Here is a 57,671-nt window from a genome sequence, read left to right as displayed (position 1 = left end):
TTAAATGTTGGATTGGAGAAACTGTAAGAATACCTAATAAATAGTTTTTTTGAAAAACTACATACAAATATTATTTAAAAGCATTACTGTAATTTGTTTTACAGTAATGCTTTTTTCATGCTCTAATTCTACAGAAGAAGTTCGTAATTTTTTAGAAGAAAAAAACTTGCCAATTGGTAAGGCAAAAGATGCTTTTCATGTTTACAAAGACTCTGGTAGAATAACATCTAAATTAATAACGCCTTTATTGTTAGATTTTAGCAATCGTCAAAATCATCCTTATAATGAGTTTCCTAAAGGAATAAAAATTATTAACTTTGAAAACAAAGGAAAAGATTCTGTTACAATTATAGGTGATTATGCATTATCTTACGCTAAAACAGAAGTTTCGGAAATTAAAGGAAATGTTGTTGTGTTAAATCATACAGAACAATCTAGATTAGAAACAGAACAATTATTTTGGGATCAGAAAACAGGCTACTTTGTTTCAGAAAAACCTTTTACAATGTTTAAAGAAAAAGATACCATTACTGGTGTTGGTTTCGAGTGTAAAGAAGATTTAAGCAAATATATAGCCAAAACAACTATCGGTAAAATCGATACTAAAGAAGAATAATATATTATGAATAAGCTTTGGAAATTTTTTCAGTACGGATATTTAATGGTTGCATTTATTTGCTTAGTAGAAGGTATTGTAAGATGGAACTCTGAAAGAAGTAGATCTTATTTGTTTTTAGGTTTTGCATTAATGATTACCTTAGTATTCTTTTTTAAGAGACATTTTAGAAAAAAAGTGCAAAAACGAAACAATCAAAATAAATAGTTTTAGATTTCTTAATGGAAGTAGAACTCATCATTATATTATTGTCAATTATACTTTCCGCATTTTTTTCGGGAATGGAAATTGCATTCGTTTCTGCAAATAAACTTCACATAGAATTAGAGAAAAAAAGAGAAGGCTTTATTCCTCAAATTCTAAACAAAATCACTCAAAAATCTTCTAAATTTATTACCACAATGTTGGTTGGTAATAATATATCCTTAGTAATTTATAGTTACTATATGGGTAGGTTTTTAGTAAGAATTCTGCCGCTAGATGGCTATAATGATTTTTCTATTTTACTTATTCAAACCATAATTTCTACAATTATTATTTTAATAACTGCAGAGTTTCTACCTAAAGCAATCTTTAGAATTTATGCAAATGAGGTTCTTAAAATATTTGCTTTACCTGCCTATTTTTTCTATGTGTTGTTTCATTTCTTCTCTGAGTTTATAACCTTAATTTCAGATTTTTTTCTGAAAGTATTTTTTAAAACAGATGCAGATGAACAGCAAGTTGAATTTAGTAAAGAAGAATTAGGAAATTATATTACAGAACAACTAGAAACTGGTACGGACGAAGAAATAGACTCTGAAATTCAAATTTTTCAAAACGCTTTAGAGTTTCACAATGTAAAGGCAAGAGAAGTTATGGTTCCTAGAACCGAGATTATTGCTGTAGAAATTCACGAAAAAGTATCAGTATTAAAAAAGATTTTTATCGAGACCGGTTTGTCTAAAGTGCTGGTTTATAAAACATCTATGGATGATGTGATTGGTTATGTAAATGCTTTTGAATTATTTAAAAAACCAAGAACTATAAAATCTATTTTACTACCTGTAGAAATTGTACCAGAATCTATGATGATTAATGATATTTTAAATATCTTAATGAAAAAGAGAAAAAGTATAGCAGTAGTTGTAGATGAATACGGTGGTACTTCAGGAATGATTACTGTAGAAGATATCGTCGAAGAATTGTTTGGCGAAATTGAAGATGAACACGATTCTCAAGTGTTTCTAGAAGAAAAAATAAACGATTCAACATTTAATTTTTCTGCAAGATTAGAAGTAGATTATTTAAATGAAGAATACGATTTAAGCATTCCGAAGTCTGAAGCGTACGAAACGCTAGGTGGTTTTATTATCGAACATACAGAAAGTATACCAGAAGAGAATGAAGTAGTTGATATAGAAGGTTTCGAAATAAGAATTTTAAATATAAGTGGCGCAAAAATAGACGACGTTTGCTTAAAAATTATCGATACAGAAGATTAGTTATTACTACTTACCGCATTACTTGCTATTTACTATTTATTTAGTTTAAAATGGGTTGCAATATTAAAACCCAAATCGTATATTCGCCCACTGAAAATAAATAAAAACGTATGGCAATTTTATCAAAAATTAGAGAACGCTCAATGTTCTTGATTATCATAATTGGTTTAGCACTTTTTGCTTTTGTATTAGATCCTTCTACTTTAGGAGATTTTTTTAATTCAAGTAAAGTAAATGAAGTAGGAGAAGTGAACGGAGAAGCTATTTCTACACAAGAATTTGCAAAAGAATTAGAGCAATACAAACAACAAACAGGTGGTAGAGTTTCTGAAATGCAAGCTGCAAAAAATGTTTGGGATAACATTGTAAGAAAAAAAATATATAAAAATCAGTTAGACGAAGCTGGTATTACTGTTGGAGAGCAAGATGTTTGGAACGAAGTAATCAATTCTCCGTCAGTTCAAAATAATCCGCAGTTTTTAAACGAGGCTGGTTTATTTGATGAAGGAAAGTTTAAAACATTCTTAGCAGATACAAAAGCAAACAACGAGCAAATGTGGGCAGCTTGGTCTGGTTATATGAACCAAGTTAAAAATAATGCAGAAACAAATACTTATAATAAGTTAGTTACTGCTGGTTTAGGTGCTTCGTTAAAAGAAGGTGAAACAGAATATTTAATCGAAAATACAAAGTTAAGTGGTAAGTTTGTGTACATACCTTACAGCAGTATTTCTGATAGTTTGGTTAAAATTAAAAAATCTGAAATTGCTTCTTATATTAAAGATAATGAAAGTCAGTTTAAGGTAGAAGCAGCTAGAGATCTTTCTTATGTAAAGTTCAATATTCTTGCTACACCAGAAGATGAAGCTGTAATTAAGCAGAATGTTGCAAGCTTAATTGAAGATTCTTTAGATAGAAACAACGATAAAAGATTAGGTTTAAAAAATGCTACTGAATACAAAGAGTTTTTTGAAGAAAATAATTCTGATATTAATTTAGACTTAGGTTATAAATTCAATGCGTCAGTTAATCAAACAGTAGCCAAAGATATTTTTGCAGGTAAAGAAGGTGATGTTTTTGGCCCTTATAAAGATCAAGGATATTTCAAAATATCTAAAATTACAGAAGTTACTAAAATGCCAGATTCTGTAAAAGCTAGTCATATTTTAATACCTTTTGTTGGTTCTCAAGCAGCGCCACAAGATGTTACAAGAACTAAAGAAGAAGCGAAAAAACTTGCAGATAGTTTATTAACTGCTGTTAAAAGAAGAAAAAGTAAGTTTGCAGATTTAGCAAAAGAATTTTCTTCGGATAAAGTTTCTGGAGAAAAAGGCGGAGACTTAGATTGGTTTAATTACAATAGAATGACACCAGCTTTTAGAGATTTTAGTTTTACAAACAAAAAAGGATCTTTAGGTGTAGTAGAAACTCCTTTCGGTTACCATGTTGTTAGTGTAGATGATACAAAAAATAACCAAACAGTTTTAAAATTAGCAACATATGGTAAACAAATAGTGCCATCAGAAGCTACAGAAAATGCTGTTTTTCAAGAAGCAGAACAGTTTGCTTTAGCAATTTCTAAGACAGATGATTATGCTACTTTAGCTAAAGATAAAAATTATAGCTTAAGATCTGCAGTAGGTTTACAAGTGTTAGATGAAAATGTTCCTGGTTTAGGAAACCAAAGACAAATTGTTTCTTGGGCATTTAGCGGAGATTCTGAAGTTGGTAGCTTTAAGCGTTTTGACTTAGAAGGTAGTTATGTAGTTGCAGTAGTAACAGCAGAAACAGAAAAAGGTTTAATGCCAGTTGAAAAAGCAATAAACAGAGTAAGACCAATTTTAACTAATAAAAAGAAAGCGGCTTTAATTTCAGAAAAATTAAACGGAAGTTCTTTAGGCGAAATTGCAAAAGCAAATAATACAACGGTAAGAACAGCTACAAATGTAGATCTTAAAAACTCTTCACTTTCTGGTGTAGGAGTAGAGCCTAAGGTAGTTGGTGCAATGTATGGTGCTAAAGAAAACCAATTATACAAAGGTATAGAAGGTAATAGAGGTGTATTTTCTTTTGAATTAAATAAAAGAGAATTACCAACGGCTTTACCAAATTATGAAGCTAATAGAAAAAAGATTGCTGAATCTAGAAAGAGATTAACTTTTAAGATTTACGAAGCAATTAAAAAAGCTAGCGATATAGAAGATAATAGAGCTAACATGTATGTTTCTAATTAAGAGAAAGTATACTTAGATAATATTAAAAACCGTTCAATTAGCTTTGAACGGTTTTTTTATGCTGACTAAATAATAATTTTAAGTACAAAAAAACACCCTTCTAAAAGTTAAGAAGGGTGTTTTAATTTATTTATAAGTTTTAATTCTTATCCGTTCATAGATATTAAGAATTCTTCATTATTTTTAGAGAACTTAATTCTGTCATTTATAAATTCCATTGCTTCAATAGGATTCATGTCTGCTAAGTATTTTCTTAACACCCACATTCTTTGAACAGTTTGCGCATCTAATAATAAATCGTCTCTTCTTGTAGAAGATTTAATTAAGTCGATTGCAGGATAAATTCTTCTATTAGAAATATTTCTATCTAATTGAAGTTCCATGTTACCAGTTCCTTTAAACTCTTCGAAGATTACTTCATCCATTTTAGAACCTGTTTCTGTAAGAGCAGTAGCGATAATAGTTAAAGAACCACCATTTTCTATGTTTCTAGCAGCACCAAAGAATCTTTTTGGCTTGTGTAATGCATTTGCATCAATACCACCAGAAAGTATTTTTCCAGAGGCAGGAGCAACCGTATTGTAAGCTCTAGCTAAACGAGTAATAGAATCTAAAAGAATTACAACATCGTGTCCACATTCTACCAATCGTTTAGCTTTTTCTAAAACAATATTGGCAACTTTAACGTGTTTGTCTGCTGGTTCATCAAATGTAGAAGCAACAACTTCACCACGAACATTACGTTTCATGTCTGTAACTTCTTCCGGACGCTCATCAATCAGTAAAACAATTTGATATACTTCTGGATGATTAGCTGCAATTGCATTGGCAACATCCTTTAAAAGCATCGTTTTACCTGTTTTAGGTTGTGCTACAATCATACCACGTTGTCCTTTTCCTATCGGAGAAAATAAATCGATAATTCTTGTAGATAAAGAGCTTCCTTTTTCTGCTAAATTGAATTTTTCTTGAGGAAATAAAGGCGTTAAATGTTCAAAAGAAACACGGTCTCTAACAATATTCGGATTTAATCCATTTATTTTAGAAACTCTAATTAAAGGAAAATATTTTTCACCCTCTTTTGGTGGTCTAACATTTCCTCTTACTGTGTCACCAGTTTTTAAACCAAATAATTTAATTTGAGATTGAGAAACATAAATATCATCAGGAGACGATAAATAATTATAGTCAGAAGATCTTAAGAAACCATAACCATCAGGCATCATTTCTAACACTCCTTCACTTTCTATTATTCCGTCGAATTCAAAATCAGGATCTCTATATCTATTGTTCGACTTATTACCGTTATTTCTATTAGAGTTTTTATCTCTATTGTTATTTTTTTGCTTATTGTTTGGTTGATTGTTGTTTCTATTATGCTGCGGTTTATTTGGTTGATTCACAGTTTTGGTTTCTGTTTTATCTTCCTTTTTGCTTACAACATTTTTCTTAGGAGCAACATTTTCTTTAGCAGTATCTTCTACCTTAACTTCCTTTTTAGCTACTGGCTTTTTCTGAGGTCTAGGATTTGGTTTAGCTCTTTCTTTTGTTACTGATTCCGTATTTTTTTCTTCCGTTTTAGCCGTGCTTTCTTCGGTATTAACTTTTTCAGAAGCAACAGCTTTTTTAGTTACACGTTTTCTTTTAGGTTTTTCTGTTTTTTCTACATTTTCCTTTTTAGGTGAAACGGCAGCTTTTGCTTTAGAAGGATTGGCTGCTTGTGTATCTAAAATTTGATAAACTAGGTCTAATTTTTTTAACTGACTAGTTTTTGTTAAACCAATAGATTTGGCAACATTTTGTAATTCAGCAAGAGTTTTTGCTTTTAGTTCTGAGATTTCGAACATTCTAAAATTGTTAAGTTAAATTTTTTTGGATCTTAAATTTGTATTGTAAGATGTGTGTTTTTTTTTTGAATGGAGCTAAAAGTATAGTTCTACTTTTTAGCCTTGTTGTGCGGTTACTATGTAACAAATATATGCTTTTTTTTTTAGTTTTAGGTTTTCTTTATTAAAAAAGAATGTATACTTTTGTTGCAATAGAAATAACAAATGATACAAAGAATACAAAGTGTATATTTATTTTTAGCTTCAATAATTTCTGGAGTATTAATTTTTGTTTTTAATTTGTGGAAATCTATAAAAAAAGATATCTTCGCTATGGATTTATTAAATAGTGAATCTTTTCTTTTAAAGGTTATCCCTGTTTTATTTCTAGTATCGGCTATATTGTCTTTTGTAGCTATTTTTATATTTAAAAATAGAAAATTACAATTTGTAATTGGCCGTGTAACAATTTTGATAAACCTTATTTTATTAGGATTATTGATTTATGTATCTCTAATTTTACCTGGAGAAGCCTCTGTTTCTGAGAAAGGTATTGGGATGTTTATACCAGTTTTAGCTATTTTGCTTGTTGTTTTGGCAAATAAAGCTATAAAGAAGGATGAAGATCTTGTAAAATCTGTAGATAGATTGCGATAAAACTAACATCTTAGTATATTTAGTGCGAAAAAAAACCGAGATTTATTCTCGGTTTTTTTATGACCTAAATTAAAATACGTTTTTTTAAATAAATCATTCATTTTTTTAATTTTAAAAAGTTAACTTTCTAACCAGTTTTATAGTTTTTTAAACATCTCTTTTGTAGTTGTTTAACTTGTGTGAATCCCTGAATTCAGGGACATGCATCCCTGAATTCAGGGATAGTTAAAATTCACTGTTTTCAGGGATTGTCTACTAACTATTTCTAATTTAAATTTGTAGCATAAATAATGAAAGATAAAATATACGTTCACGTAGCAGATGATCATAAGATTTTAATAGAAGGAATCATCGCTGTAATAAATACAGATAAAGATATCGAAATTCGAGATTATTCTTTAACTGGTCAAGAAGTAATAGATTGGTTTAGTAAAAAAGAGAATAATGCCGATGTTTTAATATTAGATATTACGATGCCTGTTTTAGATGGTTTTGATGTTTTAAAATATTTTAAAGAAAACAAATTAGACCAAAAGGTAATTGTACTTTCTAGTTACGATGATGTTAAAATTGTACAAGAAGTATTAAATCTAGGCGCAAGAGGTTATATCTCTAAAAATAATGCAGGAGAGCATATTGTAAAAGCAATTAAAGCAGTAGCAAATGACGAGCAATATTTTAGTAATGATATACAAGAAGAGCTTTTGAAGTCTTTTTCTGGTCAAAAAACTAGAAAAGGAGATATGCCAGAAGACTTTTTATTTGAGTCATTAACAGAAAGAGAAATAAGTGTGTTAAAATTAGTTACAAAAGAACTAAGTACTAGTGAAATTGCAGATAAAATGCATATAAGTCATCACACAGTAGAGTCATATAGAAAAAAATTATTAAAAAAATTAAATGTCAAAAATTCAGTAGGATTAGCAATGTATGCAGTTAAATATAAGTTAGTATAGCCTATAACTTTATTAAGTTTAAAACCGCCCCTAAAACTTAAACTTAACTTGCATTCCCCCAAAAACATAAGCACTAATTTATTTGTGTACATTGTTGTCCTTAAAATATTAACTTTCCCCAAATTTCCCAACTTAACTTAAAAAAACCTCTAGAATTCCATTATTATGAAAATTACAAAATTAGCATCATTAGTTGTTGTAGCAGTATTAACATTATCAGCATGTTCTTCGAACGAGAGCATTTTACCTGTAGAAGAAAGTGAAAATGCACTTAAATCTTATAAGATAAAAAGAGACGCTACTGGTGCTTATTCTATTGATTTAGATGTTGATGAAAATGTAAAAACACAAGCATTTAAAAACGAAGAAACAAATGAAAATGAATTTCATTTTTATGAATCTGACAACCATACAAGTAAAAAGCAATCTAAAGAATTATTAATAGACGATCGAGAATTAAGTATTGGTTTTGTAGATACTAGATCTAATAAAACGTCTAATATTAGTATTATTGATGATAATATTGAAATGGCTAAAAAAAATCTAGATGATACATTTTTGTCAGAATATAGCATTACAAGTAATGAAGACGGAACTTATGATTTAGATTTTACGGTAAAAAATCAAACTACTGTAGATTTTGTATACAATCAAGAGGCAAATATCTATGAAATTCACTTAGAAAAAGGTAAGTCTTCTGAAACAACTTTTTCTAGAAATTTCACTAAATTAGAGGGGGAAGTTTTAAGGATTGATTTTGTAAATCATTATATTAATATCCTACAATCGAAGAGTTTACTGGCGTCAATGCAAACATTAAAAATACCAAGAGTAATTGTAAATATGTAATATATTTATATGAATATTAAATTCTTAAATTTATTTTTAGGTTTATTTCTTTTAATTGAGGTAAATACTTTTGCTACAAAAAGAGAAACAGTTAATACAGCTGTTTCTTTTTCTGTAATAAAAAGTGATTCAATACTTCAAAATAAGTTTAAAAAGTTTAAAAAAATTAAATCTGATGAAAATTTTGTAGAGATTATTAAACAAGGCTATGATATTATAGACCTTTCAAAAGGTAATGATATAAATGTATATATAGAGGTTAATGCAATAATGGCAGAGGCCTTTGCAAAATCCAGAAAATATGATAAGGCAATTTCTTTTTATAAAAATGTCCTTAAAACTTTACAGAATTCTTCTTTAATAGATTCTAAAAAAGATATTATTTCTAGTAATGAATTGATGCGCAGCAAAGTTAACCTTCAATTAGGTAGTGTTTATCAGAATATTAGCTTGGAAAAAGGAAATGAAAGGTTTGTGGATAGTGCTAAATATTATTATGATATTTTGATTAATGAATTTCCATTAAATAATGAAGGTATAAAAAAGTTTAAGGCTAGAGCTTATAGTAATTTGTCAGGAATTTATAGTAGTAATTCTGAATTTAAGTTAGCAGAAGGTTTTGCTCTAAAAGCAATACAAATACATCGTTTACAAAATGATAAAATGTCCGAAGCAGCAGCCTTAAGTAATTTAGCGAATATATTTATCTATAAAGAAGAATATGCTAAGGCTAAAGAAAATTATAAAAAAGCCTTGGACTTAATTGAAAATGAAAATACAAACTTAGCCACTCAATTTAAAGAGGCAATGTATGAAAACATAGCTTATTCTATGTTTAAATTAAAAGATTATAAAGCATATGAGTTTCAATTAATTTCTTATGAGATAAAGGATAGTTTACGCTATAAAGAATATGAAGGTATGATAGATGAGTTAGCCTATAAATATGATTATAGTAAAGGGAAGGAGTTAGGAAGAAAAGAAGAAGAAAACAAAAGGTTAAAAGATCAAAGAACATTTTGGCTTTTTGGAATCGGTAGTTTTATTGTAATGATTTCTTTAGTGTATTTTTTAAATCTCTATAAACTAAAGCAGAAAAACTTAAGGCTTAAATTATCTCAAACGCAGTTAATCCAGAATCAAAATATAGAAAAATTAAAATCTGAATCTCAAGCAAGAATATTAAACGCAACCATAGATGGTAAAGAAACAGAACGTAAAGAAATAGCAGAAACATTACATGATAGTGTAAGTGCTTTACTTTCATCTGCTAACTTGCATTTAATGGCGACAAAACCATTGTTTAAAGGAGATATTCCCTTAGAAATAGACAAAACACAAAATATTATTGCAGAAGCTTCTCAAAAAATTAGAGATTTATCGCATACTTTGGTTTCATCGGTTTTATTAAAATTTGGATTAAACTTTGCTATTAAAGATATCGCTACAAAATACTCTAATTCTGTTTTGCAAATTGATACAGATATTTCGGGTTTACGAAGATATCATCAAGATTTTGAAATTAAAATTTATAATATTATTCAAGAATTTGTAAATAATATTTTAAAGCATAGTAAAGCGAGTTATACTTTGATTACCCTTTACGAGAAAGACAAAAATCTATGTTTTCAAATTACAGACGATGGAGTTGGCTTCGATAAAAATAAGGTAATAAATAAAGATGGTTTAGGTTTAAATCAAATAGAAGCTAGAATTCGAATGATGAACGGAAAATTTTTAATCGAATCTACAATAGGAGAAGGAACTACAATTTCTGTTGAATTACCGGTTATAGATAAAAGTTAAATTATCCTCTAGAACCTAATTCTATTATTTCTAGGTTTTTAATTTCTCCACTATCTAGGCTAAATCTTAGCATTGTTCTAATTTTATGAAAACCATGTTTGCCAGCAGCACCAGGATTTAAATGAAGCAAATTTAATTTTTTATCAAACTGTACTTTTAAAATATGAGAATGTCCAGAAATAAAAATTTTTGGAGGATTTAATTGAATTTCGTCTTTTATTCTTTTGTAATATTTATTAGGATAACCACCAATATGTGTCATCCAAACTGTTACATTTTCTAATTCAAATTTATTATCTAAAGGAAATTCTGCTCTTGCATCTTTATCATCAATATTGCCATAAACAGCCCTTAAAGGTTTTAGTTTTTTTATAGTATCGGTCACATTTAAGTCGCCAATATCACCAACATGCCAAACTTCATCTACCTGTTTTACAAACTTTAAAATTTGAGCATCTATAAAGCTATGTGTATCCGATAAAAGTAGAATTTTCTTCATATAAATTAGTAAGAAAAGTTTAACTTCTCTTCGGTCATCAAAAATACTAATAACAAAATAAATTCCGTAATTTTACAGTCTACAAAAAACTATTTTCTTGAGATATTTTATAGAACTTGCTTACAACGGAAAGAATTATCATGGTTGGCAAATACAGCCAGATGTTGTGTCTGTACAAGAAAAAATAAATCATGCCATTAGCACTGTTTTACAATTGCAAATAGAAGTTGTAGGTGCAGGAAGAACAGATACTGGCGTACATGCTTCACAAATGTTTGCACATTTCGATTTAGAAAAAGAAATCAAAGGCGATATTGTACATAAATTGAATTCTATTTTACCAAACGATATTACAATTTATCGTGTGTTTTTAGTAGAAGATGAGCATCATGCAAGATTTAATGCAGAAAGTAGAAGTTACGAGTATAAAATTTGGTTGGGTAGAAATCCTTTTTTATTAGATTTTTCGTGGCAAATACATTCGCAACAGTTAAATGTTTCTAAAATGAATAAGGCCGCGAGTTTGTTATTAGAATATGAAGATTTTCAGACTTTTTCTAAGGTAAAAACAGATGTGTATACTTTTAATTGTAATGTTACAGAAGCCGTTTGGAAACAAGAAGGGGATTTATTAGTGTTTCATATTTCTGCCAATAGGTTTCTTAGAAATATGGTTAGAGCAATAGTTGGTACATTAGTAGATGTAGGTTTAGGAAAAATTACTGTAGATAATTTTAGAGAAATTATAGAGAGTAAAAATAGAGGAAACGCAGGGTTATCTGTGCCTGCAAAAGGGTTATTTTTAACTAAAATAAAATATTAAATTTTGGCAAATAAAACAGGAAATGCTTTTGATATGGATATCTTTTTAAGGCTAATGAGCTTTGCAAAAAGATACAAACGTAATTTTATTATAGCGTCTACCTCTACAATTCTTTTAGCAGGTGTTGCCTTACTAACACCTATTATTTTAAAGAAAACTGTAGATGTTTATATTACAAATAAAGATACCGAAGGTTTAATAAACAGTATTTTATTAATGTTGGGTGTTTTAATGATAGAAGTTGTTTTACGATTTACGTTTATCTATTACGCAAATTGGGTTGGCCAGCATATAATTAGAGATATTCGAGCAAAGATTTTTAGACATATTTTACAATTTAGAATGTCTTATTTTGATAAGAATTCTGTTGGTAAACTTGTAACGAGAGTGGTGTCTGATATAGAAACCATTGCGGCATTTTTTAGTAGCGGAGTTTTTACAATTGTAAGTGATGTTTTACAAATGTTTGCTGTAATTGTTGTAATGTTTATAATAAATTGGAAACTAGCATTTATAGCAATTGCAGTTTTACCGATTTTGGTGTATGCTACAAAAGTTTTTCAGAAAGCTATTAAAGCAACTTTTCAAGAAGTTAGAAATCAGGTTTCTAATTTAAACGGATTTGTGCAAGAGAGAGTAACAGGTATGAAAATTGTACAGTTATTTAATAGAGAAAATATAGAATACAACAACTTTAAAGAGATAAACAACAAACATAAAGATGCTTATATAAAGACAATTTGGTACTTTTCTATCTTTTTTCCGATAGCAGAAATTTTATCATCAATAGGTATTGGTTTAATTGTTTGGTTTGGAAGCAAGCAGGTAATAGATGGTGCAGTTCCTGGCCCTGGTACAGTGATGGCTTTTGTACAAATGGCACAAATGTTATTTAGACCATTAAGACAAATTGCAGACAAATTTAATCAATTGCAAATGGGAATTGTATCTGGTGAAAGAGTTTTTAAAATTATAGATACAGAAAGTACAATTTCTAAAAACGGAACAATTGAAGCGAAAAACTTAAAAGGTACTATTAATTTTGAAAATGTAAAATTTAGTTATGTTGCTGGTGAGGAAGTCTTAAAGGGTATCGATTTAAAAGTTAAAAACGGACAAACAATTGCAATTGTTGGTGCAACTGGTGCAGGAAAATCTACCATTATTAATTTGTTAAATCGTTTTTATGAGATTGATAGCGGTGTAATTAAAATTGATGATATTTCTATTGATGCTTATAAACTACAAAGTTTAAGAGATCAGGTCGCAGTAGTTTTACAAGATGTCTTTTTATTTTCAGATTCTATTTTAAATAATATTACCTTAAAGGATGACACTATTTCTAAAGAAGAAGTAGAAAAAGCAGCAAAACAAATTGGTATTCATGATTTTATTATGACGTTACCTGGTGGTTATAATTACAATGTAAAAGAAAGAGGAGCAATGCTTTCTTCTGGTCAAAGACAATTAATAGCTTTTTTAAGAGCTTACGTAAGTAAACCAAGTATTTTAATTTTAGATGAAGCTACATCTTCTGTAGATGCACATGCAGAACAAATGATTCAGTTTGCAACAGAAACAATTACAAAAGATAGAACTTCTATAGTAATTGCTCATAGATTAGCAACAATTAAACAAGCTGATAAAATAATTGTTATGGATAAAGGTTTAATAGTAGAAGAAGGAACCCATATCGAATTATTAGAAAAAGAAGAGGGTTACTATAAGAATTTATACGATAAGCAATTTAGTTTAGATGTTGCTTCTTAAATACTTAGGATAAATTGATATTTTTCTTTTTTAATTGTTAAATTTGGTATTCAATCTTAAACAATATAAAAATGAAAAAAGTATTATCAATTGTATTTATTGGTGCTTTAATGTTTACTTCTTGTAAATCTAACACTAAAGATGTTAAAGAAATTAAAGAAACTGAAGTAATAGAAAACACAACTGAAGTTGTTAAAAAAGAAGTAGAAACAGACATTGTTGTAGAAAAACCTACGGAATCTGGTTTAGTTGGTATTACAATTCCTTCATTTTCTAATGATAAAATTGTAGAAAACTTAAAGGCATATACTGTTTATGCAAGAGATTATATAGCAGCAAATGGTAATGTTGCAAAGATTACTGCAATTGCTGCAAAAGGTAAAAAATTATTAGATGAAGGAAGAGAAATGGCTTCAAAATTACCAAAAGAAGAGCAAGAAATGTATGCTAAGGTAATGGCTCAAATTCAGTCTAAAATGGCACCAGCTAACTAATTATAGTTACAGTTATAAAATAAAAGGCTCTCTTATTTAGAGAGCCTTTTTTATTTGTATAAAGTATTACATTAGGTCTTTTCTAACCTTTTCGTTTAAGTCTGTATAATTAGCGTATAATTCAAAACCACCGTCTTTTATATAAGAGATTTCTCCTGTTTCTTCTGAAACTAAAAGACAAACAGCATCTGTTTTCTCAGATACACCAATTGCTGCTCTATGTCTTAAGCCAAATCTTGCAGGAATCTTAGTGCTATCAGAAATTGGTAAAACAACTCTTGTAGCTACAATATAATTATCTCTAATAATTAAGGCACCATCATGTAAAGGACTATTCTTATAAAAAATACTTTGTAATAAAGCGTCATTTAAAAGCGCATTCATTGTATCGCCAGTATTAATTAAAAAATCTAAACTATTTGTTCTTTCAATAACAATTAAAGCACCCGTTTTAGATTTAGACATTTTTTGGCATGCTTCTATAATTGTTTCGGTATCAATATCCGAACCAATTTCTGTTTGTAAAAATTTTAATTGTTTTAAAAAGTTTCTTTTGTTGGTAAAATTAGTTGTACCAATCATTAATAAGAATTTTCTTATTTCTTGCTGAAAAACAATAATTAAGGCAATTACACCACCAGAAAGTAAATAGCCTAAAATTCCGCTAAGCATTTCCATTTTTAAGGCTTGTGTAATTTTCCAGATTAAGAAAATTAAGGCAATACCAATTACAATATTTATGGCGACAGTTCCTTTTAAAAGTTTATAAATGTAATAAAGTAATATTGCTACTAGCAAAATATCTAAAACATCTAACAAAGAAAATTCTATAAAATCGAGCATAAAAATTAGTGATTTTAGGCTAATGTACTAATAAATAATTTGGAGAACAATATCAATTATTAATTTCTGCATCCGAGAGTAATAGCGGATATTTTTCTCTAATAAATTTAATTTTCAACTGTAAGTTTTTATCATTACTATTAGCTTTTTTATATTCTTCTAACAAACTTAAATAATTAACACCATAGGTTTTTACCGAAAGCTTATTTCTTAAAAAGGTATAAGAAGAATTTAGAATGTCTAATGTTTTAATATACGTTTTATAGTTGGTAGATTTAGCAGCTTTAATAGAAATTAATGCTTTGCTTGGATGGTCTGAAGATGATTTATCTTGGTTACCGTTGCACCAATTACATGGTAAGTTATTTGCGTCTAAACCAGCACCATTGTCTATAAAATTAATCGCAATTTGTTTGAGTTCGTTAAAATTGATAGTTTTGCCGTCTACAAATAGTTCATTATTCTTGTTTAGATTTACTTCTAGAATATTTTTTTCTTTTACAAGTGCATTATCAGGTAGTTCTTGCTTTTCTGGAATTTTTCTTGATATTCCTGCATCCACATTCATAGTTGTAGTTACTAAGAAAAAGATTAATAATAAAAATGCAATGTCTGCCATAGAACCTGCATTGATTTCTGGGGATTCTTTTCTACTCATAATTTCTAGTTTTAAAAGTTATTAATTTACATCTCTTAGGTATTAGAGATTTATTTTAAAGTTTGGCTAGAAATACTTTTGGTGTTAACATAATTTTAACAAAAAGGATGCCAAATAAAATTTATTATTAATATGAAGGAATTTTTAATGGTATTGATAATTAGTTAATTATAGCAATAGTTTAAATACGATGCTAATAATTAGCAAACAAGTTTAGCCCTGATTGAACGGTTTGTTTGAGCTCTTTTGAGGAACGAAAAAAGCGAGTAGTGAAAGCAGGAAATAGCTTCTAAAAAGAAATCTTATTTACAATTTTAACTGCTTCGATTGCTTCTTTTACATCGTGTACTCTTAAAATATTTGCACCATTTAAAAGCGCAATTGTATTTGCAGAAGTTGTTGCGTTTAAAGCTTCTTGTGCAGTAATGTCTAGTGTTTTGTATAACATAGATTTTCTTGAAATTCCGGCTAAAATGGGTGCGTCTAAAGATTTAAAGAGACTTAAATCTTTAAGAATTTCAAAATTATGATCGATAGTTTTGCCAAAGCCAAAACCAACATCAATAATTACATCATTAAGTTTAAGCTGATGTAATTTGTGTATTTGAGCAGCAAAAAAACTAATAATTTCTTGAATAACATTGTTATAAACAGGGTTTTTCTGCATGTTTTGTGGTGTACCTAACATGTGCATTAAAATATAAGGTACTTGAAGATTGGCAACAGTTTCGAACATGTTGGTATCCATATTTCCGCCAGAAATATCGTTTACAATAGCTGCACCAGCGTTTATGGTTTCTTTAGCGACTTTACTTCTAAAAGTATCTACAGAAATGATAATTTCAGGAAAATTTTTAAGCAACAAATTAATTACAGGAACAATTCTTTGTAACTCTTCTTTTTCTGAAATATGCTTTGCACCTGGTCTAGAAGAGTAAGCGCCAACATCGATAAAGGTTGCGCCATCTTTTAACATTTTTTCTGTTTGAGAAAGTATATCAGACTCGTTTTTGTATTTACCGCCGTCAAAAAAAGAATCGGGTGTAATGTTTAAAATTCCCATAACTTTAGGCGATGAAAGATCGATTAAGGTTCCTTTACAATTTATGGTCATTTTACTTATTTTTAAATTATGAATGCAGTTTTAAAAAACTTCTGTAAAAATAAAAGAAAAGCTTATAGTATTTAGTATTTTTGAACAAATACTTTTAATAAAATAGAATGCAAGATACATCTAAACAATATGATGCTGTAATTAAAGAATGTAGAAGTTTATTTATAAAAAAAATGAGCGATTATGGTTCTGCATGGAGAATTTTACGATTACCATCTTTAACAGATCAAATATTTATAAAAGCAACTAGAATACGTCAATTACAAGAAAATGAAGTAAGAAAAGTAGACGAAGGTGAGAAATCTGAATTTATTGGAATTATAAATTACTCTATTATGGCTTTAATTCAGTTAGAAAAAGGTGTTGTAGAAAATCCGGATTTAAATACTGATGAAGCAACTGTTTTATATGATGCACATGCAAAAATTACTAAAGAATTAATGATGAATAAAAATCATGATTATGGTGAAGCTTGGAGAGATATGCGCGTTTCTAGTTTAACCGATTTAATTTTACAAAAATTATTACGTGTAAAACAAATTGAGGATAATAAAGGTAAAACGATTGTATCGGAAGGTATAGACGCTAATTACCAAGACATGATTAATTATGCAGTTTTTGCAATGATTCACTTAGGGAATTAGAGGTTCTTATTAAAAATGTGATTAAAACCAACAAAATGAAAATAATAATACAATTATTTAGAATTATAGTAGGAGCCTTGTTTATTTTTTCTGGCTTTGTAAAATTGGTAGATCCTATTGGTTCTCAATATAAATTTCAAGAATATTTCTCTGAAAGTGTTTTAAATATGGAGTTTTTAATTCCGTACGCATTGCCTTTTGCAATAATTTTAATTGTAGCAGAAATACTTTTAGGAGTGATGATTTTAATTGGTTACAAACCCAAAACTACAGTTTGGAGTTTGTTAATTATAACTGTAATTTTCTTGTTTTTAACTTGGTATTCTGCTTATTACAATAAGGTTACAGATTGTGGTTGTTTTGGTGATGCAATAAAATTAACGCCTTGGGAAACTTTCTATAAAAACGTAATTCTAATTGCACTAATTGTAGTTTTATTAATTAAAGTTGAATTGATAAACCCAATTTTTAAAGGTAAAATTCCGAAAATAATTACCTTTTTATCTTTAGGTATTTTCTTATTTATTGTACAACATGTTTTAACACATTTGCCAATAATAGATTTTAGAGCTTATGCAGTTGGTAAAAATTTACAAGAAGGAATGCAATATCCTGCGGATGGTTCTATACCACCAGTTCATGATTTTATGTTAGAAGATACGCAGCAAGATTTAGCGCCAGTTTTATTAGAAAAAGAAAAAGTAATGCTGGTAATTGTTTACAATTTAGACAAGTCTGATGTTAAAGGTTTTCCGGCAATTAAAGATATTGCTAACAAAGCAATACAAAAAGGGTACACGGTTTATGGAGTATCTGCTTCTTTTTCTGATGATTTAAATCTTGCTAAAGAAAAATATAATTTGCCTTTCGAATTTTTATTTTGTGATGAAACAACTTTAAAAACAATGATTAGAGCAAATCCAGGAGTTATAATATTAGACAAAGGAACTGTAACTCAGAAAAAAAATTGGGTAGATGTTGATGATTTAGAATTGTAAATAATCAAAAATATATAAAAAAAGGATTAATTCTTATTGTGCAGATTGTCTGCATCAGTAAGCGTTAATCCTTCTTCTTTTTTGTGAAACAGATGTTTAGAACTACCTATAATTTGAGAAGAATAAATACCAGAATGTCCAGAAAATAAGTATGCACTAGTACATGCTAAAGCGATATAAACGCCAGATTCAATTCCGAATAATTCAATTCCCATAATTGTACATGCAATAGGTGTGTTGGTTGCGCCAGCAAATACAGCAACAAAACCCATACCAGCTAATAAAGGCATTGGTAACGGTATAAACCATATTAAAACATTACCTAAAGTTGCACCGATAAAAAATAACGGAGTAACTTCTCCGCCTTTAAATCCAGCACCAAGTGTAAATGAGGTAAATAAAAGCTTTAAGATAAAATCGTAAGAATTTAGGTTGATGTCAAATGCATCAACAATAGTTGGCACACCAAGTCCCATATATTTTGTAGTGCCAATAAAATACCAAGTAATTGCTAAAATTACACCACCAATTACTGGTCTTAATGGCGGATATTTAATTAATTTTTTAAATGTTTTTCCCCAGAAATGTGTAGATTTTGAAAACAACATACTAGTTAATCCAAAAATAATTCCTGCTAATAATGCCCATAAAATAGTAACTGGCGTTAATTCTGCTATTGTAGAAATTGTATAATGTGTATGATGAGATATTTGCCAAAAATCGCAAAAATAGTTGGCAAAAACCGCTGCTAAAAAACTAGGTAGAATTGCATCAAATTTTACTCTACCAATAACCATTACTTCTAAAGCAAATATTGCACCGGCCAATGGTGTGCCAAACACAGAAGAAAAACCTGCACTTATACCTGCTATTAATAATATTTTTCTGTCTAAATTAGAAAGTCTAAATAGTTTGGTAAATTGATCTGCAATTGCACCACCAATTTGAACTGCTGTACCTTCTCGACCTGCAGAACCACCAAATAAATGCGTTAAAATTGTTCCTAAAAAAACCAAAGGTGCCATTTTTAAAGGAATTACTTTTTTAGGAGAATGATATTCTTCTAATAACATATTGTTTCCTTTTACAACACTTTTACCAAAATAATGATATGACAAACCAATAATTAAACCGGCAATTGGTAGTAACCAAACAATCCAGATATTTGTTTCTCTATAAGTTGTTGCCCAGTCTAACGTCCATAGAAAAATGGCAGATGCACTTCCTGTTAATGCGCCAACAAGTAAACAGATAAAAATCCATTTAAATAGAAAAAGCAAAGAGAAACTTTGTTGAAAAGAGAAAAAGAATTGTTTAATTTTTGTCATGAAATTTTGCAAAACCTTAAGTCTAAGTATTATTAGAGTTCATTTAATAATTAACTATTTCTTAAGTTTTTAAATGTGAAAGGGCAAAAATAAACAAATTAATATTAAGAAGATTTAAACTTTTACCAATCAAATACTAATAGAAATTCTTTTCTTTTTAAGATTTTATTGTACCTTGTTTTAACTAATTAAAAATAATAGAATGAACGAATTTGTTACCTATAAATCTGAAGAAAATTATGCATTAATAACAATTAATAATGGTAAAGCCAATGCTATTTCTCCTGCTGTTATTGATGGTTTAAATTTAAGTTTAGATAAAGCAACGCAAGAAAATAAAGTGGTGGTTTTAACAGGGCAAAAAGGAATCTTTTCTGGAGGTTTTGATTTAAAAGTTATGACAAAATCACCTGAATCTGCCAAAGAATTAGTTACTAGTGGCTCTAAATTGTCTTTAAGAATGTTATCTTTTGCTAAGCCTATAATTATAGCTTGTTCTGGTCATGCAATTGCTAAAGGTGCTTTTTTATTATTATCTGCTGATTACAGAATTGGTGTAAAAGGAGATTTTAAAATTGGTTTAAATGAAGTTTTAATTGGTATGACAATGCATAATGCAGGTATTGCAATTGCAAAATCGCGTTTGTCTAAAGTATATTTAAATAGAAGTGTAAATAATGCCGAAATTTATAATACTAAACAAGCTGTAGATGCTGGGTTTTTAGATGTAGTTGTAGAAGAAGATCATTTGTTACCAACAGCTATTAAAGCTGCAGAAATGTCTTCTAAATTAAATGCAAAAGCACATGCAGAAACCAAACTAAAGGTTAGAAAACAAGATTTAATTGATTTAGAGAAAGCTATTGCAGCAGATTTAGAAGCAGATATTTCTATTAATCAGTAATGTAAGTTTTTTAAATTTTTAATTGCTAGCAAATAGGTTTAGCCCTGATTGAACGGTTTGTTTGAGCTCTTTTGAGGAACGAAAAAAGCGAGTAGTGAAAGCAGGAAATAGCTTCTAAAATTATTTTTTAAAGTCTTTAATTCCTGCAGTTACTTCTAAGTCGATGTGGTTTTTTCTTGGGGTTAACGGGCAAGAATACTTGTCGTTATAGGCGCAATAAGGGTTGTATGTGTTGTTAAAATTTAATTCTATAGTATCATCTTTTTTTATGTCTGTAAGCATTACATCCATATAACGTCCGCCACCATAAGATTGGTCTGCAGAGGTGTTGTCTGTAAATGGAAGAAATAAATAATCTTTATATTTTTCGTCTCTTAAATCGTCTTGACTTTGGTAAATAGTTAGTTGAATATCTTTGTCTTTTAATTTGAAATTTAATTTGCCAAATTCTTTATACAATGGTTTTCTGTCTGTAGTTGTTGCCATTTCAAAAGTTGGCGCATTTGCTGTTCTAATTAATTTTGCAGTTACAATAAAAGTAGAATCTACAGGAAAAAAATCTAAACCTTTAAATTTTTTTAAGTCTCTTTTTTTTAAAGGAGATATAGAAGCGTCTTTATAATTTGCATTTAATTTTTGTTGATATTCTGTAACGCCAGCCAATGGTCTTTTACCTTGAGAGTTACAAGATACCATTAGTAATAAAGTAAAAACAACTATTATTTTTTTCATTTTTTAATTTGGATTAAAACCAGGAGTGTTTTTTGTGCTTGGTGATATTTTATAATTCTGAATTAATTTATTTGAAAGATTCTCAAATTGATTTTCATCTGATAATTTTTTAATTTGATTAGGATCAAAACGACCTTTTAAGTAAAAGACAGATGTTTTTGCTAATGTAGAATTAAAAATGATTGCTTGAGTAACAACATCGCCATCTTCTTTTACAGAAACTATTTTTGTTTTTTCTGGCTGATTGCTTCGCAGCATATCGGTAAAGTTGTTGTCTGTTACTAAGTTCATTTTATTAATTAACAAGTTTTGCTTTTGCTTCGAGATATTGTTAAAAGTGATAAATTTAAAGTCTTTTACGTTGCCAAATAAGTTGTTAATTTCAGGAGAAATATTAGTTAACAATGCACGCATAAAATTAGGAACCTGAAATGCAGTTACGCCAATATCTTTTTTGTGATTATTAAAAAAACTTTGGAAAGTTTTACCGCTACCACAAGAAACAAGTAATAAAAAAGCAGCTAAAAAAATAATAAATTTAGTTTTCATGTTTTTTTTATAAAAGTACAAATTTAATCAAATTAAATTTTCTTGATTATGTATTAGATTCTATAGATATATACTTTAAAAATAATGTAAAAAAAAGCACTAAGTTTTTACTTAGTGCTTTTATGTTTTATGCAAATTTATTTATAGTTGAACTCTCCAACCATAAGGATCTTCTGCTTTATTTGTTTGTATGTCTGTAATTGTTTTCTTTAAAAGAGCAGCATACGGCTTTTCTAATTCTGGTAAATCATAGTCGTTTTCTTGAAAACCAAAACCAGCAATAGGAGAAATTACGGCAGCAGTACCTGCACCAAACATTTCTTTTAATTCGCCAGATTTTGCAGCAGCAATTACTTCTGTAACAGAAATTTTTCTTACTTCTACATTAATACCTAAATCTTTAGCTATTTGAATAATACTTTTACGTGTAATTCCGTCTAAGATTCTATCATTTGTTGGGCTAGTAATTAACGTGTCGTTAATTCTAATAAAAATATTCATTGCACCAGCCTCTTCAATATACTCGTGTGTATTGTCATCTGTCCAGATTACTTGATTGTATCCTTTTTCTATGGCTAATTGAGTTGGGTAAAATTGAGCAGCATAATTACCACCAGCTTTTGCAAACCCAACACCACCGTTTGCAGCACGCGCGTATTTTTCTTCAATTAAAACTTTTACTTTACCAGCAAAGTAAGCACCAGAAGGCGCAGTACAAATCATAAATTTATATTCGTCTGCAGGAGATGCATGAAAACCGTTACCCGAAGCAAACATAAATGGTCTAATATATAAAGAACTACCTTCTTTTGTTGGTATCCAAGCGTCATCTACTTTTAATAGAGCTTTTAAACCGTTCATAAAAATTTCTTCTGGTATTTGCGGAATTACCAAACGTTCTGCAGATTTATTTAAACGCTTACAATTATCTAAAGGTCTAAATAATAATGTATTTCCGTCTACGTCTTTGTAGGCTTTCATACCTTCAAAAATAGATTGTCCGTAATGAAAAATCTTAGCAGAAGGATCTAAAGAGATTGGTGCAAAAGGTTCTACAACAGCATCTTGCCATTTTCCGTCTTTAAAAGTACAAGTTAGCATATGATCAGAATAAACACTACCAAAAGGTAAGTTATTAAAATCTACTGTGTCTATCTTCGACTTTTCTATATGTTTGATTTCTATGTTAGAATTCATAATTTGTTTGATTAAATTTCTCTACAAATGTACATAATTTATTCATCTGTAGTAACATAAAAAAGGTCGTTTTACTGTTAAATTGATTACATTTGTAAACAATTTATTAAAATAAATCATATGAAATTAGTTGTAAAATTATGTGCTCTAGCACTTTTAGTATTAACTGGATGTAAAGAGGTTAAAAAAGGAAGTAACCAAGAAGCAACAACACCAGCACCACAAACATTTGCTTTTCAATCTTACGGAGATGAAATTTCTAAAGACAATGCTTTAACTTCTAAAGCAATGTTAGCAAAGTTTGAAACAATGAATGTTGGCGATACTATAAATGTAAAATTTGCTTCTAATATTAAAGAAGTTTGTGTTAAAAAAGGATGTTGGATGAAGTTACCTTTAGAAAACGAAACAGAAACAATGGTGCGTTTTAAAGATTATGGTTTTTTTATGCCTTTAGATTCTCAAGGTAAAGAAGTAATTGTTGCAGGTAAAGCTTTTGTAAAAATTACGCAAGTAGATGAGTTAAAGCACTACGCAGAAGATGCAGGTAAAAGTGCAGAAGAAATAGCAAAAATAACAGCTCCGAAAAAAGAATATGCTTTTGAAGCAAACGGAGTGTTATTAAAATCTGAAATTACTTTATAATAAAGTTCCATTTTGAAAAGAGAAATACTAATTACTTCGGATGGTTCTTCTACCATACATTTACCAGATTGGGATGAGCAATATCATTCTAAAAATGGTTCTATCAATGAAACCTACCATGTTTTTATAAAATGTGGTTTAAAAGAAGTTGTTGCAGACAAAGTTTCTATACTAGAAATTGGTTTTGGTACAGGTCTTAACTGTTTTATAACTTATTTAGAAGGTAAAAAAGAAATTGATTATGTTGGTGTAGAAGCTTATCCTGTTACAGCAGATGAAATTGATAAAATGAATTTTGTTGCTGTTTTAGAAGCAAAAGAACAAGAAGAAGTTTTTAAAAAAATGCATGATGTTTCTTGGGAAGAAAAGCATCAGATTTCTGACAATTTTTCTTTAACAAAAAGAAAACAATTTTTTGAAGATATAAATGATGAAAATGTTTTTAATTTAATTTATTATGATGCATTCGGGGCACGTGTTCAACCACAACTCTGGACCGAAGAAATTTTCTTAAAAATGTACAAAGCATTAAAGCCAAACGGAATCTTAGTAACCTATTCTGCAAAAGGTAGTGTTAGAAGAGCTATGCAAGCAGTAGGTTTTTTTGTAGAACGTTTACCTGGGCCTCCAGGTAAAAGAGAGATGTTAAGAGCTACAAAAAAGTAATGTTCTTTAAAATATACTATCGAGCGGTAAGGGTTGTTTTTACAATTTTTACCGCTCGTAATATTTAGATAAAGTTCTTAACTTTTATCTAACTCTAGTTTAACAATATGGTTTTTCTTAGTTAACAATCCCTTTTTTTTATAATTATAGTTTTGGCATCATAACTAACTTTTAATTATAATCATGAAAAAACCAATTACAAAATTATTTTTAGCGCTTGCATTTATGAGTGCTAGTTTTACCTTAATAACAAGTTGTGCAGAAGACGGCTTAAACGGAATTGACGGAGTAAACGGTCAAGACGGACAAAATGGGCAAGACGGAAAAGATGGTGAAGATGGTAAAGACTTTACACCAACTCCAGATTTATTTTCAAACAAATCTACATTATCTCCTTTAGTAAAAATTAACGCAAATTACACAGATTTAAAAGCGTATTCTTTAATAAGTTCTACAGATGTATTATCTAATGGTTTTCGTTTATTAGGTTCTCAAGATGGAGCAGGATTTTTAAAAGACGGAGACGAATATATTTTAGTTGTAAACGCAGAAGATGATTATGCTGTTTCTAGAATTCGTTTTGATGAGTTTATGAATCCTTTAGAAGGAGATTGGTTATTAAACGCAGGTGTTGCAGATTTTGCAAGACAATGTTCTGCTACAATGTGGGAAAAAGATATTCATGGTGGCGATAAAGATATCTTCTTATCAGCATCAGAAAGTATTTCTTACGATGTAAAAGCAATCGACCCTTGGGTAGAATCACCAACACCAACTGCAGATTTCGGTTTAGATGCTTTAGGTGAGTTTTCTTGGGAAAATGCAGTACCATTACCAAAAAACACATATGCTGGTAAAACAGTAATTATTGGTGGAGATGATGACTCTAGCGGATCTGAAGGGCAAGTAACAATGTATGTTTCTGAAAACGGAGATGCAGATTTAGAAAATGGTAAAATTTATGTATTAAGATTTAAGCAGGTTTCTGATGGTGCAAAAGGAGTTAAAAGTGTTGATGCATCTACTGTTTATAATGAAGGTAGTTTAGATTTTGGTGCTACATATGATGTAGAGTTTGTAGAAATAGAAAATGGAGCAAGCATGACAAAAAATGAAATGGAAACTGCTTGTACAAATGTTTTTGCATCTCAGTTTATGAGAGTAGAAGATGTAGATTACCAAAAAGGTTCTGATGCAAATGCAAGAAATGTATTTATCGCAGTAACAGGTAGAGGTCCAGGAAGAGGAACTTATAATGATTGGGGTACTGTTTATAAATTAGAGTTGGATGATACAAATCCTTTAGAAGGAAAATTAACTCAAATTATTAGTGGAAATACAGATACAAACAACAAAGACGGTAACCTAGCAGCATTGCAAAGTCCAGATAATATTTGTGTTACAGAAAACTATGTGTATGTACAAGAAGATCCTAATTCTTTTAGTAGAAATCATGCAGCGCAAATTTATCAAACAGATTTAAGTGGTAACAATGCAAATGTTGTTTTAGAATTAAAAATAGAAAGTAACTTGTCTCCAACAGGAAGTAGTAATTTTTCTGGAGAATTTGGAGCATTAATAGATGTTTCTGATAAAATAGGACAAGCAGATACTTTTATTCTTGCATTACAACCACATTATTGGCAAAGTGAAGATTTTAGATCTACAAATTTACCTCACAATCAAGGTGGTCAAATAGTTTTATTACAAGGTTTACCTAGATAATTAATACCAAATTTATTTTATAAAATGAGTCTCCATATAATATGGAGATTCATTTGTTTTTATACTTTTTTTATGAAAATTAAAACTACTTTATTTATTTCAATCTTAACATTATTACTAACTATTTCTTGTAAAAACAAGCAAGAAAAAGAGTACCTTACTAAGGTTGATTGGTCTACTGCTCAAAATTATTATGTAGAAAATATCTCTAAAGCAATTAGTTATTTAGATAGCTTAAAACAAGCGGGTTTTAAAGGTGATAAAACCAAGTTTTACTTTAAAAAAGTAAGAGAAAATTTTAAAAGAGCAGAACCTTATGTTTCTTATTTAAATCCAGAAGTTGGGCACCGTGCCAATGGGCCAGCATTACCTATTTATAAAGAAGATAATGGCAAAATATTAGAGCCAGTTGGTTTGCAAAAAATAGAAGAAAGTATCTACGATTTAGAAACATCAGAACTAGATTTTAAAAAAGAAATCTATGTTACAAAGGGGTTATTATCGGTTTTAAAAAAAGGTGCTTTAAAAAGAAAATTAAATACGCAGCGATTTTTTATCGCTACACATCAGCAATTATTTAGAATTGCTAGTTTATCAATTTCTGGTTTCGACACGCCAGTAAGTCATTTAGGAATCTCAGAAACCATAACTTCATTAGAAAGTTTATTATTTGTGTATTCTAAAACACTACAACCAATAATTAAGAATACGAATAAAAATTTAGATCTTGAGCTTCAAGAAAACATAAAAAAAGCAATAGCTTTTATAGAGAAAAACACAGATTTTAATACTTTTGATAGATACACTTTTACAAGAGATTATTTTAATGCTATTACAAGAAATTGGGTAGCAATTAGAAAAGAATCAAAATTATGGCAACCCGTAAAATCTGAACCTTTTAATTTTGATGCACCTACTTTTTTCGAAAATAATTCTTTTAATTTAAATTACTTTACGCCGCCATCAAATAGAAATCCTACAGAAAAACAAATAAGTTTAGGAGAAAAATTATTCTCAGATCCTAAGTTGTCTAAAGATAAAAAAATGGCATGTATTAGTTGTCATTTGCCAGCAAAAGGTTATGCAGATGGTGTTGCTTTAAATAAAGATAATAAAGGTAATTTGTTATTAAGAAATACACCAACGTTAATCAATTCTGCGTTTCAAAAAAGCTTCTTTTGGGATGGTCGATCTCGTGATATATTAGATCAAATTTCGATGGTTTTTAACAATTCTAAAGAGTTTAATACAGAGGTTCATACGTTTTCAGAAGATATTTTAAAAGATACAACATATATAAAATTGTTTACAGAAGCTTATAATACAGTGCCAAAAAGTAATAGAGAAGTTATTAAAGCAATTTCTTCTTATGTATCTACATTAAACAGTTTTAATTCTAAATTCGATAGAAATATTCGAGGTCAAGAAAATACATTTACAACAAACGAAAAGAAAGGCTATAATTTATTTATGGGAAAAGCACTTTGCGCAACGTGTCATTTTATGCCATTAACAAACGGAACCGTTCCGCCATTTTTTACAGAAACCGAAAAAGAGGTTATTGGCGTGCCAGAAACAAATCAGAATAAAAAACTAGATGACGATTTAGGTTTTTATTGGCGTTACAAAGAAGAATTACACAAAGGGATGTTTAAAACACCAAGCATTAGAAATGCAGCAATTACTGCGCCTTACATGCACAACGGTGTTTACAATACGTTAGAAGAAGTGCTTAATTTTTACAATCTTGGTGGCGGTGGTGGTCTTGGTTTTAACTTAGAACATCAAACTTTACCGTTCGATAATTTAGAATTAACAACCCAAGAACAGCAAGATATTATTGCGTTTATAGAAACGTTAACAGACAATCCTGCAGAATCCGAGAACTATTAAAGTTAAAAACTTTTGGTGTCGGTACATTTTTTTATCTTCGTTATTAAAATATTTTTAAATGGAGTTTAAAAGAAAATTTGGAAGAAAGAAAGAAGCAAAACCTAAAAGAGGACTTTTTCTAGTCTTATTGTTAGCAGTTGCACTAATACTTTGGTTTAAAGCTGAAGCATTAATGAACGCTTTATTTTAATTTTTTAGAAGCTATTTCCAGCTTTCCGTTATATCTTTTTACAGCTGTTCTTTTTAAATTTGTTCATTCTTCGCAAATTTAAAAGAACAGTTCTAAAAAGGATGCCACTTCAATCTGGGCTAAACTTGTTTGCAAACTTTATTGCATTATCATTTTTTAAATGTTCTTCCTTTCCAATTATATTTATAAAAAAGTGATTTAAAAACGATAAACACACTAAAAAAAGGATACAAAATACTGCTAAAAAGATACCATTTATAAAAAGAGTTTTTATGATTGTAAAATCTTATAGTTGGCAGAAATAAGAATATATCGATACTTATTTTTACAAAAATTGGCGTTAAAATAATTAGAAAGTTATTAGATAAGAAGATGCTAAGCACAACGCTAAGATTTACAAGAAAAATTAGTAAACCAATTAGTTTTACAGAAATAGACTTTAGCTTACTTGTTTTAGAAGCCCAACGAACTCGCTGGTTTATTAAACCTGAATTGGTTGTAACCGGAAAAGTAGCCACCATAGCGTTTTTAGATTTTAAAAACTGAACATCTTTTTTGTAGACTTCTTTAAATTTTTCGAATAAGAAAATATCATCACCGCTTGCAATAGAGGTATTGCCTTTAAAACCATTTAATTCTAAAAAAATATCTTTTCTGTACGCTAGGTTTGCACCATTGCATAAAAAAGGAAAACCGATTCCGAAACCACCAATTGTAGTTGCTTGCAAACTCATAAAATCTAGTAACTGAAACTGTTCTAAAGAGTTGTTTTTAACAATGTAGTTTACAGGAGCAACTACCATTTTAGGTTGTTTTTGTTCTATGAAACTGCTAAAAGTTTTTAACCATTTGTTGGGTAAAACACAGTCTGCATCCGTAGTAATAATCCAGTTATTTTTAGCAATTGCTATTGCCGAGGTAATAGCATCCTTTTTTGGTGAATTAGAAACGCGCTTGTTTTTAAGAATCGTATAATCAATTTCTATTTCTTTTAAAGTGTTAGAAATGATGTTGGTAGAATTATCTGAGGAATCATCATCAATAAATAAAAACTCTACAAAGTCTAAATTGTAATTTAGTTCTAATATCGAATTTAATAATAAAGGCAATTTTTCAGCTTCATTTCGAAACGGAATAACAACTGTAAATTTGGTGAAAATCGTACTTTTATTAGTAAACTCTTTAACACTAACAAATCCTATTGTCAAAGCGATAATTAATATCGCATAAAGTAAATACAGAAAAAAAAGTAGATAAATCATGCTTGTTGTTTAGTGCTAAATGTAATTACAAAATAACTACCAACAATAGAAGGTAAAACAAAATTAAGAAGCCACATTAATGTTGTTATACTTAAGATTGCTATTGAGTTTACACCTAAAATTTCAAAAATAAATAAGGCGACTGAACCTTTTAAAACCGCATCAAAAATTGATAACATTGGTATAAAAGAACTTAATAAATACATAGAACTAATGGCGGTAATAGCTTCAATATAGGTGATGTTCGTTTTAAAAATTATCAATAAAAAATAAAATTGATGAGAAAAAATAAGATATCTAAAAAATGAATACAGAGCTATTTTTAGATGTGTTTTTGTTTTGATTTTTACAATTCCATTTCTGAAAATTTCTAATTTAGAAAGTAACAGTTTCCATAGAACTATTATTAAAATACAAGAAGCACAGGTTAAAATTAAAACGTTATAAAAATTAGAAAGATCGAAGTTTATTGGGTAGTTTTTGTAAAAATATATGAAACCTAAAAAACCAAAAAACACTGTTGCTACTAATTGATGTAAATTACCAATTAGGTTTAAATGCATTATTTGTATGCTGTTTTTCTTTTTAAAATACAATGCTTTTGCACCATATTCTCCAATTCTATTAGGTGTTATCAAAGAAGCTGTAAGAGATGCTAAAGATTGTTTTGTGGCAGTAAATATGCTAATTTTTTTCAATTCTTTAACAAGTGTTTTCCATTTTAAAATTTCTAAAAACCAGTTGCTAAAAGTAAATATTAGTAAAAAGCTGCAATTTTTTAACGAAAATACTTTAGATTGACTTAAAACGTTTTTAAAATCATTTAAAGATAATAACTTATTGTTATTTAATTTTTGCCAAATAAAATAAGCACAAACAAATACAATCGTTAGTTTTATGAGCAACCAAAAGATTTGTTTAGATTTGTGTGTTTGCGAATATTTCATTGTTTTGCAAAGTAATAAATAATCATCATTAAGTTTAATGATAAATTCAAAAAACAATTTTCGCCTTTGGCTACAGAAAAAATAATTTTAGGAATCGATCCCGGAACAACAATTATGGGTTTTGGTGTTATAAAAGTGGTTGGTAAAAAAATGGAATTTGTTCAAATGAACGAATTACTATTAAAAAAATACGATGATCATTATTTAAAATTAAAGCTAATATTTGAGAGAACAATAGAACTTATTGACACATACAATCCTGATGAGATTGCTATTGAAGCTCCTTTTTTTGGTAAAAACGTACAATCGATGTTAAAGTTAGGTAGAGCGCAAGGCGTTGCAATGGCTGCGGGTTTATCAAGAGAAATACCGATTACCGAATACTTACCAAAGAAAATAAAAATGGCAGTTACAGGTAGCGGAAGTGCAAGTAAAGAGCAAGTGGCTCTAATGCTAAAATCGCTTTTAAATTTAAAAACCTTGCCAAAAAACTTAGATGCAACAGATGGTTTGGCTGCAGCAGTTTGCCATTTTTATAATTCTGGCAGAGTAGTAGGTGGGAAAAATTATACAGGTTGGGCAAGTTTTGTAAAGCAAAACGAAAAGAGAGTTAAAAAGTAATGGCAGGAATATACATTCACATACCATTTTGTAAACAAGCATGTTTTTATTGCGATTTTCATTTTTCTACTTCTTTAAAGAAAAAGGAAGAAATGTTGCATTGCTTAAAAAAAGAAATTGCATTAAGAAAAGAAGAATTAAAAGGTGAAAAAGTTGAAACTATTTATTTCGGTGGCGGTACTCCGTCTGTTTTAAATACATCAGAAATAAATAATTTGATAGCTACTGTATATCATCATTTTGATGTTGTAGAAAACCCCGAAGTTACTTTAGAGGCAAATCCTGATGATTTATCCGAAGAAAAAATAATAGAACTTTCTAAAACAGTAATCAATAGATTAAGTATTGGTGTACAATCTTTTTTTGAGAAAGATTTAAAATTGATGAATCGCGCACACAATGCATCCGAAGCAAAAAAATGTTTAGAAATTGCTAAACAGTATTTCGATAATATTTCGGTTGATTTAATCTACGGAATTCCTGATTGTTCAAATAAAGAATGGGAAGAAAATATAAAAACAGCTTTAGATTTTGGTATTCCGCACATATCTAGTTATGCGCTTACAGTAGAGCCTAAAACGGCTTTAGAATCATTAATCTCAAAAGGGAAAATTAAAAATGTTGATGATGTTAAGGCAGAAGAGCAGTTTCAAATATTAACCAAAACATTAAAAAAAGAAGGGTTTATACATTATGAATTGTCTAATTTTGGAAAAGAAAACTATTTTAGTAAAAATAATTCTTCTTATTGGTTAGGTAAATCTTATTTGGGTATTGGGCCATCTGCACATTCTTTTAATGGTATACAAAGAAGTTGGAATGTTAGAAATAATACGCACTTCATAAAAACAATTTTAGAGGATAAATTACCAATCGAAAGGGAAACTCTTTCTAAAACAGATAGATACAATGAGTATGTGATGACAGGTTTACGAACCGTTTGGGGTGTGTCTTTAGAAAAAATTAAAAATGATTTTGGAGAAGATTTTTTAAATTATTTAGAAAAATTATCTAATAGATTTATAATAGAAGATTTATTGTATATTGAAAATAAAACCTTAAAAACTACGCAAAAAGGAAAGTTTTTAGCCGATGGAATTGCATCTGATTTGTTTAAATTAAATTGAGGTTTAAAAATAGTAAAGTAAAAAATGAAAGCAACTATAGAATATAATTCAAGAAAAATAGAAGTAAATATATCTAATCCTATAGATATTTCAATTCCTATAGATCCATCAAAAAAAAATGTAAATGCTTGGTATTTAGAGGAGCCTAAAATTACTGCAGAAAAAATAGGCGAAGAAACAATAAAGGTATCAGAAGGTGCTGTTGTAAATTTTAATAGCATTCATTTCAATCCGCACTCTCATATTACACACACAGAATGTGTAGGTCATATTACAGAACAAGTACACTCTGTAAACAAAAACTTAAAGTATTTTATATTTTTAGCAGAGGTTGTTACAATTGCACCGTTGTTTCATAATGGAGATTTTATGATAGGAGTAAAGCAATTAAAAACAGCTTTAAAAAATAAGAAACGAGACGCTATTGTAATTAGAACTTTGCCTAATTTAGATGATAAAAAGAGTATGCAGTATTCAAATACAAATCCTACTTATTTGTCTGAAAAAGCCGCAATTTATCTAAGAGAAAAAGGGATAAAACATTTATTGATAGATTTGCCATCTGTTGATAAAGAAAATGATAATGGTAAATTGTTATCTCATAATGCTTTTTGGAATACTGCAGGCGAAATTAGAATGGATGCAACAATTACAGAATTTATTTATGTGCCAAATGATGTAGAAGATGGCGAGTATTTATTAAACCTAATGATTGCTCCGTTTGAAAATGATGCAACACCAAGTAAACCTGTTTTGTATAAAATTATTAAATAGAAATTTTTAAAAAAACCTTTTTAATTCGAACTTAAAAAGGTTTTTTTATTGATTATAAAAACGTTAAAACCACTTTTTTCGTTTAAAATACCAAACAGAAGCAATGGTAACCAGTACCATTATTCCTAATAAAATAAAATAACCATATTTAAATTTTAGTTCTGGTATGTATTCGAAATTCATACCGTAAATTCCTGCTAAAAAAGTAAGCGGAATAAATATTACAGATAAAATTGTAAGCGTTTTCATTACTTCATTTAATCGATGTCCTTGAATACTAAATATTAAGTTGATCTTACTTTCTAACTCTTGCAATTCGAAATCGATATTCGAAATTAAGTTATTTGTTTGTTCTTTTAATTCACTAAAATATTTTACTTCAAAACCATCAATTTCAATTTTTTCTAACTTTACAATTGTGTCTTTTAAACTCATTGTAGCTTTCTTAAAATTAAAAAGTTCTTGTTTTCTTTTTTCTACTAAAGAAGTAAATTCTGGTGTAGGTTTTATGTTGGTAGAATTTAGTTTATCTGCACTTAAAACAGCATTTTCCTCATACGTGTCTTGGTAATTGTCTATAATCGATTCTAAAAGTAAGAACAACAAATAATCGGCTCTTTTCTTTCTAACAATTCCTTTGTTACCTTCTAATCGCTCACGAATCCAATTAAAATAATCGCCATGTTTTTCTTGAATAGACCATAAAAAATCTGCAGAAACAATAAAAATCATTTGCTCAGACTCTAATTTTCTGCTTTCTGTAATTAAAACACGTGTTGTTATAAATAGTAAATTATCTAATAAAATTACTTTGTTTGGATGATTTTCATCACTTAATAATTTTATCAAAAAATCATCTAAATTATTCTCGTAAATTACTTTTTTATATTCCTCTTGAAACTTAATTCCGTAGGTATTTAGCCATTCTATAGTTTCTGTTCCTTGCGAAAGTTTTATTTGAGAAATTGCAGAAAAATTATTTTTCTCGTAATTTTTATGAGAATAACTAATGATAGAGGTGTTGTCTAAAAAAACATTTTCCATTTAAATATTAATTGTAAATTTGGTAGATAAAGATACTTTTTAAATTGATAAAAATAACTTTAAAACCTAATAGTTTATGCATATAGAGCAACTACGAGATTTTTGCATGTCAAAAAAAGGAGTAACAGAACACTTTCCTTTTGATGATGTTACTTTGGTATTTAAAGTAATGAATAAAATGTTTTTACTAACAAGTTTAAATAATTGGGAAAAAGGTGAAGAGAAAATGAACGTAAAGTGCAATCCAGAAAAAGCATTGGAGTTAAGGGGTAATTACGAAGGAATTAATCCTGGTTTTCACATGAATAAAAAACATTGGAATACGGTACTTATAAATAATAGCGATGTTTCTGATGATTTGGCGAAAGATTTAATCAATCATTCTTACGATTTAGTAATTAGCGGTTTGACTAAAAAACTTCAAAAAGAATTGAAATTGTTGTAGTATTATAAATTTATAATCATTGATGAAAAAGCAAGAATTAAGAGCAATTTATAAGCAAAAAAGAAAAGATTTATCTGTTAGTCAAATTGAAGAATTTCAGGATAATATTTATCAGCAAATTTATAATTTAGATTTTAGTGGTGTTAAAGTTGCGCACTTATTTTTATCACTTACAAAGTTTAAAGAAATCGATACGCAACCAATTATTAATTTTTTAAGAAAACTTAATATTAAAATTGTTGTTAGTAAATCAAATCTTAAAAACAATACGCTTTCTCATTATTATTTAGAAGAAGAAACGGTTTTAGAATTGAATAAATTCGGAGTTCCAGAACCTGTGAATGCTGTTAAAGTAGATGAGCAGAAGTTCGACTTAATTTTTGTGCCAATGCTTATTTCGGACGAGTTAAATTACAGAGTTGGTTACGGTAAAGGTTTTTACGACCGCTTTTTATTAAAGTGTAAAGAAGACGCTAAATTTATAGGATTAAACTTTTTTAAACCAATTTATCAAATAGAAGATTCTAACGATTTTGATGTTCCTTTACATCAAGTAATCTATCCTAAATAAAGTTTAAATCGGCTTTAATTCTTTGTAAATTTGTAAAAATAATTTTGAAGATGATTGTACAAGGAAATATAGTTGATATACAAAACAAGGCGATTTACAAAGGAGAAGTAGAGGTTAAAGATGGTAAAATTATAGCTGTAAGAGCGGCAGATCATTCTGTAGAAAATTATATTTTACCAGGTTTTGTAGATGCACATATTCACATAGAAAGTTCTATGTTGGTTCCTTCAGAATTTGCAAAAATCGCAGTAAAACATGGTACAGTTGCAACAGTTTCAGATCCACATGAAATTGCAAATGTTTTAGGTGTAAAAGGTGTCGATTTTATGATCGAAAACGGTAAAAAAGTACCTTTAAAATTTAATTTTGGCGCACCAAGTTGTGTGCCTGCAACATCTTTTGAAAGTGCTGGCGCAATTATAGATTCTGATGATATTAAACAGATGATGCAAAATCCAGACATTAAATACCTTGCGGAAATGATGAATTATCCCGGAGTTTTATTTGATGATGAAGAGGTTTTAAAGAAAATACAACATGCAAAAGATAACAATAAGCCAATCGATGGTCATGCGCCGGGTTTAAGAGGACAAGATGTAAGTAAATATATTGCAGCGGGCATTTCTACAGATCACGAATGTTTTACTTTTGAAGAAGCTCAAGAAAAACTTCAAAAAGGAATGAAAGTGATTATTAGAGAAGGTTCGGCAGCTAAAAATTTTGAAGCTTTAATTGATTTGTTGCCCGAATATTTTGAAAATATGATGTTTTGTTCTGATGACAAGCATCCAGATGATTTGTTATTGGGTCATATCAATCAACTTTGTGAAAGAGCTGTAGCAAAAGGTGTCGATGTGTTTAAAGTTTTACAAGCTGCTTGTATTAATCCTGTAAAGCATTATAAATTAGATGTTGGTCTTTTGCAAAAAGATGATTTTGCAGATTTTATTGTTGTTGATAGTTTAGAAAAATTCAATGTTTTAGAAACTTATATCAACGGAGAATTAATTGCTAAAAACGGTAAAAGTTTTATTGATGCTGTTCCTTTTGAAGTTTTAAACAACTTTAATACAGAAAAGAAAAAAGTTTCGGATTTTAGATTTGAATCATCTGCAAAGAAAATAAATGTTATAAAGGCTTTAGATGGTGAATTGGTTACCAATAAAATTGAATCTGAATCTTTAATAGAAAACGGAAATTTAATTTCTAATACAAATACAGATATTTTAAAAATGACTGTTGTAAATAGGTATAAAAATGATGTGCCTGCAATTGCATTTATTAAAAATTTCGGAATCAAAGAAGGTGCGATAGCTAGTTCTGTTGGGCACGATTCTCATAATATTATTGCTGTTGGTGCAACAGATGAAGCTATTGCAAAGGCTGTAAACTTAATTATAGAGAATAAAGGTGGCATTTGTGCAGTAACTGCAACAAAAGAAGAAATAGTTTCTTTACCTGTAGCAGGTATTATGTCTGATAAATCTGCAGAAGAAATAGGTAAATCTTACGCAGCTTTAGATGCGATGGCAAAAGATATGGGCAGTAAATTAAGAGCGCCTTATATGAGTTTGTCTTTTATGGCGTTGTTGGTAATTCCTGCTTTAAAATTGTCTGATAAAGGTTTGTTTGATGGTACTAGTTTTAAGTTTACTTCTGTAGAGGTAGCGTAATATTTTTATTCGTTACAAGCATTCCAAATTACATCTTTGGGTGTTGGCGCAGTTATTTTAATTTCTTCTTTAGAAACTGGGTGAATAAAGTTTATTTTTCTAGCGTGTAGGCTAATGCTTCCATCTTTATTAGATCTAGGAAAACCGTATTTTAAATCGCCTTTTATTGGTGATCCTATATTAGAAAGTTGTGTTCTAATTTGGTGATGCCTACCTGTTTCTAAATCAATTTCTAGAAGTGTGTAGTTTTCTAGTTTCTGAATAACTTTATAGTGTAATGTTGCTTTTTTACTTCCGTCAATTTCCTTTTTGTAAACAAAAGATTTATTTTTTTTAGGATCTTTTTTTAGAAAATTTGTAAGCGTATCTCTTTCTTTTTTGGGTTTGTTTTTAACTAAAGCCCAATAAGTTTTGTTAATAGTTTTGTCTCTTAACATCTTGTTTAAGCGTTCTAAAGCTTTAGATGTTCTTGCAAAAATAACAATACCAGATGTTGGTCTATCTAATCGGTGTACAGTACCAATAAATACATTGCCAGGTTTGTTATATTTAACTTTTACATATTCTTTTACAACTTCATTTAAAGGTTTGTCTCCGGTTTTATCACCTTGTGTAATATCGCCAGCTCTTTTATTTACAATTATTAAATGATTGTCTTCAAATAATACTTGTAAATTCTCTTTAGTAGATTGCATTGTAAATTTGTAGAAGTAATTTATTTAAAATCTTTAGCAACGTCTTGGTTTACGCCATCAATAAAATCTAAAAATTCTTTTCTACCAAGACTAGTAGAAGAAGAAGTTAGAAAAGATGTTGGTAAAGTTTCCCAATGTTGTAGTAATTTTTTCTTGTAAGATGTTATTTGTTTATTAAGTTTAGAACTACTTAATTTATCTGCTTTTGTAAAAACAATACAAAACGGAATTTGATTTTCACCTAAAAACTGCATAAAGTCTAAATCGATTTTTTGCGGATCGTGTCTAGAATCTATCAAAACGAAAGTACAAACTAGTTGTTCTCTTTCTTTAAAGTAATTCTCTATAAAATATTGAAAGATTACTCTTTTTTTCTTAGAAATTTGGGCATATCCATAACCGGGTAAATCAACTAAAAACCACTCGTTATTAATCTTAAAGTGATTAATAAGTTGTGTTTTTCCTGGTTTTCCCGAAGTTTTAGCTAAATCTTTACGCTCCATTAACATGTTAATTAATGAAGATTTACCCACGTTAGATCGACCTATAAAAGCATATTCTGGTATTCTGTCTTTTGGCGCATTGGTAACATTACTGTTACTCATTACAAAATCTGCAGACTTAATTTTCATGATTTATATATTTCTGTCGGTTAACCATTTAGATAATACAGAATTAAATTCTTCTGGTCTTTCCATCATTGCTGCATGCCCGCATTTATCAATCCAAAATAAATCAGAATCTGGTAAAAGTTTATGAAAATCTTCAGCAACTTTTGGTGGAGTTACAGAGTCTTGTTTTCCCCAGATTAAACAAGTAGGTTGTTTCATGTCTGGTAAATCATTTGCCATATTATGTCTTATGGCACTTTTAGCAATAGCCAAAGTTCTTATTACAGAGTTTCTATCGTTTACAATTTTAAAAACATCGTCTACTAGTTCTTTTGTTGCAATTGCAGGATCGTAAAAAACATCTTTTGTTTTTTCTTCTATAAACTCATAGTTTCCTCGCTTCGGAAAACTGTCTCCCATTGCTTTTTCATACAATCCAGAGCTTCCTGTTAAAACTAAAGCACTAACTTTATCTTGGTAATGTTTTGTAAAATACAAACCTATGTGTCCGCCTAAAGAATTTCCTAATAGAATAGCATTGTCTATTCCTTTAAAATCCATAAAATCTTTTAAAAAACTAGATAAGTTTTTAACATTCGTTTTTATTAGAGGTAAAGAGTATAGAGGTAATTCCGGAATCAAAACTTTATAGCCGTTGCTAGAAAAATGATTAAAGGTAGCGCCAAAATTACTCAAGGCTCCCATAAGTCCGTGTAAAACAATAATTGCAGGTCCTTCTCCTGCTTCTGCATATGTAAATTTCCCTTCGGTTTTTAACTGTTCAGTCATCATTCAATTCGTTTTACTTAATCGCAAATGTAATTCTTTTTTATAACATAAAAATTCTTTTTCTAATTGTCTCAATTTCAATTTTTAAGATGTGATAGACCATTTTTTAATGGTGAAAACCAATTATTTATTAACAATGTGGTAAAAAGTGGTAAAAAGTGGTAAAATTTATATATTTTTGATATCTGTAAAACGATATTCTTATTTGTGATAAATCTAATTGGTACATACGAATGTAAGGCAGATGCTAAAGGTAGAGTGATGTTCTCATCAGCTCTAAAGAAGCAGTTGCAACCAATTTTAAATGAGGGGTTTGTCATAAAAAGGGCTGTTTTTCAGCCGTGTTTAGAATTGTATTCTATGGAAGAATGGAATAAAATGATGAGCAAACTTAATAAACTGAACAAGTTTGTTAAAAAGAATAATGATTTTATTAGAAGGTTTACAGCGGGTGTTAAAATTGTAGAATTTGATGCTGCTGGTAGGGTTTTAATTCCTAAAGATTTATGTGAATTTGCAAGTATTAAGAAACAAGTTGTGTTGTCTTCTGCTGTGAATATAATAGAGATTTGGGATAAGGATAATTATGAGAAAGCTATTGATGATGCTGCTTTAGATTTTGCAGATTTAGCTGAAGAGGTAATGGGAAATACAGAATTTGATGAATTATCATAGTCCGGTTTTATTAAAAGAAAGTGTAGATGCTCTTGCGATTAAGCAAGACGGAGTGTATGTGGATGTAACTTTTGGAGGTGGTGGACACTCAAGAGAAATTTTAAATCGATTAGGTGAAGATGGTAGATTGTTTGGTTTTGATCAAGATCCAGATGCTTTAGAAAATGTTATTGATGATCCTCGGTTTACATTAATACCAGAAAACTTTAGATACATTTCTAGATTTTTAAGGTTTCATGGAGTTAGAAAGGTTGATGGTGTTTTAGCTGATTTAGGTGTTTCTTCTCATCAATTTGATGAAGCAGAAAGAGGGTTTTCGATTCGTTTCGATGGAGATTTGGATATGAGAATGAATCAGAAATCTAAAATTTCAGCAAAAGAAATTATTGCAAATTATTCTGAAGAAAAACTTGCAGAAATATTGTTTTTGTATGGTGAGTTAAGAAACTCTAGAAATATAGCAAAAACGATTGTAGAGAAAAGAGAGCAAGAGAAGATAGAAACTAGTTTTCAGTTAAAAGAAGCTTTGCAAAGATTTTTGCCTAAAGCGAAAGAACATAAAATTTTAGCTCAAATATTTCAGGCAATTAGAATTGAGGTAAATGAGGAATTGGATGTTTTAAAAGAATTTTTACAACAAATGCCAAGTCTATTAAAAGAAGAAGGGCGATTGAGTGTGATCTCATATCATTCTTTAGAAGATAGATTGGTAAAAAGATTTATAAGAACAGGATTATTTAGTGGCGAGCCCGAAAAAGATTTTTTTGGAAACACAAGTGAACCTTTGCAGAAAGTCGGGAAGTTGATAGTACCTACCCCACAGGAAATTAACACAAATAATAGGGCTCGCAGCGCTAAATTAAGAATTGCAACAATAAAAAAGTAGAATGTCTAAGGTTAAAAAAAATGTATACGGTTTTTTACGAGGAAGTTTCCTTACCGATGAATCTGCATTTAAAAATTGGCGCATTATCATTTTTGTAGTTGTGTTGTTATTGGTAATGATATCTAGCTCGCATAAGGCAGATAAAAAAGTAATAGAGATTTCTAACCTTAATAAGTTAAAAAGAGAGTTAAGGGCAGAATATGTAGATACAGGTACGATTTTGATGAGAATGAAAATGGAATCTAGTATCAGAGAAAAAGCAAAAAGTAGAGGTTTAGAGCCTTCTAAAACTCCTCCGAAGAAAATAAAAGTAACTTATAAAAACGATTAAAATTGGCAACACATAAAAAAAGCATTCTTACTAGGTTTTACATGGTGGCTGCTTTTATGACCGTGTTTTTGCTTGCTATAATTGTTCGGGTTATTAATCTTCAATATGTTCAAGGAGATAAGTACAGAGAGTTAGCAACAGAATTAACAGTAAGGCAAGATACTATATACGCAAATAAAGGTAACGTGTATGCGGCAGATGGTAATTTGTTGGCAACGTCTATGTCTAAGTTTAATATTTATATGGACTTGGTTACTGTAAATAGTGATGTTTTTGAAGATAATATTGTAGCGCTTTCTAAAGAGCTTTCTAAAATGTTAGGTAAGTCAGTTGCGTATCATCAAAAAAGATTAAGAGCTGCAAAAAACAAGAAAAGAAGATATTATCTAATTGCTAGAAATATTGGGTATACCGATTATTTGAAGATGAAAAAATTTCCAATTTTTAACTTGGGGGTTTATAGAGGTGGTTTTATTGCAAAACATAGAACAGAAAGAGAGCATCCAATTGGTAAAATTGCAGAAAGAACAATTGGTTATGATGATTTTAGAGGAGAAGCTGGTATAGAAGGTGCTTTTGCAGATTACATGCAAGGTGAAAACGGTTTAAGATGGGAGCAAAAAATTGCAAAGAATCAATGGAAACCAATTACAGATTATAATGAAAAAGAGCCAATAGATGGTCATGATATAATTACTACAATAGATGTTAATATTCAAGATATTACTCATCATGCGTTGTTAAGAAGGTTAGAGTATTTTGAAGCTGATCATGGATGTGCTGTGGTTATGGAAACAGCAACAGGAGAAATTAAAGCTATTTCTAACTTAGGTAGAACTAAAAAGGGGAAATATTACGAGAAAAGAAATTATGCTGTTTGGGAAAGTCACGAACCAGGTTCTACTTTTAAATTGGCAAGTTTAATGGCTGCTTTAGATGATAAGGTGATAGATACATCTACAGTTGTCGATACAGAAAAAGGAAGAATATTTATACATGGTTCTAAGGTAGAAGATTCTCATAGAGGTGGTTATGGTAAAATTTCTGCCGGAAGAGTTTTTGAGGTTTCTTCTAATGTTGGTATTGTTAAGTTAATAAGAAAGCATTACGATAAAAAACCAGAGAAGTTTATAGAAAAACTAGATACATATGGTTTTACAAAACCAATTGGTTTTCAAATTAAAGGAGAAGGTGTTCCTGTGGTGCCAAAGCCATCAGATAAAAGATGGAATAAAATTTCTTTAGAATGGATGTCTTGGGGTTATGGTATTTCTGTAACGCCAATGCAAACGCTTATGTTTTACAATGCGGTGGCAAATAACGGCGTAATGGTAAAGCCAAGGTTTATTAAAGAATTAAGAAGGCAAGATAAGACAGAAAAGGTTTTTGAAACCGAAGTTTTAAATTCTAAAATTGCTTCTGATGAAACGCTAAGTAAAATTAGAAAAGTAATGGAAAATGTTGTAGAAAAAGGAACGGCAAAAAACATTTATTCGTCTAATTTTTCTATGGCAGGAAAAACAGGAACGGCAAAAAAATATTTACCAAGACATAAAGATGAGAATGGTAAAACAGTAGCTGCCGGATATTCTAATAAGCATTATGTGGCATCGTTTGCTGGATTTTTTCCGGCAGATAACCCAAAGTATTCTTGTATTGTAGTGGTACATGATCCGAAGAAAGAAAAAGGATATTACGGAGCTACGGTTGCAGGACCAGTTTTTAAAGAAATTGCTCAGAAAATTTATACAACAACGCCAATAGATAATCAGTCTGTAGATGATGATGTTAAATTTGATGAAATAGAAAAATCGTATGCTAAATATGATAATTCGTTAGCTAAAAACTATACTAAAATTCCGAATGTGAAAGGAATGTCTGGTATGGATGCGCTTTCATTATTAGAAAATATTGGATTGACAGTAAAAATTTCTGGAGTTGGTAGAGTAACATACCAATCTTTAAAAAAAGGACAAAAGTTAGTAAAGGGGCAAACAATCATATTAAAACTCTCATAAACTGAAAAATTTAAAAGACATATTATATAAGGTTTCCATAGAGGAGGTTTCAGGTTCAACAAATGTTGATGTAAATGCTGTTGTTTTTGATTCTAGAAATATTGTAAAAAACGATGTTTTTGTTGCTTTTAAAGGTGTTTCTGTAGATGGTCATTTATTTATAGAGAAGGCAATTGCTTTAGGTGCAACTGTAATTGTTTGTCAAGAATTTCCATCAGAAATAATTGAAGGAATTACATACGTAAAAGTCGTTGATACAAATGTTGCTTTAGCGATAATAGCATCGAATTATTATGACAATCCGTCTTCTAAATTACCATTAATCGGTGTAACGGGTACAAATGGTAAAACAACCATTGCAACATTATTGTATCAATTATTTAAAAAAGCGGGTTACAAAGTTGGTTTATTGTCTACTGTAAAAGTTTTAGTAGATAATGAGGAGTTTAAAGCAACGCATACAACACCAGATTCGGTTGCAATAAATAGTTATTTAGATAAAATGGTAGAAGCTGGTGTTGATTTCTGTTTTATGGAAGTGAGTTCTCATGGAATTCATCAAAAAAGAACAGAAGGTTTAGTTTTTGCTGGCGGAATTTTTACAAATCTTTCTCATGATCATTTAGATTACCATGAAACATTTGCAGAATATAGAAATGTGAAAAAAGAATTTTTTGATGCTTTGCCTAAAAATGCATTTGCATTAACAAATTTAGATGATAAAAATGGTAGTTACATGTTGCAAAATACACGAGCTGCTAAAAAAACCTATGCTTTAAAAACAATTGCAGATTTTAAAGCTAAAATTTTAGAAAAGCAATTGTCTGGTACTTTAATTACTGTTGATGGTGTTGAAGTTTGGACGAAGCTAATTGGTGTTTTTAATATTTACAACCTTACTGCAATAATTGCGACTGCAGAATTATTAGGCTTAGAAAAGTTAGAAGTTTTAACTATCGTGAGCCAGTTAGAAAGTGTAAGTGGTCGTTTTGAATATGTAGTTTCTAAAGATGGCGTTACGGCAATTGTAGATTATGCACACACGCCAGATGCTTTAAAGAATGTTTTAGAAACTATTAATGATATTAGAACTGGTAACGAGCAAGTAATTACGGTTGTTGGTTGTGGTGGAGATAGAGATAAAACTAAAAGACCTAAAATGGCTAACATAGCTGCTCAATTAAGTAATCAAGTAGTTTTTACATCAGATAATCCCAGAACAGAAAATCCGCAAACTATTTTAGAAGAAATGGAAGTCGGAGTTTCATCAGAAAATTACAGAAAAACATTAACAGTTTTAGATAGGAAGCAAGCAATTAAAACTGCATGTAAGTTTTCTAATGCTGGTGACATCATATTAATCGCAGGAAAAGGACATGAAAATTATCAAGAAATAAATGGTATTCGTACTCATTTTGATGATTTAGAAGAGGTTAAAAACTGTTTCAATCAACTTAACAATTTATAAGAATGCTGTATTATTTATTTCAATATTTAGAAAGTCATTTTAGTTTTCCTGGAGCTAGTGTGTTTCAGTTTATAACATTTAGAGCTGCAGCAGCTTTTATTTTGTCATTAGTAATATCTACGGTTTACGGTAAAAGAATAATAAAGTTTTTACAAAAGCAACAGGTAGGAGAGTCTATTAGAGATTTAGGTTTAGAAGGGCAAGTGCAAAAGGCAGGAACACCAACTATGGGAGGTGTTATTATAATTTTTGCCACTCTAATTCCGGCAATTTTATTAGCCAAGTTAGATAATGTTTACATCGTTATTTTATTAATCACTACGGTTTGGATGGGGTTAATAGGATTTGTAGACGATTATATAAAAGTATTTAAAAAAGATAAAGCAGGTTTAAAAGGGAAATTTAAAGTTTTAGGTCAAGTTGGTTTAGGTGTAATTGTAGGTTCTATGTTATACTTTCATGATGATGTAACTATAAAAGAACAATTGCCTGTAGAGCAACAAGTATTGCAAGCAAACGGAAAAATTAAAGTTTTTGGTGAAGCGCATAAGTCAACAAAAACTACGGTTCCGTTTATGAAAAATAATGAATTAGAGTATTCAAAGGCTTTATCGTTTTTGGGTGAAGGTTTTGAAAAATACGGTTGGATAGTTTTCATTTTTATTACGGTTTTTATTGTAACAGGAATTTCTAACGGAGCAAATTTAACAGACGGAATTGATGGTTTGGCTGCGGGTTCGTCTGCAATAATGGTAGTAACCCTTGCTGTTTTTGCATGGGTTTCTGGTAACATAATTTTTGCCGATTATCTAGATGTAATGTATATACCCAATTCTGGAGAAATGACCGTTTTTATACTTGCTTTTGCAGGAGCTTTAATTGGGTTTTTATGGTACAATACGTATCCGGCACAAGTTTTTATGGGTGATACAGGTAGTTTAACAATCGGAGGGATTATAGCAGTTATAGCAATTGCAATTCGAAAAGAATTATTGTTGCCAATACTAGCCGGAATTTTTGTAATCGAAAATTTGTCTGTGATTATGCAGGTTTCTTGGTTTAAATACACAAGAAAAAAATACGGAGAAGGAAGAAGAATTTTTAAAATGTCGCCATTGCATCATCATTATCAAAAATTAAACTATCACGAGAGTAAAATTGTTGTGCGTTTTTGGGTAATAGGTATTCTGTTAGCTGTTTTTACAATTGTAACCTTAAAGTTAAGATAGTTGTGAAAAAGTTAGTAATTCTTGGTGCAGGAGAAAGTGGAGTAGGAACAGCTCTTTTAGGAAAACAAAAAGGTTTTGAAGCTTTTGTTTCTGATAAAGGTGTAATTGCTAAAAAATATAAAGAAGTTCTTTTAAATAATAACATAGTTTTTGAGGAAGGGAAACACACTGAAAGTGAATTGCTAAATGCAGATTTAGTAATGAAGAGCCCTGGAATTCCTGATACTGTTCCTTTGATTTTAAAGTTGAAAGAATTGGGTGTTAAAGTGATATCAGAAATTGAGTTTGCTGCAAAATATACCAATGCAAATATTATTGGTATTACAGGATCTAATGGGAAAACTACCACAACATTATTAACGCATCATATTTTAAAAAGTGCGAATTTAAATGTTGGTGTAGCAGGTAATATTGGCGATAGTTTTGCACAGCAAGTAGCAGAAGAAAATTTTGATAATTACGTGTTAGAATTAAGTAGCTTTCAGTTAGATGGTATAGAAGATTTTAATAGTCACATTGCTATTCTAACGAATATTACACCAGATCATTTAGATCGATATAATAATAATTTTAGTGAATATGTAGCATCGAAATTTAGAATCACTAAAAATCAAAAAAGTACCGATTATTTAATATATGATGCAGATGATGCAACTATAAATAATTGGTTAGAAAACAATAAAACATCAGCAAAATTAGTGCCATTTTCTCTAGAAAAAGAATTAGAGTTTGGTGCGTTTGTGAAAAATAATAACATAACGATTAATATAAATAAAGACACATTTAATATGCCTATATCATCTTTATCAGTAAAAGGAAAACATAACGTTAAAAATGCAATGGCAGCAACAATGGCTGCGCAATTATTAAATGCAAGAAAGCAGGCGATAAAAGAAAGTTTAGAAGATTTTGAAGGTGTAGAGCATCGTTTAGAAAATGTAGCTAAAATAGAAGGCGTAGAATATATAAACGATTCTAAGGCTACAAATGTAAATGCAACATTTTATGCTTTAGAATGCATGAATAAACAAACTGTTTGGATAGTTGGTGGTGTAGATAAAGGAAACGATTATAACGATCTTTTGCCATTGGTAAGAGAAAAAGTAAAGGCTATTGTTTGTTTAGGTATTGATAACGAAAAAATAAAAAACACATTCGAAAATGTTGTAGATATTGTGGTTGAAACTGCTGGAGCAGAAGAAGCTGTAAAAGTAGCGCATAAATTATCTGAAAAAGGCGACACCGTTTTATTATCGCCTGCGTGTGCAAGTTTCGATTTGTTTGAAAATTACGAAGACAGAGGAAGAAAATTTAAAAAAGCAGTAAGAAGTTTATAAGATTTAGGATTAAAAATGAAAGCAGTTTTTCAACATATAAAAGGAGATAAAACCATTTGGGCTATTGTAGCTGTTTTGGCAATATTCTCTTTTATGCCAGTTTATAGTGCAAGTACAAACTTGGTTTATGTTGTTGGTTCTGGTTCTACTCTTGGGTATCTAGTAAAACACATGGTTTTATTAATTATGGGATTTGCTATCATTTACGGAGTTCATAAAATACCATATCGATATTTTTCTGGCGGTTCTGTTTTAATGCTGCCAATTGTTATAATTCTTTTAATTTTTACGCTAGCACAAGGTACTACAATTGGTGGTGCAAATGCTAGTAGATGGATTCGTATACCATTTGTAGGTATTGGTTTTCAAACCTCTACTTTAGCAGGTTTGGTCTTAATGGTTTACGTTGCTAGATATTTAGCTAGAAACAAAGAAAAAGCTATTGTTTTTAAAGAGAGTATATTACAACTTTGGTTGCCTGTAAGTTTAGTGTTGCTACTTATTTTACCAGCAAACTTTTCTACAACGGCAATTATTTTTACAATGATTCTTATTATCGCCTTTGTTGGCGGATATCCGTTAAAGTATATCGGTTTTATTTTAGGTGCAGGAATTATAGCGTTGTCATTTTTTATTTTAATAGCAAAAGCTTTTCCAGATGCGATGCCAAACAGAGTGCAAACTTGGCAAAGTAGAATAGATAGTTTTTCGAGTTCAGAAGGTAAAGAAGCTTATCAAGTAGAAAAAGCTAAAATTGCAATAGCCACAGGTGGTCCTATTGGCGTTGGACCTGGTAAAAGTGTTCAGAAAAACTTTTTACCACAATCATCATCAGATTTTATATATGCAATAATTGTAGAAGAATATGGTTTAATTGGTGCAATTCTTGTAGTTTTTATATATTTTTTACTTCTTTTTAGAGTATTTGTTGTATTAAAAAAAACTACAACAATATTTGGTACATTATTGGTAATTGGAGTAGGTTTGCCAATTATTTTTCAGGCAACCATAAACATGGCGGTCGCAACCAATTTATTTCCGGTTACAGGACAAACTTTACCTTTAATTAGTAGTGGTGGTACATCTATTTGGATGACATGTTTTGCGCTCGGAATGATTTTAAGTGTTAGTGCTTCAAAAGAAGAAACAGAAGAAGATATTTTAGATGATAACCCTTTAGATATTTTGCATGAAACAATCGATTAACATACTTATTTCTGGCGGTGGAACTGGCGGACATATTTATCCGGCAATTGCTATTGCAAACGAATTAAAATTGCGTTATCCAGATGCTAATTTCTTGTTTGTTGGTGCAAAGGATAAAATGGAAATGGAAAAAGTGCCACAAGCGGGTTATGACATTAAAGGTCTGTGGATTTCTGGCGTACAAAGAAAGTTAACTTCAGATAATTTGTCGTTTCCGTTTAAGTTGATGAGTAGTTTATGGAATGCATCTAAAATAATAAAGAAATTTAAACCAGATGTAGCTATTGGAACTGGAGGTTTTGCAAGCGGACCAACATTAATTATGGCGGGTAAAAAGGGAATTCCGACATTGATACAAGAACAGAATTCTTATCCGGGAATTACCAATAAATTATTAAGTAAAAAAGCAGAAAAAATATGTGTTGCTTATGATAATTTAGAACGTTTTTTTCCGTTGAATAAAATTGTAAAAACAGGTAATCCTGTAAGACAAGATTTATTGTCTATTCATACAAAAAGAGAAGAAGGGCAAACGTTTTTTAAGTTAGATAAAAGTAAGAAAACAGTTTTTGTTTTAGGCGGAAGTTTAGGTGCAAGAAAAATTAACGAATTAATTGCAAGTAATTTAGATTTTTTTGAAAAACAAGACGTTCAATTGATTTGGCAATGTGGTAAATTATATTTTGAAGAGTATAAGAAATACAATCCTAAAGAGAATGTTCAAGTGCATCAATTTATAAATAAGATGGATTTTGGTTATGCTGCTGCAGATGTAATTATTTCTAGAGCAGGTGCAAGTTCTGTATCAGAATTATGTATTGTTGGGAAACCGGTAATATTTATTCCGTCTCCAAACGTAGCAGAAGATCATCAGACAAAAAATGCAAAGTCGATTGTAGACAAACAAGCGGCTTTAATGATAAAAGAAAGTAATTTAGATACATTTTCTGTTGTTTTTGAATCTTTAATGAAAGATACTAGTAAACAAGAAACTTTATCTAAAAATATAAAAGAATTGGCATTGCCAAGTGCAACAAAAAATATAGTTGACGAAATAGAAAAATTAATAGGATAGTGAATTTAGATACAATACATAACGTTTATTTTATTGGCATTGGCGGCATTGGTATGAGCGCTATTGCTCGATATTTTGCGGCGAATAATAAAGTAGTTGCAGGTTATGATAAAACACCATCTTTAATAACTAAATCTTTAGAAGAATTAAATGTTACAATTCATTTTGAAGATGCTGTAAAAAATATTCCTATTTCATTTTTAGATAAAGAAAAAACGTTGGTTGTTTATACACCTGCAATTCCTGCAGACCATAAAGAATTCAATTATTTTGTTAATAATAAATTTACAGTTCTTAAGAGAGCAGAAATTTTAGGTAAAATTACAGCAGCAACGTTTTGTTTGGCAGTTGCTGGTACACATGGTAAAACAACTACATCGTCTATTTTAGGGCATATTATGACTTCAGTTAATGCAACTTCGTTTTTAGGCGGAATTGCAGAAAATTATGATTCTAATTTAATTTTAGGTGGTGATAAAATAAGCGTTGTAGAAGCAGATGAATTTGATAGATCATTTTTAAAATTGAGTCCTAATATTGCATGTGTAACCTCTATGGATGCAGATCATTTGGATATTTATGAAAACCCGGAAGCATTAACAGAATCTTTTGTAGCTTTTTCTAATAAAGTTTCTGATAGCTTAATTGTTGCCAAAGGCTTGCCTTTAAAAGGTTTAACATATGCTATTGATGAAAAAGCAGATTATAAAGCTTACAACTTAAGAATCGATAACGGAAAATATGTTTTTGATGTACAAACACCGTCATCAGAAATAAAAGATATTCAGTTTTATTTACCTGGAAGACACAATGTAATGAATGCTTTGGCAGCTTTGGCAATGGCAGAAGTTTATGGCGTTTCTTTAGAAGAAATTAAAAAGGGGTTATTAACATTTAAAGGTGTACAAAGAAGATTTTCTTATAAAATTAATTCGGATAATTTAGTTTTAATAGACGATTATGCGCATCATCCAACAGAAATTAATGCAGTACATAATTCTGTTAGAGAAATGTATCCAGAAGAAAAAGTACTGGTTGTTTTTCAACCACATTTATTTTCTAGAACAAAAGATTTTGCAGACGATTTTGCAAATGCATTAAATAAGTTTGATGATATTTTATTGTTAGATATTTATCCGGCAAGAGAAACTCCTATTGCGGGCATCACATCCGATTGGTTATTGTCTAAAATCGAAAATAAGCAGAAAAAAAAGACCCAAAAAAATAATTTGTTAAAAGATATTAAAAATTCTGATGCTAAAATTATAGTAATGTTAGGTGCTGGTGATATAGGTGTTGTGATAAAAGAAGTAACAAACGAACTTTTAAAATGGAATGAAAATGAAATTTAAAAGAGTTTTAAAATATCTATTTTTTCTAACTATACTTGCTTTTTTAAGCTTTTTGTATAGTTTTACTTCGGTAAGAAATAGTAATAAAAAAATTAATAAAATCGAAGTGAAATTCGAAGAAGGAACTAATAATTTTTTAACGCATTCGATGGTTAATAAATTGTTAATACAAAATGATGCAACAGTTAAAAACCAAGCAAAATCTGTAATAGATTTATACAGATTAGAAAAGAACGTATCTAAAAATCCATATATTGAAAAAGCAGCAGTTTTTTTAACAATAGGAGGTGTGTTAAAATCTACCATAAAACAACGTACACCAGTAGCAAGAATTGTTTCTAAAAATGGTTCTTATTATATTGATAAACAAGGGGTAAAAGTACCACTCTCTAAGAATTATTCTGCAAGAGTTATGTTGGTTTCTGGCGTTGAAAATAAAGAAGATATTAACGTGGTTTTACCATTAATATCTTATATTTTAGAAGACAATTTTTTGCAAAAAGAAATTGTAGGAATAGAGAAATCTGACGATGGTTTGTATCAATTTGCCGTAAGAAGTGGCGATTATAAAATTGATTTTGGCAAATTAATCGATGTAAAGTTAAAATTTAACAAGTTAAAAGCGTTTTATAATACAACATATAAAGATAAAACGATTCAAGAATATAAAACAATTACTTTAAAATATCACAACCAAGTTGTGTGCACAAAATAAATCAAAATGGAAAATAATAAAATAGCTGTTGGTTTAGATATTGGTACCACCAAAATTGTTGCCATGATTGGTCGTAAAAACGAATACGATAAAATTGAAGTTGTTGGTATTGGAAAAGCAAAAAGTTTAGGTGTAAAACGTGGTGTTGTAAGTAATATTACACAAACAATACAGTCTATACAACAAGCCGTAGATGAGGCAGAAAGTGTTTCTGGTGTTAAGATAGATGAGGTTGTAGTTGGTATTGCAGGGCAACATATTAGAAGTTTGCATCATTCAGATTATATTACAAGAAATCATTCAGATGAAGTTATAGATGATTCTGATATTGAAGATTTAGTAAACCAAGTACATAAATTGGTTATGTTGCCAGGAGAAGAGATAATTCATGTTTTACCACAAGAATTTAAAGTTGATTCTCAGGCGGATATAAAAGAGCCAATAGGAATGTACGGCGGACGATTAGAAGCCAATTTCCATGTAGTTGTAGGCCAAGTTTCTTCGATAAGAAATATTGGTAGATGTGTTAAAAGTTCTGGTTTAGATTTAAGCGATATTACATTAGAACCATTAGCTTCTGCATCTGCAGTTTTAAGTTTAGAAGAAAAAGAAGCTGGTGTTGCTTTAATTGACATAGGTGGTGGAACTACTGATTTGGCCATTTTTAAAGACGGAATTATTAGACATACTGCTGTAATTCCTTTTGGAGGAAATGTAATTACAGATGATATTAAAGAAGGTTGTTCTATCATCGAAAAGCAGGCAGAATTACTTAAAATTAAGTTTGGTTCTGCGTGGCCAGGGGAAAATAAAGAAACAGAAATTGTTTCGATACCAGGTTTAAGAGGTAGAGAACCAAAAGAAATTACTTTAAAGAATTTATCTAAAATTATACATGCCAGAGTTCAAGAAATTATAGAGCATGTGTATTTAGAAATTAAAAACTACGGGCATGAAACTGCAAAAGGTAAATTAATTGCAGGTATTGTGTTAACCGGTGGAGGAGCTCAATTAAAACATTTACGTCAGTTAGTAGAATATATAACTGGTATGGATGCTAGAATAGGTTTTCCTAACGAGCATTTAGCTGGTGATTCAGATGATGCTTTGTCAAGTCCGTCTTACGCAACAGCAGTTGGTTTATTAATGGAAGGATTAGATAAAGATTCTAAAGAAGAAGAAATAATAGAAGAGGCAATTGAAGAAATTCTGAATCCGGTAGAAGAAAAAGTTGAAGAAACACGGCCAGTGCATGAAGAGAAACCAAAACCGAAAAAGAAAAGATCATTTTTTGAAAAGTTCACAGAAAGTCTAAAAGATTTTTTAGACAATGCAGAATAGAACTAAATAGAAAGTGAACAAGAAGAAAATAAAAAATAAATAAGAAAAATTAAACAATAGATACGTTATTATGAGCGCAGAATTTGATAACATTTTATTCGACATGCCAAAAACACAATCTAACACCATTAAAGTAATTGGTGTTGGTGGTGGTGGAAGCAATGCAGTAAACCACATGTACACGCAGCAAATTAGAGGTGTAGACTTTGTAATTTGTAATACAGATGCACAAGCATTAGAAAACAGTCCTGTTCCTAATAAAATTCAATTAGGAGCTAATTTAACATCTGGTTTAGGTGCTGGTGCAAACCCAGAAATAGGAGCACAAGCAGCTAAAGAAAGTATGCAAGAAATACAGCAAATGTTAAATACCCAAACAAAAATGGTATTTATTACTGCTGGTATGGGGGGTGGTACAGGTACAGGAGCAGCACCTATTATTGCGAAAATTGCAAAAGATATGGATGTACTTACTGTAGGTATTGTGACTATGCCATTTGCTTTTGAAGGTAGAAGACGTGCAAAACAAGCACAATTAGGAATCGATCAGTTGCGCCAAAATGTAGATTCTTTAATTGTTATCAATAATAATAAATTACGTGAGGTTTACGGTAATTTAGGTTTTAAAGCAGGTTTTTCTAAGGCAGACGAAGTATTATCGACTGCATCTAGAGGTATTGCAGAAGTAATTACACATCACTATAAGCAAAACATCGATTTACATGATGCTAAAACTGTATTATCTAACAGTGGTACAGCTATTATGGGTTCTGCAAAAGAAGAAGGGCAAGATCGTGCTAAAACAGCTATTGTAAAGGCTTTAGATTCTCCTTTGTTAAACGACAATAAGATTACAGGAGCTAAAAACGTATTGTTGTTAATTGTTTCTGGTACAAACGAAGTTACTTTAGATGAAATTGGAGAAATAAATGACTATATTCAAGATGAAGCAGGTTACGATGCCAATATTATTATGGGTATTGGTGAAGATGAAGAGTTAGGTGATGCTATCGCTGTAACTATTGTTGCTACAGGTTTTGCTGCAGATCAACAAAGTACAATTACAAATACAGAAGTTAAGAAGATTGTTCATACTTTAGAAGATGAGCAAAAAGCTACTTATAACTTTGGAGAAAATACAATACCTAAAACACCAACTTTAAATCAGCCAAAAGCAAGTGTAACAGAACAGAAAATTGTACACACTTTAGAGGAAGATGTAGTTGAAGAGCCTGTTAAGGTTGCTCCTAAAACGGATTTAGTTCAAACTACAGAAAGTATTGCAAATATTGCTGTTTCTTATGAAGAAGTTGCTTTAGAAACTGTTTCTGAAGATGACTTTATAATAACAGATGCTACGCCAGTTGTAGAAGAAGAAATAAATGAGCAGCCAGAGCAAATACAAGCAGATTTATTATTCGATTTACCTTTAAACTCTTACACAGAAGTTAAAGCAGACGAAGAAATAAAGTTTAACTTAAATGAAGAGAAATCTGTAAATGTAAACGAAATTGAAGTTTACGGTGCAGAAGAAATTGTTTTTGAAAAGAAAGTTGAAGAAACAAGATATGTTTTAGAAGATTTTGATGCGCAACCAACAATTGGTAAAAGCTCTCATATTATAGCAAAAGAAAAATCGGTTCAAGAAGAAGAGGTTCATTTTGAGTTAAAAACGGCAATACCTCAATCAGATGTTAATGCAATAGAAACTTCAAGTGAAGAAGTTACACCTTTAGATTTAACGATTGCAGAGTTACAAAAAAGAGCAGAAGAAAGACGTCAAAAAATGAAAGGTTTCAACTATAAATTTAACGATCAGTTAAGTAAAAATATAGATGAAATAGAACGTCAGCCAGCATACAAAAGACAAGGTTTAGATTTAAATGTAAATGCACCAATTAGTCAATCTAAAACCGCGATAAAAAAAGACGACAATAATCTAGATTTTAAGTCTAACAATTCATTTTTACATGACAATGTAGATTAATTAGTACAATTTAATTTATCAATAATTAGAACCACACCTTTAAAAGTGTGGTTTTTTTATTTTACAATTAAACTACTTTATTTTTACATTTCATCTATAGATTTTTGTTTTTTATCTATTAATTTTGCTTTAAGTGCTTAATTACCTGATATTTGTGTAAAAATCCGACAAAATGAGAACAAAACTACTCCCAACTTACGCAATTTTAATACTTTTATTAATCAATATTTTACCAAAAGAGGTATGGGCACAAAATGAGCCATTTAATTGCGATTATAATGCATACTTATTTCAGCGAAATGATATTTACGCCTTAGATCTAGCATCTGGTAGCTCTTATTTAGTAAAAGAAGATGTTACTCCAGGAAGTATCAATGCTGTGGGTTACAATCCTGCCGACGGATATATTTGGGGTTATTTAAGTTCTCCTTCAAAATCAATTGTAAAAATTGGTAAAAATTTTAATGTAGAAATTTTTACTATCGATGAATTAACAACAGCAGGTAAATATATAGGTGATGTTAGTGCTTCTGGAATTTATTATCTTAAAGGAGGCGGAACAGAGTATTATACAATAGATTTAAACCCAGAATCTGAAAATTATACAAAATACATCAGTAAAGGAACACTTAGTAAGAATATATCTGTGCACGATTGGGCATTTAATGCAGTTGACGGGCAATTATATACAGTAGAAAAAAATACGAATCATTTATATAGAATTAATCCAGAAACTAATGTTGTTACAGATTTAGGTTTGGTGCCAATCCTTGCGGGTTTAAAATATACTTACGGAGCAGTTTATTTTGATTTATCTGGTCGTTTTTATGTGTCAGCAAATCAAACAGGAACAGTTTATGTTATTCAAAATGTGCAAGATTTACAAATAGGAAGCGTATTAGATTCTAATTTATTTGCATACGGACCTTCTAGTAGTTCTAATGACGGAGCAAGATGTCCTACAGCTCCAGTTCCACAAGAAGATTGTTCTAATGGTTTAGATGATGATGGAGATGGTTTGGTAGATTGTGATGATCCGGCATGTTCTGGTGTTGCAGCTTGTCCTGTATTAGTTCCAAAATTATCAAGTGGTAATGAGGGTGGTTTAGAGAGTAACGATCGTCTTTCTCAAAAAGTTAATCAAAGAAATTATTTAAGAAGTAAAAACAATTATAAGTTCGATAAACTAAAAGCCAAAAAGATACAAAAGTCTAAAAACTATAAAAAAACAGCTTCAAAAAGTGAATCTTTTCAATTGTCAGATTTAGTACCAATGGATGTTATTGAAGGAGCACAAGCAATAGAATCTTCACCATCAGACTTAATCGACATAACAAATGCTACAGAATTAATCTCTGTAGACTATGTTAAAAACAATGAAACAGTAGCTGTAGTTTTAGCAACAAAAACAGAAAATGGTGTTTACGAGCATACAAAATTTATTTGCGATAGATTATTAGGCGCAGAAATTTTATCTGTATCAACTATAGAAATTAAAGAGCAACCTTTTATAAAGTCTATCATTAAAAATAGAGACGGAACAAAAGAATTTGTTTTAAGTTTCTCTGGAAAATTGAAAAACAATGATGCTAATTTTGGTATAGAAAGTCACTGGAATATTGATAAATATGAAGCAGGAGCAACGTTTTATAACTTTCAAATCTGGACTAATACAATTGATGATTTATTTACTTTAGGTGAAGAAACTTTAGAACTTTTCGATATTCAGAAACCAATATTAGACTTCAACAACTCGACACCTCCACCTGTTTTTGTGAAAAAAGGTATTTATAAAAATGGTGCATTAGAATTAGAATTAATTAATGTAAGCAGAAGTAAAACGATTGTAATAGATGCAGGATTTAAAAGAACAGAAACTTCTGAAACAGAATATTTTAACGAAACTATAGAATTAGAAACGGGTTACATAACAAACCTAAAAATAGAAACCGGTAATATTTTTGATATAGGTTTTAGAATTGAAAACGATAGTAATAGAACTCCAGATGATGTATTCATGTCAGATGGTGTTTGGGGTAAAGATGATTCTCCTGAAGGAACTACAGTAACAAATTTTGAAATTACTCAGAACGAAAACTTGTATGCAGGAACTGGCTATAAAGTTGAAAGAGATATTGCTTTAAAAGCGACTACAAATTCATATGTTTCTGCATACAGAAGTTTTACGCCAACATTTAAAACAGTAGATTTATCAGAATATAATGCATTAGAGTTTTCTGCAACAGGAAATAGCGATGTAGAAATTACCATCGTTAAAGAAGGCATAGATCAATGGGAAAATCAGTTTAAGAAAACCGTAAAATTAACTGAAGAAAAGAACGATTTTGTAATTTCTTTAGATCACTTTAAGTCTTTAACGGTTAATAATTTCGATTTGTCTGATGTTGTTTCTATTGTATTTACAATGTCTTCTGATGGCGTTACAACTGTAGAAAAAGAATTGGCAATAAAAGATTTAGTTTTCATACAGAAAACTTTAAGTGTAGATAATAATGTGGTTGAAGAAGGAGAAACAGTATTATATCCTAATCCTATGAAGTTAAGTACAGAGTTAAGTTTTTACTCTGAAGTTGAAGCAAGATCTAAACTAGAAGTTTATAATATAACTGGTGCCTTGTTAAAAAGAACCTATTTTGATACAAAGTTTGGTAACAATAAAATCTCGTTAGAAAAAGGGAAGCTAAGTGCAGGTTTATACTTTGTTAAGATTTCTAATAACAACAAAACTTATAAGACAAAGAAACTTATAATTGAATAATATTGATTTTTAATTTTTGAATTTAAAAACCGCATGTAAGTTATCTTAAATGCGGTTTTTTTTATTGATTAATTATTTTTTTTTCTTGGCGGTGGCGGAATGTCATTTCCTGTTCTCTTTTTCCAATCTTGATATGCTTTTTTAGCTTTTAAGACTTCTTCTTTACTTGCATTTGGTTTCGGTGGCGCAGGTGGAAGTAATAATTTATCTTCTTCAGTTAATTCGCTTTTTTTCTTATACCAAACTTTATTTCCTTTTCTTAATTTTACGTAAGGCTTTATTGGGTTTACTGGAAATGGAACCTTGCTTTTATCTGCTCTTGACATTCTAAAATACATTCCGCCTAAATCAGACCATTCTCTTTTAATTACTTTCTGCTCAGTTTCAGTTTTAAAAACATAATGTTTTCCCTCTTTTTTAAGCTTTTCAAATATTTTATGTTTTTTATTATATTCTTTTACAATATCTAAATTTACTAATTTTCCGTCTTTATAATATCTAACTACTCTTTCTTTTTTATCAAAAGTGTAATAATATTTTTGTCCATCGATAGTTATAAACCAATTTTTATTGAATTTTGGATCTGTAGCTTTTTTAATTAATGAAGGAACAT

The 57,671-nt window shown here is 29.7% G+C and carries 56 protein-coding genes (2 of these 56 running past the window's edge); 40 read left to right on the top strand and 16 right to left on the bottom strand.

Going from position 1 to position 57,671, the window contains the following annotated elements:
- From B5464_RS03655 to B5464_RS03635, 5 genes are all read left to right on the top strand, one after another.
- Positions 1 to 44 carry the 3' end of a lipopolysaccharide assembly protein LapB gene (locus B5464_RS03655; protein ID WP_079737242.1) on the top strand. Its footprint begins 1,288 nt before the window's first position, so 44 of the gene's 1,332 nt are visible here — the last part of the coding sequence; its start codon lies beyond the left edge, outside the window; its stop codon occupies positions 42 to 44.
- A 5-nt stretch (positions 45 to 49) separates the two neighbouring features.
- Positions 50 to 616, top strand: a complete 567-nt coding sequence (gene lptC / locus B5464_RS03650; protein WP_079737241.1) for an LPS export ABC transporter periplasmic protein LptC — start codon at positions 50 to 52, stop codon at positions 614 to 616.
- A 6-nt stretch (positions 617 to 622) separates the two neighbouring features.
- On the top strand, positions 623 to 823 hold the full coding sequence (locus B5464_RS03645) for a hypothetical protein (RefSeq protein ID WP_079737240.1): 201 nt from the start codon (positions 623 to 625) through the stop codon (positions 821 to 823).
- Between the two features lie 14 nt (positions 824 to 837).
- Positions 838 to 2,100, top strand: coding sequence for a hemolysin family protein (locus tag B5464_RS03640; protein WP_079737239.1), 1,263 nt, complete (start codon positions 838 to 840; stop codon positions 2,098 to 2,100).
- A gap of 110 nt (positions 2,101 to 2,210) precedes the next feature.
- Positions 2,211 to 4,334, top strand: coding sequence for a peptidylprolyl isomerase (locus B5464_RS03635; RefSeq protein ID WP_079737238.1), 2,124 nt, complete (start codon positions 2,211 to 2,213; stop codon positions 4,332 to 4,334).
- Between the two features lie 146 nt (positions 4,335 to 4,480).
- Here the strand turns inward: B5464_RS03635 and rho are convergent, their stop codons facing one another.
- Positions 4,481 to 6,181 carry a transcription termination factor Rho gene (rho, locus tag B5464_RS03630; protein ID WP_079737237.1) on the bottom strand — a complete coding sequence of 567 codons (1,701 nt, stop codon included), beginning with the start codon at positions 6,179 to 6,181 and terminating at the stop codon, positions 4,481 to 4,483.
- A 204-nt stretch (positions 6,182 to 6,385) separates the two neighbouring features.
- On the opposite strand from rho, the gene B5464_RS03625 reads away from it, so the two are divergent.
- The 4 genes from B5464_RS03625 to B5464_RS03610 all read left to right on the top strand — a co-directional run bounded on the left by B5464_RS03625 (position 6,386) and on the right by B5464_RS03610 (position 10,428).
- Positions 6,386 to 6,817 carry a DUF4293 domain-containing protein gene (locus B5464_RS03625; RefSeq protein ID WP_079737236.1) on the top strand — a complete coding sequence of 144 codons (432 nt, stop codon included), beginning with the start codon at positions 6,386 to 6,388 and terminating at the stop codon, positions 6,815 to 6,817.
- Between the two features lie 290 nt (positions 6,818 to 7,107).
- Positions 7,108 to 7,773: a response regulator transcription factor gene (locus B5464_RS03620; protein ID WP_079737235.1), complete on the top strand. Its 666-nt coding sequence runs from the start codon at positions 7,108 to 7,110 to the stop codon at positions 7,771 to 7,773.
- A 165-nt stretch (positions 7,774 to 7,938) separates the two neighbouring features.
- A complete protein-coding gene (locus B5464_RS03615) occupies positions 7,939 to 8,622 on the top strand; it encodes a hypothetical protein (RefSeq protein WP_079737234.1) in 684 nt (227 codons plus the stop codon).
- Between the two features lie 9 nt (positions 8,623 to 8,631).
- On the top strand, positions 8,632 to 10,428 hold the full coding sequence (locus B5464_RS03610) for a tetratricopeptide repeat-containing sensor histidine kinase (protein ID WP_079737233.1): 1,797 nt from the start codon (positions 8,632 to 8,634) through the stop codon (positions 10,426 to 10,428).
- A 1-nt stretch (position 10,429) separates the two neighbouring features.
- Here the strand turns inward: B5464_RS03610 and B5464_RS03605 are convergent, their stop codons facing one another.
- Positions 10,430 to 10,927 (bottom strand): metallophosphoesterase, encoded by a 498-nt coding sequence (locus B5464_RS03605; RefSeq protein ID WP_079737232.1) that lies wholly within the window; start codon positions 10,925 to 10,927, stop codon positions 10,430 to 10,432.
- A 97-nt stretch (positions 10,928 to 11,024) separates the two neighbouring features.
- Here B5464_RS03605 and truA point away from each other — a divergent pair, with 97 nt between their 5' ends.
- The 3 genes from truA to B5464_RS03590 all read left to right on the top strand — a co-directional run bounded on the left by truA (position 11,025) and on the right by B5464_RS03590 (position 14,014).
- Positions 11,025 to 11,750 carry a tRNA pseudouridine(38-40) synthase TruA gene (gene truA, locus B5464_RS03600; protein ID WP_079737231.1) on the top strand — a complete coding sequence of 242 codons (726 nt, stop codon included), beginning with the start codon at positions 11,025 to 11,027 and terminating at the stop codon, positions 11,748 to 11,750.
- Positions 11,751 to 11,753: 3 nt separating this feature from the next.
- Entirely contained in the window at positions 11,754 to 13,520 is a 1,767-nt protein-coding gene (locus tag B5464_RS03595) for an ABC transporter ATP-binding protein (protein ID WP_079737230.1), read from the top strand.
- Between the two features lie 71 nt (positions 13,521 to 13,591).
- The gene (locus B5464_RS03590) at positions 13,592 to 14,014 is read left to right on the top strand and encodes a hypothetical protein (protein ID WP_079737229.1); all 423 of its coding nucleotides are present in this window, start codon (positions 13,592 to 13,594) and stop codon (positions 14,012 to 14,014) included.
- 66 nt (positions 14,015 to 14,080) lie between these two features.
- Here B5464_RS03590 and cdaA read toward each other — a convergent pair whose 3' ends face one another.
- The 3 genes from cdaA to folP all read right to left on the bottom strand — a co-directional run bounded on the left by cdaA (position 14,081) and on the right by folP (position 16,629).
- A complete protein-coding gene (cdaA, locus tag B5464_RS03585; protein WP_077810037.1) occupies positions 14,081 to 14,857 on the bottom strand; it encodes a diadenylate cyclase CdaA in 777 nt (258 codons plus the stop codon).
- A gap of 52 nt (positions 14,858 to 14,909) precedes the next feature.
- Positions 14,910 to 15,515 (bottom strand): biopolymer transporter ExbD, encoded by a 606-nt coding sequence (locus tag B5464_RS03580; protein ID WP_079737228.1) that lies wholly within the window; start codon positions 15,513 to 15,515, stop codon positions 14,910 to 14,912.
- A gap of 289 nt (positions 15,516 to 15,804) precedes the next feature.
- Entirely contained in the window at positions 15,805 to 16,629 is an 825-nt protein-coding gene (gene folP / locus B5464_RS03575; RefSeq protein ID WP_079737227.1) for a dihydropteroate synthase, read from the bottom strand.
- Positions 16,630 to 16,736: 107 nt separating this feature from the next.
- Between folP and B5464_RS03570 the strand changes: the two genes are divergently transcribed.
- Positions 16,737 to 17,273, top strand: coding sequence for a DUF1599 domain-containing protein (locus B5464_RS03570; protein WP_079737226.1), 537 nt, complete (start codon positions 16,737 to 16,739; stop codon positions 17,271 to 17,273).
- 35 nt (positions 17,274 to 17,308) lie between these two features.
- Positions 17,309 to 18,271 carry a BT_3928 family protein gene (locus tag B5464_RS03565; RefSeq protein WP_079737225.1) on the top strand — a complete coding sequence of 321 codons (963 nt, stop codon included), beginning with the start codon at positions 17,309 to 17,311 and terminating at the stop codon, positions 18,269 to 18,271.
- Between the two features lie 26 nt (positions 18,272 to 18,297).
- Here B5464_RS03565 and B5464_RS03560 read toward each other — a convergent pair whose 3' ends face one another.
- On the bottom strand, positions 18,298 to 19,599 hold the full coding sequence (locus B5464_RS03560; RefSeq protein WP_079737224.1) for a voltage-gated chloride channel family protein: 1,302 nt from the start codon (positions 19,597 to 19,599) through the stop codon (positions 18,298 to 18,300).
- Positions 19,600 to 19,801: 202 nt separating this feature from the next.
- Between B5464_RS03560 and B5464_RS03555 the strand changes: the two genes are divergently transcribed.
- A complete protein-coding gene (locus B5464_RS03555; RefSeq protein ID WP_079737223.1) occupies positions 19,802 to 20,503 on the top strand; it encodes a crotonase/enoyl-CoA hydratase family protein in 702 nt (233 codons plus the stop codon).
- Positions 20,504 to 20,623: 120 nt separating this feature from the next.
- Here the strand turns inward: B5464_RS03555 and B5464_RS03550 are convergent, their stop codons facing one another.
- From B5464_RS03550 to B5464_RS03540, 3 genes are all read right to left on the bottom strand, one after another.
- Positions 20,624 to 21,235 (bottom strand): DUF1684 domain-containing protein, encoded by a 612-nt coding sequence (locus tag B5464_RS03550; RefSeq protein WP_079737222.1) that lies wholly within the window; start codon positions 21,233 to 21,235, stop codon positions 20,624 to 20,626.
- A gap of 3 nt (positions 21,236 to 21,238) precedes the next feature.
- The gene (locus B5464_RS03545; RefSeq protein ID WP_079737221.1) at positions 21,239 to 21,784 is read right to left on the bottom strand and encodes a DUF4252 domain-containing protein; all 546 of its coding nucleotides are present in this window, start codon (positions 21,782 to 21,784) and stop codon (positions 21,239 to 21,241) included.
- 141 nt (positions 21,785 to 21,925) lie between these two features.
- On the bottom strand, positions 21,926 to 22,981 hold the full coding sequence (locus B5464_RS03540; protein WP_079737220.1) for a branched-chain amino acid aminotransferase: 1,056 nt from the start codon (positions 22,979 to 22,981) through the stop codon (positions 21,926 to 21,928).
- A gap of 120 nt (positions 22,982 to 23,101) precedes the next feature.
- Here B5464_RS03540 and B5464_RS03535 point away from each other — a divergent pair, with 120 nt between their 5' ends.
- From B5464_RS03535 to B5464_RS14550, 5 genes are all read left to right on the top strand, one after another.
- Positions 23,102 to 23,626: a DUF4920 domain-containing protein gene (locus B5464_RS03535; RefSeq protein WP_079737219.1), complete on the top strand. Its 525-nt coding sequence runs from the start codon at positions 23,102 to 23,104 to the stop codon at positions 23,624 to 23,626.
- 12 nt (positions 23,627 to 23,638) lie between these two features.
- Complete coding sequence (mnmD, locus tag B5464_RS03530; protein ID WP_079737218.1) at positions 23,639 to 24,292, top strand: tRNA (5-methylaminomethyl-2-thiouridine)(34)-methyltransferase MnmD; 654 nt, start codon at positions 23,639 to 23,641, stop codon at positions 24,290 to 24,292.
- 183 nt (positions 24,293 to 24,475) lie between these two features.
- Entirely contained in the window at positions 24,476 to 26,017 is a 1,542-nt protein-coding gene (locus B5464_RS03525) for a hypothetical protein (RefSeq protein ID WP_079737217.1), read from the top strand.
- A 72-nt stretch (positions 26,018 to 26,089) separates the two neighbouring features.
- Complete coding sequence (locus B5464_RS03520) at positions 26,090 to 27,910, top strand: cytochrome-c peroxidase (RefSeq protein WP_079737216.1); 1,821 nt, start codon at positions 26,090 to 26,092, stop codon at positions 27,908 to 27,910.
- A 58-nt stretch (positions 27,911 to 27,968) separates the two neighbouring features.
- On the top strand, positions 27,969 to 28,100 hold the full coding sequence (locus tag B5464_RS14550) for a hypothetical protein (RefSeq protein ID WP_299065674.1): 132 nt from the start codon (positions 27,969 to 27,971) through the stop codon (positions 28,098 to 28,100).
- Between the two features lie 149 nt (positions 28,101 to 28,249).
- Here B5464_RS14550 and B5464_RS03515 read toward each other — a convergent pair whose 3' ends face one another.
- Both B5464_RS03515 and B5464_RS03510 read right to left on the bottom strand, forming a co-directional pair.
- Positions 28,250 to 29,362 (bottom strand): glycosyltransferase, encoded by a 1,113-nt coding sequence (locus tag B5464_RS03515; protein ID WP_079737215.1) that lies wholly within the window; start codon positions 29,360 to 29,362, stop codon positions 28,250 to 28,252.
- A complete protein-coding gene (locus B5464_RS03510) occupies positions 29,359 to 30,309 on the bottom strand; it encodes a lysylphosphatidylglycerol synthase domain-containing protein (protein WP_079737214.1) in 951 nt (316 codons plus the stop codon). Before B5464_RS03510 ends, B5464_RS03515 begins: the two co-directional genes overlap by 4 nt.
- A gap of 66 nt (positions 30,310 to 30,375) precedes the next feature.
- On the opposite strand from B5464_RS03510, the gene ruvC reads away from it, so the two are divergent.
- Genes ruvC through B5464_RS03495 form a run of 3 tightly spaced genes read left to right on the top strand, consistent with a single transcriptional unit; the run spans position 30,376 to position 32,831 of the window.
- Complete coding sequence (gene ruvC, locus B5464_RS03505) at positions 30,376 to 30,930, top strand: crossover junction endodeoxyribonuclease RuvC (RefSeq protein ID WP_077810022.1); 555 nt, start codon at positions 30,376 to 30,378, stop codon at positions 30,928 to 30,930.
- Complete coding sequence (hemW, locus tag B5464_RS03500) at positions 30,930 to 32,057, top strand: radical SAM family heme chaperone HemW (protein WP_079737213.1); 1,128 nt, start codon at positions 30,930 to 30,932, stop codon at positions 32,055 to 32,057. Before ruvC ends, hemW begins: the two co-directional genes overlap by 1 nt.
- Before the next feature lie 24 nt (positions 32,058 to 32,081).
- Positions 32,082 to 32,831 carry a cyclase family protein gene (locus B5464_RS03495; protein WP_079737212.1) on the top strand — a complete coding sequence of 250 codons (750 nt, stop codon included), beginning with the start codon at positions 32,082 to 32,084 and terminating at the stop codon, positions 32,829 to 32,831.
- Positions 32,832 to 32,894: 63 nt separating this feature from the next.
- On the opposite strand, the gene B5464_RS03490 is transcribed toward B5464_RS03495, so the two are convergent.
- Positions 32,895 to 33,875, bottom strand: coding sequence for a CorA family divalent cation transporter (locus B5464_RS03490; protein ID WP_079737211.1), 981 nt, complete (start codon positions 33,873 to 33,875; stop codon positions 32,895 to 32,897).
- 76 nt (positions 33,876 to 33,951) lie between these two features.
- On the opposite strand from B5464_RS03490, the gene B5464_RS03485 reads away from it, so the two are divergent.
- The 3 genes from B5464_RS03485 to ade are packed head-to-tail and all read left to right on the top strand — an operon-like array spanning position 33,952 to position 36,564.
- The gene (locus tag B5464_RS03485; RefSeq protein ID WP_079737210.1) at positions 33,952 to 34,320 is read left to right on the top strand and encodes an MmcQ/YjbR family DNA-binding protein; all 369 of its coding nucleotides are present in this window, start codon (positions 33,952 to 33,954) and stop codon (positions 34,318 to 34,320) included.
- A 22-nt stretch (positions 34,321 to 34,342) separates the two neighbouring features.
- On the top strand, positions 34,343 to 34,891 hold the full coding sequence (locus B5464_RS03480) for a 5-formyltetrahydrofolate cyclo-ligase (protein ID WP_079737209.1): 549 nt from the start codon (positions 34,343 to 34,345) through the stop codon (positions 34,889 to 34,891).
- A 50-nt stretch (positions 34,892 to 34,941) separates the two neighbouring features.
- Positions 34,942 to 36,564 (top strand): adenine deaminase, encoded by a 1,623-nt coding sequence (gene ade, locus B5464_RS03475; RefSeq protein ID WP_079737208.1) that lies wholly within the window; start codon positions 34,942 to 34,944, stop codon positions 36,562 to 36,564.
- Between the two features lie 5 nt (positions 36,565 to 36,569).
- Here the strand turns inward: ade and B5464_RS03470 are convergent, their stop codons facing one another.
- From B5464_RS03470 to B5464_RS03460, 3 genes are read right to left on the bottom strand one after another with little or no spacing between them, the layout of a single operon-like run.
- Complete coding sequence (locus B5464_RS03470) at positions 36,570 to 37,259, bottom strand: RluA family pseudouridine synthase (protein ID WP_079737207.1); 690 nt, start codon at positions 37,257 to 37,259, stop codon at positions 36,570 to 36,572.
- 20 nt (positions 37,260 to 37,279) lie between these two features.
- Entirely contained in the window at positions 37,280 to 37,891 is a 612-nt protein-coding gene (gene yihA / locus B5464_RS03465; RefSeq protein ID WP_077810014.1) for a ribosome biogenesis GTP-binding protein YihA/YsxC, read from the bottom strand.
- 3 nt (positions 37,892 to 37,894) lie between these two features.
- Positions 37,895 to 38,659, bottom strand: a complete 765-nt coding sequence (locus tag B5464_RS03460) for an alpha/beta fold hydrolase (protein ID WP_079737206.1) — start codon at positions 38,657 to 38,659, stop codon at positions 37,895 to 37,897.
- A gap of 207 nt (positions 38,660 to 38,866) precedes the next feature.
- Between B5464_RS03460 and B5464_RS03455 the strand changes: the two genes are divergently transcribed.
- From B5464_RS03455 to B5464_RS03390, 14 genes are all read left to right on the top strand, one after another.
- The gene (locus tag B5464_RS03455) at positions 38,867 to 39,334 is read left to right on the top strand and encodes a division/cell wall cluster transcriptional repressor MraZ (RefSeq protein WP_077810012.1); all 468 of its coding nucleotides are present in this window, start codon (positions 38,867 to 38,869) and stop codon (positions 39,332 to 39,334) included.
- Positions 39,321 to 40,220 carry a 16S rRNA (cytosine(1402)-N(4))-methyltransferase RsmH gene (gene rsmH, locus B5464_RS03450; RefSeq protein ID WP_079737205.1) on the top strand — a complete coding sequence of 300 codons (900 nt, stop codon included), beginning with the start codon at positions 39,321 to 39,323 and terminating at the stop codon, positions 40,218 to 40,220. Before B5464_RS03455 ends, rsmH begins: the two co-directional genes overlap by 14 nt.
- Before the next feature lies 1 nt (position 40,221).
- Positions 40,222 to 40,551, top strand: coding sequence for an FtsL-like putative cell division protein (locus B5464_RS03445; RefSeq protein ID WP_077810011.1), 330 nt, complete (start codon positions 40,222 to 40,224; stop codon positions 40,549 to 40,551).
- A 56-nt stretch (positions 40,552 to 40,607) separates the two neighbouring features.
- Entirely contained in the window at positions 40,608 to 42,569 is a 1,962-nt protein-coding gene (locus B5464_RS03440; protein WP_079737204.1) for a penicillin-binding protein, read from the top strand.
- A gap of 1 nt (position 42,570) precedes the next feature.
- Entirely contained in the window at positions 42,571 to 44,037 is a 1,467-nt protein-coding gene (locus B5464_RS03435) for a UDP-N-acetylmuramoyl-L-alanyl-D-glutamate--2,6-diaminopimelate ligase (RefSeq protein WP_079737203.1), read from the top strand.
- Positions 44,038 to 44,039: 2 nt separating this feature from the next.
- Positions 44,040 to 45,266: a phospho-N-acetylmuramoyl-pentapeptide-transferase gene (gene mraY / locus B5464_RS03430; RefSeq protein WP_079737202.1), complete on the top strand. Its 1,227-nt coding sequence runs from the start codon at positions 44,040 to 44,042 to the stop codon at positions 45,264 to 45,266.
- 2 nt (positions 45,267 to 45,268) lie between these two features.
- Entirely contained in the window at positions 45,269 to 46,603 is a 1,335-nt protein-coding gene (gene murD, locus B5464_RS03425; RefSeq protein WP_079737201.1) for a UDP-N-acetylmuramoyl-L-alanine--D-glutamate ligase, read from the top strand.
- A 15-nt stretch (positions 46,604 to 46,618) separates the two neighbouring features.
- Positions 46,619 to 47,809: an FtsW/RodA/SpoVE family cell cycle protein gene (locus B5464_RS03420; RefSeq protein ID WP_079737200.1), complete on the top strand. Its 1,191-nt coding sequence runs from the start codon at positions 46,619 to 46,621 to the stop codon at positions 47,807 to 47,809.
- Entirely contained in the window at positions 47,793 to 48,884 is a 1,092-nt protein-coding gene (gene murG, locus B5464_RS03415; protein ID WP_079737199.1) for an undecaprenyldiphospho-muramoylpentapeptide beta-N-acetylglucosaminyltransferase, read from the top strand. Before B5464_RS03420 ends, murG begins: the two co-directional genes overlap by 17 nt.
- Positions 48,884 to 50,236: a UDP-N-acetylmuramate--L-alanine ligase gene (gene murC / locus B5464_RS03410; RefSeq protein ID WP_079737198.1), complete on the top strand. Its 1,353-nt coding sequence runs from the start codon at positions 48,884 to 48,886 to the stop codon at positions 50,234 to 50,236. The genes murG and murC overlap by 1 nt, the downstream gene beginning before the upstream one ends.
- Positions 50,226 to 50,951 carry a cell division protein FtsQ/DivIB gene (locus B5464_RS03405; protein ID WP_079738965.1) on the top strand — a complete coding sequence of 242 codons (726 nt, stop codon included), beginning with the start codon at positions 50,226 to 50,228 and terminating at the stop codon, positions 50,949 to 50,951. The genes murC and B5464_RS03405 overlap by 11 nt, the downstream gene beginning before the upstream one ends.
- A 6-nt stretch (positions 50,952 to 50,957) precedes the next feature.
- Entirely contained in the window at positions 50,958 to 52,292 is a 1,335-nt protein-coding gene (gene ftsA, locus B5464_RS03400; protein ID WP_079737197.1) for a cell division protein FtsA, read from the top strand.
- A 70-nt stretch (positions 52,293 to 52,362) separates the two neighbouring features.
- Positions 52,363 to 54,279: a cell division protein FtsZ gene (gene ftsZ / locus B5464_RS03395; protein ID WP_079737196.1), complete on the top strand. Its 1,917-nt coding sequence runs from the start codon at positions 52,363 to 52,365 to the stop codon at positions 54,277 to 54,279.
- A 172-nt stretch (positions 54,280 to 54,451) separates the two neighbouring features.
- Complete coding sequence (locus tag B5464_RS03390) at positions 54,452 to 57,058, top strand: T9SS type A sorting domain-containing protein (protein WP_079737195.1); 2,607 nt, start codon at positions 54,452 to 54,454, stop codon at positions 57,056 to 57,058.
- A gap of 68 nt (positions 57,059 to 57,126) precedes the next feature.
- Here the strand turns inward: B5464_RS03390 and B5464_RS03385 are convergent, their stop codons facing one another.
- On the bottom strand, positions 57,127 to 57,671 hold the 3' end of the coding sequence (locus B5464_RS03385; protein ID WP_079737194.1) for a M56 family metallopeptidase. 1,579 nt of this gene lie beyond the right edge of the window; only the last 545 of its 2,124 coding nucleotides appear in the window; its start codon lies beyond the right edge, outside the window; its stop codon occupies positions 57,127 to 57,129.

It is taken from the genome of Polaribacter sp. KT 15, assembly GCF_900143115.1.
Taxonomy (GTDB): Bacteria; Bacteroidota; Bacteroidia; order Flavobacteriales; family Flavobacteriaceae; genus Polaribacter; species Polaribacter marinaquae.
The sequence above is the reverse complement of the archived record's forward strand: the minus strand, read 5'-3'. Positions and strand labels throughout refer to the sequence as shown.

Bases quoted from the DNA above. Each gene is read 5' to 3' on its own strand.
- B5464_RS03645 (WP_079737240.1), top strand. From the start codon at position 623: ATGAATAAGCTTTGGAAATTTTTTCAGTACGGATATTTAATGGTTGCA.
- B5464_RS03640 (WP_079737239.1), top strand. From the start codon at position 838: ATGGAAGTAGAACTCATCATTATATTATTGTCAATTATACTTTCCGCA.
- B5464_RS03635 (WP_079737238.1), top strand. From the start codon at position 2,211: ATGGCAATTTTATCAAAAATTAGAGAACGCTCAATGTTCTTGATTATC.
- rho (WP_079737237.1), bottom strand. From the start codon at position 6,181: ATGTTCGAAATCTCAGAACTAAAAGCAAAAACTCTTGCTGAATTACAA.
- B5464_RS03625 (WP_079737236.1), top strand. From the start codon at position 6,386: ATGATACAAAGAATACAAAGTGTATATTTATTTTTAGCTTCAATAATT.
- B5464_RS03620 (WP_079737235.1), top strand. From the start codon at position 7,108: ATGAAAGATAAAATATACGTTCACGTAGCAGATGATCATAAGATTTTA.
- B5464_RS03615 (WP_079737234.1), top strand. From the start codon at position 7,939: ATGAAAATTACAAAATTAGCATCATTAGTTGTTGTAGCAGTATTAACA.
- B5464_RS03610 (WP_079737233.1), top strand. From the start codon at position 8,632: ATGAATATTAAATTCTTAAATTTATTTTTAGGTTTATTTCTTTTAATT.
- B5464_RS03605 (WP_079737232.1), bottom strand. From the start codon at position 10,927: ATGAAGAAAATTCTACTTTTATCGGATACACATAGCTTTATAGATGCT.
- B5464_RS03590 (WP_079737229.1), top strand. From the start codon at position 13,592: ATGAAAAAAGTATTATCAATTGTATTTATTGGTGCTTTAATGTTTACT.
- cdaA (WP_077810037.1), bottom strand. From the start codon at position 14,857: ATGCTCGATTTTATAGAATTTTCTTTGTTAGATGTTTTAGATATTTTG.
- B5464_RS03580 (WP_079737228.1), bottom strand. From the start codon at position 15,515: ATGAGTAGAAAAGAATCCCCAGAAATCAATGCAGGTTCTATGGCAGAC.
- folP (WP_079737227.1), bottom strand. From the start codon at position 16,629: ATGACCATAAATTGTAAAGGAACCTTAATCGATCTTTCATCGCCTAAA.
- B5464_RS03570 (WP_079737226.1), top strand. From the start codon at position 16,737: ATGCAAGATACATCTAAACAATATGATGCTGTAATTAAAGAATGTAGA.
- B5464_RS03565 (WP_079737225.1), top strand. From the start codon at position 17,309: ATGAAAATAATAATACAATTATTTAGAATTATAGTAGGAGCCTTGTTT.
- B5464_RS03560 (WP_079737224.1), bottom strand. From the start codon at position 19,599: ATGACAAAAATTAAACAATTCTTTTTCTCTTTTCAACAAAGTTTCTCT.
- B5464_RS03555 (WP_079737223.1), top strand. From the start codon at position 19,802: ATGAACGAATTTGTTACCTATAAATCTGAAGAAAATTATGCATTAATA.
- B5464_RS03550 (WP_079737222.1), bottom strand. From the start codon at position 21,235: ATGAAAAAAATAATAGTTGTTTTTACTTTATTACTAATGGTATCTTGT.
- B5464_RS03545 (WP_079737221.1), bottom strand. From the start codon at position 21,784: ATGAAAACTAAATTTATTATTTTTTTAGCTGCTTTTTTATTACTTGTT.
- B5464_RS03540 (WP_079737220.1), bottom strand. From the start codon at position 22,981: ATGAATTCTAACATAGAAATCAAACATATAGAAAAGTCGAAGATAGAC.
- B5464_RS03535 (WP_079737219.1), top strand. From the start codon at position 23,102: ATGAAATTAGTTGTAAAATTATGTGCTCTAGCACTTTTAGTATTAACT.
- B5464_RS03525 (WP_079737217.1), top strand. From the start codon at position 24,476: ATGAAAAAACCAATTACAAAATTATTTTTAGCGCTTGCATTTATGAGT.
- B5464_RS03520 (WP_079737216.1), top strand. From the start codon at position 26,090: ATGAAAATTAAAACTACTTTATTTATTTCAATCTTAACATTATTACTA.
- B5464_RS14550 (WP_299065674.1), top strand. From the start codon at position 27,969: ATGGAGTTTAAAAGAAAATTTGGAAGAAAGAAAGAAGCAAAACCTAAA.
- B5464_RS03515 (WP_079737215.1), bottom strand. From the start codon at position 29,362: ATGATTTATCTACTTTTTTTTCTGTATTTACTTTATGCGATATTAATT.
- B5464_RS03510 (WP_079737214.1), bottom strand. From the start codon at position 30,309: ATGAAATATTCGCAAACACACAAATCTAAACAAATCTTTTGGTTGCTC.
- hemW (WP_079737213.1), top strand. From the start codon at position 30,930: ATGGCAGGAATATACATTCACATACCATTTTGTAAACAAGCATGTTTT.
- B5464_RS03495 (WP_079737212.1), top strand. From the start codon at position 32,082: ATGAAAGCAACTATAGAATATAATTCAAGAAAAATAGAAGTAAATATA.
- B5464_RS03490 (WP_079737211.1), bottom strand. From the start codon at position 33,875: ATGGAAAATGTTTTTTTAGACAACACCTCTATCATTAGTTATTCTCAT.
- B5464_RS03485 (WP_079737210.1), top strand. From the start codon at position 33,952: ATGCATATAGAGCAACTACGAGATTTTTGCATGTCAAAAAAAGGAGTA.
- B5464_RS03480 (WP_079737209.1), top strand. From the start codon at position 34,343: ATGAAAAAGCAAGAATTAAGAGCAATTTATAAGCAAAAAAGAAAAGAT.
- ade (WP_079737208.1), top strand. From the start codon at position 34,942: ATGATTGTACAAGGAAATATAGTTGATATACAAAACAAGGCGATTTAC.
- B5464_RS03470 (WP_079737207.1), bottom strand. From the start codon at position 37,259: ATGCAATCTACTAAAGAGAATTTACAAGTATTATTTGAAGACAATCAT.
- yihA (WP_077810014.1), bottom strand. From the start codon at position 37,891: ATGAAAATTAAGTCTGCAGATTTTGTAATGAGTAACAGTAATGTTACC.
- B5464_RS03460 (WP_079737206.1), bottom strand. From the start codon at position 38,659: ATGACTGAACAGTTAAAAACCGAAGGGAAATTTACATATGCAGAAGCA.
- rsmH (WP_079737205.1), top strand. From the start codon at position 39,321: ATGAATTATCATAGTCCGGTTTTATTAAAAGAAAGTGTAGATGCTCTT.
- B5464_RS03445 (WP_077810011.1), top strand. From the start codon at position 40,222: ATGTCTAAGGTTAAAAAAAATGTATACGGTTTTTTACGAGGAAGTTTC.
- B5464_RS03440 (WP_079737204.1), top strand. From the start codon at position 40,608: ATGACCGTGTTTTTGCTTGCTATAATTGTTCGGGTTATTAATCTTCAA.
- mraY (WP_079737202.1), top strand. From the start codon at position 44,040: ATGCTGTATTATTTATTTCAATATTTAGAAAGTCATTTTAGTTTTCCT.
- B5464_RS03420 (WP_079737200.1), top strand. From the start codon at position 46,619: ATGAAAGCAGTTTTTCAACATATAAAAGGAGATAAAACCATTTGGGCT.
- murG (WP_079737199.1), top strand. From the start codon at position 47,793: ATGAAACAATCGATTAACATACTTATTTCTGGCGGTGGAACTGGCGGA.
- B5464_RS03405 (WP_079738965.1), top strand. From the start codon at position 50,226: ATGAAATTTAAAAGAGTTTTAAAATATCTATTTTTTCTAACTATACTT.
- ftsA (WP_079737197.1), top strand. From the start codon at position 50,958: ATGGAAAATAATAAAATAGCTGTTGGTTTAGATATTGGTACCACCAAA.
- ftsZ (WP_079737196.1), top strand. From the start codon at position 52,363: ATGAGCGCAGAATTTGATAACATTTTATTCGACATGCCAAAAACACAA.
- B5464_RS03390 (WP_079737195.1), top strand. From the start codon at position 54,452: ATGAGAACAAAACTACTCCCAACTTACGCAATTTTAATACTTTTATTA.